This window comes from Variovorax sp. N23 (assembly GCF_025486315.1).
Taxonomy (GTDB): Bacteria; Pseudomonadota; Gammaproteobacteria; order Burkholderiales; family Burkholderiaceae_C; genus Variovorax.
On the sequence record NZ_JAOOPY010000013.1, the window covers coordinates 112,373 to 167,834 of the forward strand.

A 55,462-nucleotide genomic window follows, 5' to 3' on the forward strand; every position below is an offset into this window, starting at 1 on the left:
TCGCCGCGTCCGTGTTGGACCGACACCACCTGCATGTCCTGCCAATGGCGTGTGAACGTGCAGAGGATGCCCCCATGACGAGCCGACTCCCGGTAACGGTCGTTGTATCCCTCCCAGACGCAAATGGCGGCCAGGTGCGGCGGCTGAAGAGCCGCGGCGCGCCATTGGTTGCTCGCATAGTAGGAGACGCCGCTCAGGCCGATTCGCGTGTTGGACCAGGGCTGTGCTGCCGCCCATTCGATGCACTGCAGCAGGTCCTGCGTTTCCCGGTCGGAATGCAGGTCCATGACGCCCGGGGAGCGGCCTGCGCCGCGCGAGTCGACGCGCACGCAGGCGTAGCCGAAGCCCACCCACTTCTCCGGGTCGACCACCTCCCAGTTCTGGTATCGGTTGGACGAGCCTTGCGCCGCATCGGGATGGTCCCTGACCATGATCTCCCAGGCGGTCGGGTAGCCCTCCTGGAAAGACAGGCCTTTGCCATAGGGGCCGTACGACAACAGTACGGGATGCAGGCCCGGTCCCGATGGACGGAACACATCTGCGCGAAGCGTCTGGCCGTCGTCCATGACGATGGGCACGTCCCACGCGATGACCATGTCCTGCTGTGCGTGGGTGGCGCGTTCGCCCGTATCACGGATCGCCGTCATTCGAAGTCTCCTTGTCAGTGCTTGGAAGCGCATGCTAGAAATTCCTCAGCCATAAGGAAAATACTTCTTGTCGATAAGATCGATACCGATCTGTGATGAGGAGATGCGATGGATCTCGTCCAACTGCGGTATTTCTTGAAAGTGGTCGAGCTCCGTAGCTTCACGCGCGCAGCAGCGGCCCTGCACATCGCTCAACCGGCCATCACCCGCCAGGTGCGCATGCTCGAAGAGGAACTCGACGTGCAACTGTTGCTGCGTCATAGCCGCGGTGCCGAGCCGACTGCTGCGGGCGTCCGTCTCAGCGAGGGCGCTGGGGCCATGTTCCGCCTGCTCGGTCAGACCCGGGCCGACGTTGCTGCCTCTGCGTCGGAAGTCTCGGGGACCTTGCGGATCGGCTTTCCGCCCTCGCTGGGCGACCTGCTCATTGGCTCCACCGTCGGCCTTTTTCGTTCGCGCTATCCGCGCGTCGTGCTGAGCCTGCAGGAGGGCTACAGCCATTCGCTTCGCGACGGTCTGCTGGCAGATCGTCTGGACGTCGCTCTACTGACAGGTGGCGACTCGAACCAATTGCTCGTCACGACGCATCTTTTCGACGAGACACTATGGCTGCTCGATCCGCCCGGGCCGCGTGCGCGAACCGGCGTACGGCGCCGCCCCTTCGATTTCGCGGAGATCGGAATGCGAGACCTGGTGCAACCGAGCCGCGCCAATACGCTGCGTCAGCTCGTCGACAACGAAATTGCGCGCGCTGGTGGACAGTCCAAAGTGGTCGTGGAGGCTGAATCACTGTCGCTCATCAAAGACTTGGTGCGTCGGGGTGTGGGATCGCACGTGTCGCCTTACTCGGCCGTCGGCGCCGCAGTGCAATCCGGCGAATTTCCCGGTGGACCGGTCCGAGATGCGCATATCGCACGATATCTGGCGCATCGCATCGATCGTCCCATGAGTCTTGCCTTCGCGCGATTCAACGACCTGCTGCAAGAGCGGGTTCGTGAGATAGCCCGGGCGTCGAGAGGTGCGATCCGGTTGGTCCCAGGCATGCTGATCAAAGCCGTACGTCGAGAGGGCTCGGAGGACGCCGTCAGGCCGAAGCCACGAGCCCCTCGAGCGCGTGGCGGAACATCGTCGGCTGGCCCATGAACCGGTCGACCGGCAACTTGAAGAAGTGCGCCCCCATCCCCACGGCCAAGGTCGGGTAACCCTCGCCCTTGAGGTCGGCAATGAGCTCGCGGGTCTGCGCCAGGTGGTCCGGAAGGCCGCGCAGGGCTTCGTCGATGGCGCGGTCGAAGGCCGCAGCGCCGATCCCGATTTCTTCCCCCAGCCGCAGGACTTCGGGGCGCTTGGTGATGCAGCGTCCGTCGACGAAGTACGCTGCCTGCAGACGCCGCAGCATCGGCCACCCCGCTGCGGCAACGCGCTCGGCAGCGAGCATGGCCGCTGCCGGTGGGCAGGTGTCGGCCGATGCATCGCACGAGAGCACCCCTTGCTGGTAAGCGCTGCCGAAGGGCTGACGCGCTTCCTCCAGAAGCTGCATCTTCTGTCGCAAGGCGAGCTCCCGCATCGCCAGTGAATGGGTCATGGAGCCGAGGCGAGGCTTGGGCGCCGTGCCGTGGGTCACGACGCGCACGTGTGACATAGCCAAGGCACTCTCGACGAGCGGAGCCGCGCCGTAGCTGCGTGCGCAGAAAGGCTCGTAGATGTAATGCAGGGTCAGCGTGGGCGAGCTCGGGTTCATGGTCGGCGCCTGCGCTTCAAAGGCTTGCTTGCACGCCGACGCTCAAGGGGGTGTGACAGACCCATGATCTGGTCCCCCATGCGCATGCCCCAGGCCGTCATGGCCAGGCCTTCGCGCAGTTGCAGCTTCTGCCAGCTCGCCAGCGCCAGATCGATGCGCGTGTTCGCCGATTTGAGAATCATGGCCAGGGCGAGCGCATTGGCCGCTGCCTTGGCGGTACTTCCGGCGGTGTGGGGACGCGGGACGAAGGCTGCGTCCCCCAGCAGTACGGCGCGCCCGAACACCATCTTCTCGACCTGCAGGTCCAGGATGGCCTGAGCAAATGGCTCTCGCGTGCCGTGCACCAACGCCTGAAAGGTCGGTGCCAACTGGTCTGACGCGGCGTGCCTGAGCCGGGCGATGTCCTCGTCCTTCATCAAGCCCGGCGCCAGTGAGAAGGCATGGCGCGCACCGAACCGGTCGGTCATCAGCGACGGGAGTTCCTGCATCGGCTCGGCCTTGCGGTACCACACCCAGTTCCAACGCCGCTCGCCCGCCTGAACCGAACGGTTGTCGCCCGGGACGAGGTACTCCAGCAGCAGGTGATCTTCGCCTTGCTGGAAGGCGAAGGTGCCTGCAAGCACCTCGGCCGCAGCCGGCGGCAGGTCCGCTTCCGGGACCAGCCCGCGCCACGCCACGTAGCCCGCGTAACGGGGGGGGCGCCCCGGCATTACCTGTTCGCGAACGGCGGAGCGCGCGCCGTCGGCTCCGATCAGCAGGTCGCCTCGCTCGACACGCCCGCTGGCGAAATGGGCGGTGATGCCGTCGGCGTCCTGTTCAAAGCGCACGAACCGCTCTCCCGGGTGCACGACCGACGCTGGCAGGTGCGCCTTCATGGTCGCGTAGAGCATGTTCCAGGACGTCTGCGTCTGCGGCATGAAGGTGCGACTGATCACCTCGTCCGCGCGGTTCAGATAGATGCGGTCGCCGGACTGCACGCCCAGCCCGCTGCCCGTGCGGATTCCGGCGAAGTCGAACGCGGCCAGCACGTCGCCCTGCAGCACGATGCCACCGCCGCGGCTGTCCAACTCGTTGGGCGAGCGTTCGAAGATGTCGACGTCCCATCCGATCGCACGCAGGGTCGTGGCCGTGAAGAGCCCGCTGAGCGACCCCCCGATGATGAGCGCGCGTGGCTTGCGGTTCACGACGCCTCCGTGGGTGACGCGTCGGCCTCCACCAGCTCACGCAGGACCTGGGCAAACACCGAAGCCGGTTGTGCGCCACTCACCGCGATCCCTGCGAGCCGATGCGCCGGCACGGCCTGAATGCCCGCGCGCTGAGCCTCGCGTTCAGCTTTTTCGACTTCGCGATCGCCGGCTGTCGTGGCCAGATAGGCCCGTGCCTCGTCGGCGTCGAAACCGGCCTCTGCGGCGAGTGTTGCAAGAACCTCGGCGGCCCCGATGTCGCGCCCTTCGGAAAAATAGGCCGAGAAGATCGCCTCGAACAGTGCCTCGCTGCGAGGCCCCGGATCCCTGGCTTGTGCGAAGTGCATCAGGCGATGGGCCAGCCGGGTGTTCGGCGTCAGGCTGATGCGGTCGTACTGGAAAGCCAGGCCGGCGCGCTTGCCTGCCAGCGTCACCGCCGCGTCCATTGCCTGCGAGCGCGCCCAACTGCCGAACTTGGCGCTGCGGTAGGCCTTCCGGTCAACACCTTTGGTTGGCAGCGTGGGGTTGAGTTCGTAGGGGAGGTACCGAAGGGTCGCACCCGGCGGGTTGACTTCAGTCAAGGCGGTTTTGAGGTGTCGGTGGCCGATCCAGCACCAGGGGCAGATGAAATCGGAGGTGACCAGGATTTCGAGGGGTTTCATTCTTGAGTCCTTGCGTTGAGCACTTGGGCCAATGTAGGCTTTGCAAGATCAATACTGAATACGGCCGATATGCAACGCAGCATTGCGCTGGCCGCAACGCAAGGGGCTCATGGACAAATTGCTCGCCCTTCGGGCATTCAAGGAGGTGGCCGAGACTGGCGGCTTTTCGAAGGCCGCGCGGCGCCTGGGCGTGGCCACCTCGTCGCTCACCCGGCAGCTCGATGCGCTGGAAGCGTCGCTTGGCAGCGCCTTGCTCACGCGCACCACGCGGCAGGTGACGCTCACGGACGCCGGCTCCGCCTATCTGGAGCATGTCAGCCGCGTGCTCTCGGACCTCGAGGAGGCAGACGGGGCGGTGGCCGACACCGGCACCGAGGCGGTCGGCCCGCTCCGCGTGTCGATGCCGGTCACCTTTGGGCGCCTGTGCATTGGCCCGCACATCGCCCGCTTTCTGGAAAGCCACCCCCGCGTATCGCTCGAGATGGTGCTCTCGGACGAATACGTCGACCTGGCCGCCGATCGCATCGATGTTGCCGTGCGCATCGGCCCGCCCGAGAAGCAACCCAATCTCATCGTCAAGCTGCTGGCAGTACACCATCGCTACGTGGTCGCCAGTCACGCGTACCTCCAGCACCATCCCCTGCCGGTCGAGCCTGGCGCGTTGAGTCAGCACGAATGCGTGCTCTTCGCCTACCGGGCAGGACCGCAGCGTTGGTCGTTCAGCAGTCCTGGTGGCGTCCAGGGCGTCGAGGTGAACGGGCGGCTGTCCGCAAACAATTCGGATGTGTTGCGCGATGCAGTCCTCGGCGGCCTGGGCGTTGCACTGCTGCCGCAGTGGCTGGTCGAGGGGGATGTGGTGCAAGGTCGCCTTCAACGCCTGTTCGAGGACTACGACGTCAACCCGCTTGCCCAGACGATCAGCGTGCATGCCGCATACCTTCCGAATCGGCGTCATTCGCGCAAGGTGCAGGCCATGCTTGAATTTCTTCAGCGCCACGTCGCTCTGCCTGTGGGGCCGTGAGCCGTGGCTACTCGCGCATGCCCGCGGATTCGACGATGCGCCGGTATTGGGCCGCATCCTTGGCCATGATCGAAGCCAGACCCTCGTCGCCGCGCCCGACGACCACACCAACCTGTTCCAGCCGTTGCCGAATGCCCGGGTCCTGCAGCGCGCCCTTGAGCGCGACCTGGAGCTTGCTCACGATCTCAGGCGATGTCTTGCGTGGCGCCATCAGCGCGTACCAGGCCACCAGGTCATAACCCTTGAGCGCTGGATGCTCGCCCAATGCCGGGACCGACGGCAGCAGCGGGATCCGCTGCGAACTCGTCACGGCGAGCGGCACGATGCGGCCCGCATCGATGAAGGGCTGCGCCGCTCCGGGGCCGAGGAACGCGAACTCGATCGCGCCGCCCGCCAGGTCGCTGGCGATGCCGCTGGCACCCCGGTAGGGAATGTGAAGGATCGACAGGCCGCCTTGCCGCTTCACCAACTCGCCCGAGAAATGAAGCATCGAGCCGACGCCCGAGGTGCCGTAGCTGAACTTGCCTGGATTGGCCTTCACGGTCGAGACGAATTGGTCCAGCGTCTTCACGCCGCTCTGCGTCGAGGCGACCAGCACCAGCGGGATGGAGCCGACGTAGCCGATGGCGACGAGGTCCCTGGCAGCGTCGTACTTCTGCGAAGGGTTGAGCAGCTGCGTTGCGACGAACTCGCTGCTGGAGCCGAAGATCAGTGTCTGCCCGTCCGGTGCGGCGCCGACGACGCGCTGCACGCCGATGGCGCCGGCTGCGCCGCCCACGTTCTCGATGACGGTCGTGGCAGCCAGCTTCTTTCCGAGGCCGTCGGCCACGGCACGCCCGACGGCGTCGACGCTGCCGCCTGCCGGGTAGCCGATGACGATGGAGATCGGACGGTTGGGGTAGGCGCTCTGGCCTTGCGCCGCCGTGCCGGCCAGCAGTGCGGCGGCCAACGCCCATCGCGCACCACCGACGCACAGGCGTCTCAAAGGGATGGCACGGCAGATGAGTGAATTGGAGGTCATGAGCACGAGCTCGAAGGTTGTGGACGGTGGCGATCTTCGGTGACGCTTCCATGACGGGAAAGGACAATATTTAGGAGGATTCCAGACCCAGTCGGTCACACCACTCGGGCGCCTTTCGCCGTACCGCGGCCATCGCATGGGCCGCTGGTCGGACACGTCCGGTCCGTGACGCTGAGAAAAAACGTCCTTTCCAAGGGGGCCGGTTCATCACGATCATCCGGTGCGCTACGGCACGCCGGCGCTGCCGCTGTCAGCCGTGTTTCATCTGTAAGGGCGCGCCCGAGCACCGACATCGCGCCGAAGCGCAACGCCGCGACAGTGACACATCGCCTGCTGGGCTTCGGACTCGGCCGGATCCGCCGACAGGGCGCTGTAGCACTGCACCACAAGGACCGTCACGTGAGCGTGAAGACAATTTTCTCCCGGCGTTCGCCGACCCAGCCCAGGGGTATCGCCTGGGCGCGCCTGACAGCCGCGCTGGTGGGCCTCGTTCTGCTGGGCGCGCTCGGCGCATGGGCACTCAGCCTGCGCAGCGAGATCGCGCCCATTGCGCGTCCGGCGCCCGACAGCTTCTCGATCGCGCTGGTGCAGCGCGGCGCTCGCCTGGCCGCCGTGGGCGACTGCGTGGTCTGCCACACGGCCGAAGGGGGTAAGCCATTTGCGGGCGGCCGTGCACTGGCCACGCCGTTCGGCACGCTCTACGCTACCAATCTGACGCCCGACGAAGGCACCGGCATGGGCCACTGGTCGCTCGACGCTTTTCGGCGCGCCATGCGCGAAGGGGTGGCGCGCAATGGAGCGCATTTGTATCCGGCGCTGCCTTACGAGCACTTCCACAAGGTCAACGACGAGGACTTGGCTGCCATCTACGCGTTCCTGATGACGCGCGGTGCCGTCGAGCAGCGTGCACCGCCGAATGAACTCATTCCGCCGCTGGGGTTCCGACCCTTGCTCGCAGGCTGGAAGATGCTCTTCCTGCGCAACGAGCCTTTCCGGCCGGTGCCCGCGCGCAGCGCGGAATGGAACCGCGGCGGCTATCTGGTGGAGGGGCTGGGACATTGCGGTGGCTGCCACACGCCACGCAACGTGCTGGGCGCGGAGCAATGGAAGATGCCATTCGCCGGCGGGCTGGCCGAGGGCTGGGATGCCCCTGCGCTCGATGCCACGAACCCGGCCGCCGACCGCTGGAATGCGGCTGCGCTCTACCGCTACCTGCGCGAGGGCGCGCACCCCGAGCACGGCGTCGCCGTGGGGCCGATGGGACCGGTCGCGCACGCACTGGGCCAGGCAGCGCCCGAAGATGTTCGCGCCATCGCGGTCTACATCGACGAACGGATGCATCCGGCGGGTACACCGTTATCGGCTTCGTTGCCCCCACAGCACGCTCTGCCCAGGCCGATCGTCGAGAACATCGACTTGGCAGCGCGCGTCCAACCGCTCGGCGCGACCGTGTTCGCCGGTGCTTGCGCCGGCTGTCATGCGACGGGTGCCTCCATGCTGCGCGCCGGCCGCGCGGGAATGTCGGACTTGACGGCCCTGCAGTCGGACAGCGCGCGCAACGCGGTCATGGCCATCCTTGCGGGCCTGCGCACACCCACCACCGATGAACGCCCGCTGATGCCGGCGTACGGGGACACGCTCAGCGATGCGCAGATTGCCGCGGTGGCCGCCTACGCGCGCGCCCGCTACACCGACCGGCCCCCCTGGCCCGACTTGGAGCGCACGGCCGCCAAGGTCCGCAAGGACAGGAGCTCGCCATGACACTTCGTTTGCAAATCAACGGGACCGAGCGTGCCGTCGAGGCCGATCCCTCGACCCCGCTGCTCTACGTGCTTCGAAACGACCTGGCGCTGCATGGTGCCAAGTACGGCTGCGGGCTTGGCCAGTGCGGTGCGTGCACGGTGCAGGTCGACGGTCGCGCGGTGTTCTCGTGCGTTACGCCTGCCGGCGCGCTCGAGGGCCGCGCCATCCGAACGGTGGAGGGGCTGGGAACGGCCGAGCGGCCGGGCGTATTGCAGCGGGCCTTTGCCGAGGAGCAGGCCGCGCAGTGCGGCTACTGCATCGCCGGCATGATCATGCGGGCGCAGGCCTTGCTGGACCGCAACCCGTCGCCCAGTGACGATGAGATCCGGGCGCACATGCAGCCCAACCTGTGCCGATGCGGCACCCACATGCGCATCCTGCGGGCCGTGCGGCGCGCTGCTGAAATGATGCGTGCCGGTGGAAAGGCGAAGCGATGAGCCGCGATCTCACCGTGACGATGCAGCGTCGGACGTTCCTCCAATCGGCGGGTGCGCTGGTGGTGGGCTTCTCGCTCGCAGGGCGCTCGCTGGCCCAGCTGGCGGGCGGGGGCGAAGGCGGCGCCGCACCCGGGATCGTGGCGCCGGATCTCCCCGGCGATCTCAAGCGCATCCCCTGGCTCGATGCCTGGATCCGGATCGATGCGAACGGCGCCATCACGGTCTTCACCGGCAAGGTCGAGCTGGGGCAGGGCATCCGCACCGCCTTGCTGCAGGTCGCCGCCGAGGAACTGGACGTGGGGCCGGAACGCATCACCCTCGTGACCGCCGACACTGCGCGCACGCCGGACGAGGGCCTCACGGCCGGCAGCCATTCGATGCAGGACAGCGGAACGGCCATTCGCAACGCGGCCGCCAGCGTCCGCCTTCTGCTGACACAGGAGGCGGCGTCACAGTGGTCGATGCCCGTGGCCGTGGTCGCCACCGGCGGGGATGGACAGATGAAGGCGCCGGACGGGCGCCGGCTGTCGTACGGGGAGCTGGCGGCAGGCTTGTCGATGCATGTTCCCGCGCTGGCTGATGCGCCCCTTCGGGAGCCGTCGACCTTCCGGACCATGGGGCGGTCGCTGCCGCGCATCGACATCCCGGCCAAGCTCAGCGGCGGCGCGGCTTATGTGCAGGACATGCACATGCCCGGCATGCTGCATGCGCGCGTGGTGCGCGGCCCGAGCCACGGCACACGGTTGAAGCCGATCGACGGCGCCACGCTGGGCCGTGCGAAGGCCATCGCGCAGCTGGTGCAGAGCGCGGACTTCATGGCGGTCGTTTCCGACAATGAATGGAAGTCGATCCAGGCGATGCGCATCTTGCAGGCCGGCGGCATCGATCGACCCGGTGCCGCGCCGGCAGCCATGGATCCCGCCGTCACGCTGCAGCGTCTGCCCCGGCGCGACATCGAGATCCTGTCGACGCACGACCCCGCCGCGCCGGCCGTCCACAGCGTCCGGGCTCGCTACACCCGGCCCTGGCTGCACCACGGGTCGATCGGGCCGTCCTGCGCCGTGGCGCTGTTCAAGGACGGCGTCATGACGGTGTGGAGCCACAGCCAGGGGATCTTCGACGTGCGGCGCGTGGTGTCCGACCTGCTGGGCTTGCCGCTCGACAAGGTGCATGCCGTCCATGTCGAGGGCTCGGGCTGCTACGGCCAGAACGGCGCGGACGACGTGGCGGCCGATGCGGCGCTGGTCGCACGCGCGGTGCCAGGCCGGCCGATCCGCCTGCAATGGATGCGCGAGCAGGAGCAGGGCTGGGAACCCCTGGGGCCTGGCATGGTGACCGAAGTGGCCGCGTCGATGGACGCGCAGAACCGCATCGTCTCCTGGCGCTACGAGGTGTGGAGCAACCCGCACAACAACCGCCCGGTCGGCGCCGGTGGCGTCGTCGCCGGGCAGGAGGTCAGCCCGGCGTTCCCGGTGCCAGAAGGCAAGCCGATTCCCATGCCCGAGGGGGACGGCAGTCGTAACTCGAACCCGCTCTACAACCTGGCCAACATGCAGGTGACCTATCACTTCGTCAAGGACATGCCGGTGCGGGTCTCGGCGCTGCGCTCGCTCGGTGCCCATTTGAATGTCTTCTCGATCGAGTGCATGTTCGACGAACTCGCAAAGCTCGCGCAGACCGATCCGCTGGCGCTGCGCCTGGCCCACATGCAGGACGCACGCGCGCGCGACGTCATGACAGCTGCGGCGCGTCGCTTCGATTGGGCAGCCCGACCACGCGGCAACGGTGTGATCGGCTGCGGCATGGGCTTCGCTCGATACAAGAACCTGGGAGCGTATTGCACGGTGATGATGGAGATCGAGGTGCAGCGCGACACGGGTCGAATCATCGTGCGCCGTGTGGTGTGTGCGGTCGATTGCGGTCAACCGGTCAACCCGGATGGCATCCGCAACCAGATCGAAGGCGCCGTCATTCAGTCCCTCAGCTGGACAACTGCGGAAGAGGCCGGCTTCGAGGGCGGCCTGCGTACCGCCTTCGACTGGAGCGCCTACCCGATCCATCGATTCTCCGATGTGCCCCACTCGATCGACGTGGAGATCATCGACCGCCCGGGCCAGCCTTTCCTGGGTGTGGCCGAAGCAGCGCAAGGACCGGCCGCCGCGGCGCTGGCCAATGCGCTTGCGGATGCCACCGGAACTCGCTTGCGCGACATGCCGTTGAACCCTCGACGCGTGCTCGCCGCGCTCAATCCACCCGTCTGAGAGATCCATGCAATCCGACCCTCTTGACCTCAACGAGATGAATCCCTCCTTGCTATGGAGCGCATTCCGCTTCGCCAACGGTGTCAGCACCCGAAATCGACTGGTGCTCGCGCCGATGACCAACCAGCAGAGCTACGACGATGGCGTCATCAGCGACACGGAGCTCGAGTGGCTGCGCATGCGCGCCGAGGGCGGGTTCGGCATCCTGGTGAGCGCAGCGAGCCATGTGCGGGAAGACGCGAAGGGCTTCGACGGTCAGCTTGGCTGCTTCAGTGATCGTCACATCCCCGGGTTGGCTAGATTTGCGGCGCTGGGGCGCGCCTCTGGGTCCTTGTCCATCCTCCAGCTTTTCCATGGCGGTCTTCGCTCACCGCGCCGGCTGACCGGCGTTCGCCCTGTGGCACCGAGCGAAGTCCAGTTGGACTTCCCGGGCTTCGAACTGCCCAGCGCGCTGCGTGAGGGCGACATCGAGCAGATCATTGCGGACTTCGCGCGCGCGGCGCAGCGCGCCCAGGCGGCCGGTCTCTCCGGCATCGAGATCCATGGCGCCAACGGCTATCTCTTCGCGCAATTCCTCAGTCAGGCGACCAACCTCCGCGTCGACCGCTGGGGAGGATCACTCGAGAACCGTGCCCGGTTCCTGTTGTGCGTGGTCAGCGCCATTCGAAGCGTCGTACCGCAGGAATTTCTCCTTGGCGTCAGGCTGCTGCTGGAGGACTCATCGCCCCAAAGGGGGTTCGACATCGATGAGATGCTCCAGGTCGTCGAGTGGCTGGGCGCGGCCGGAATCGACTACCTCCACGTCTCCTCCAGGGACGTGAGGAGCGGGTCCTGGAAATACCCGGCGTCGGGCGAGGCCAACATCAAGCGGGCCAGGGCGGCACTCGATCGCAAGGTCGCGCTGGTGGCCGTGGGCGGCGTGAGGACGCTGGCGGACGCCGCCTTCGCGCTGGGTGAAGGCGCTGATCTGGTGGCCATCGGGCGCGAGGCCATCGCCGTGCCGAGGTGGCCGCAGCAGGCCGTCATCGAGGGCTACGCGCCCGCAGCCTATCCCCTGGAGCCGCGAGAGTTGGAACGGCAGGGGGTGAGTGCCCCGTTCCTGGCCTACCTGCGGCCCTTCGGTCTCGTCGCGGACCTCGAGGATGGGGGCTCGCGCTGAGCCATGGACCTTCTGCAACTCAGGTACTTCTGCAAGGTTGCGGATCTCAGAAACTTCACGAAGGCGGCGGCCGCGTTGCATGTGGCCCAGCCCGCTGTCACGCGCCAGGTTCAACTGCTCGAGGACGAACTGGGCATCCGGCTCCTGACGCGGCATAACCGAGGAGCCATGCCCACAGAAGCCGGGAACCGACTGAGGGCGGGGGCGGAGGCCATCTTCGCATTGCTGGCACAAGTGAAAGTGGATGTCGTCTCGCGTGGTCTTGCGGAACCGACGTCCTTCGACTCGACACGCGGCGGATGCCCTAGCGCATCGGAGCCCGCGGATGGCCCGGGCTCCCACTGCGCTTTCGCATCGTCTGGCGATGCTTAAACGGTATTGCTGAACGGCGCAACTGGTCTTCACGCGCTCTCGCCATCGGCCGATATCACAAGCAGTGAAATCGACTGAAAGAGTGCCATGAGCCTGTTGAGAAACCTCCGAATCGGAACCCGCTTGGCCGCGGGGTTCGCGATCCTTCTGATCTTCCTGGCTGCTGTCGCGGCGTTGGGGCTGCGCTCGATGCGAGAGATCAACGCCTCCATGGAGGGCATCGTCCACAACAGCAATGTGAAGGTTGCCGCGGCGAGCGAGATGCTCGGTGCCATCCGTGACATCTCCGCCTACGGCGCCACGATGGTCATTCTTGATGATGTCGGCGCCACGCAGGCAGAGCTGAAGAAGTTGCAAGCTGCGCGCGAGCGTTATAGCCGCGCCAGGGACACTCTCGCGAAACTGGTGAACTCGCCGGAAGGGCGGGCGAATCTGGCACGCGTGGACAAGTTGATTGCACAAGCCGTCCCTGCCAACAACAAACTCGTGGAACAGGCGCTTCAGGGAAAAGGGGCGGAGACGAAGGACACCTTCCTGACGCAGGCACGACCGCTAACACTGGCGTCGATCGAAGAGCTCGATCAACTCGTCAGACATCAAACCCAAGTGGCCACGAGGGCCGCCGAAGCGGCGCGGGCCGGCTTTGACCAGGCGAGCCTCTGGGTGATGTGCCTCTCCGCTGCAGCGATCGTCGCCGGGGGCCTCATCGCTTGGATGACAACCCGCTCGATCACGAGCCCCATCCAGGTCGCGGTCGAGATCGCCGAGTCGGTGGCGGACGGAGATTTGACTTCGCAAATCGAGGTGTTCAGCACGGACGAGACGGGCCGTCTCACGGCGGCATTAAAAGCGATGAATCAGAACCTGGTCCGGATTGTCGGCAATGTTCGACAGGGGACCGAGACTATCGCGACCGCTTCAGGTCAGATCGCTACAGGCAATCAGGACCTCTCGTCACGCACTGAAGAGCAGGCGAGTTCGCTGCAGCAGACCGCAGCGTCGATGGAGCAACTCACGGGCACGGTGAAGCAGAATGCAGAGAACGCTCGCCAGGCCAATCAGTTGGCCGTGCAGGCATCGGCTATCGCGACCCGAGGCGGTGGCGTCGTCCACCAGGTAGTTGAAACCATGGACTCGATCAATGCCTCGTCGCGCAAGATCGTGGACATCATCGGCGTCATCGACGGGATCGCCTTCCAGACCAACATTCTTGCGTTGAACGCTGCGGTGGAGGCGGCTCGCGCTGGGGAGCAGGGGCGCGGCTTTGCCGTGGTCGCATCCGAGGTGCGCAACCTGGCGCAGAGGTCTGGCGCCGCTGCCAAGGAGATCAAGCTTCTCATCGAGGACTCAGTGGGCAAAGTGGAGCAGGGCAGCAGGCAGGTCGCGGTGGCTGGTGCGACCATGGAGGAGATCGTGGGCAGCGTGCGCCGCGTGACGGACATCATGGGGGACATCACGGCGGCGGGCGAGGAACAGACCACCGGCATTGAGCAGATCAACCAGGCCATCACGCAGATGGATCAGGTCACCCAGCAAAATGCAGCGTTGGTCGAGGAGGCGGCAGCGGCTGCGGGTGCGCTTCAGGAGCAGGCGACCCACCTCGTTGAGGCCGTCAGCGTCTTTAAGCTTGCTGCCTGAGGGTGGCCCGGCCCTCGAAGGAGGTGCTGATCAATGCCCTTCACCGAGCGTGTCGAACGACGCATGGCGCGAAGTCAAGCTGAAGGCAGTCAGTCGTTCGCCGCACGTTGCGCAGCAGCTTTCAGGGCTGCTTAGCCCGAGCAAGCTCGATGCGTATGCAGCGAAGCTCGGCGCCGGGCTCAAGAGCGAGGCATCGAGCGCAAGCAGCGGCGCACCCTCAAGCAGATGCACGCCGACCTGGCCGCGCTCGGCTACCAGGGCTCCTACGACCGCGTGGCGGCCTTCGCACCGGCGTGGCACGCGCATCGCCATGAGGTCGAACAGACCTCCGGCCGAGGCACCTTCGTGCCCTTGGCCTTCGGCCCCGGCGAGGCGTTCCAGTTCGACTGGAGCGAGGACTGGGCGGTCCACCTGCGCAGCGAACAACTGACTGGCCTCACGCCGACTTCGTGCCACGCGTCGCTCAGCATGCTCGGCAGCGGGTATTGATCAGCAGGTCCTTAGGCGGCGAGCCCGGCTGTGCGATGTGGACTGGTCGCAAGGGCCTTATGCTCAAGCATCCAAGTTCATCGTGCAGGAGTCTGATGCTAGCTGACAGATGAAAAATGCGTGCGCTGCGCATTGTCAGAGGGTTAGCCCGCTGCGGTGGCGTGGGGGCGTGTGGAGCAGGCATGTCTGCATGATCGCCGCGTCTTCGAATCCTTTCCGTTCGCCAGCGCACAGACCGTTCGGTGTCCGGCCCTGCATGGTCACCGCCCAGCCGATGCCGTTGGACAGGCTCGACGCGCTGGATCCATGAGTTTCTAAATTCCATTTCATGCCCCAACCCCACGACAGCGCTTCAAGACTTCAGGGCGTGCCCGCACCTGCCGCAGGCTGGGCCACCCGGCTTCGACCGCATGGCTGGGCCCTGTCGGGCTTGCTGCTGTGCCAATTGGGGCAGGTTCTGGCATCGCTGCTGTTGCCCGGGTTCAGCGCCGATGTCATTGACCAGGGCATCGCCACCAAGTCGTCCGACACGATCCTGCGCTATAGCGCATGGATGGGCGCTGCCTCGCTGGTGCAACTCGTGCTCAGCGTCGCGGCGGCTGTGCTCGGCGCGCAGATCGCCTTCCGGGTGGGCCAGGCGCTGCGTGCCGATGTCTTTTCCAAGGTCCACGACCTCGCGCTGGCGCGGGCCCAGGGTTTCAGCATCGGCTCCCTCATCACCCGCTGCACGAATGACGTGCTGCAAGTGCAAACCATGCTGACCCTGATGCTGACCATGATCGTCATCGCCCCGATCATGGGGGTGGGCGGCGCCATCATGGCCTTGCGTCAGGATGTGCAGTTGTCCAAGCTCTTGCTGATCGCGGTGCCGATCCTCGCGCTGATCATCGGCTTCCTGACCTTGCGCGCGACACCACTGTTCCAGCGGATGCAGAAGCAACTCGATGGGGTCAACACGATCCTGCGCGAGCAGATCGACGGCATTCGGGTCATTCGCGCCTATTTGCAGGAAGCGCGCGAAGGCCAGCGCTTCGGGGCAGCCAACACCGAACTGACCGACACCGCGCTCCATGCAGGGCGGCTGATGGCGACGATCAGCCCTGCGTTGACCACCGTCATGCAACTGGCCTCTGTCGCCCTGGTGGGGGCAGGTGCGAGCCGGATCGTCTCTGGCGACCTGCAAATCGGCGCGCTGATCGCCTTTCTTTCCTACATCTCGCTGATCCTGATCTCCGTGATGATGTTGGGCATGCTGATCGTGCTCCTGCCGCGCGCGTTGGTCAGCGCCAGGCGGATCAGCGAACTCCTGCAGAGCCCTATCACGGTGGGGCCGCCCGCCCATCCGCAGGCGCTGCCAGACAAAGGGGCCGGGCTGCCTTTGCGCTTCGAGGCGGTCAGTTTTGGCTATCCGGGGGCGCAAGCCCTGGTCCTCGAGAACATCGATTTCGCGCTGGCTCCCGGGGAAGTGCTTGGCATCATCGGCGCCACCGGCTCGGGCAAAACCACCATCGTCAACCTCATCGCCCGGCTGGACGATCCGAGCACGGGCCGCGTGTTGCTCGGCGGCGTCGACCTCCGGCAGATCGCGCCCGAGGCGCTGAACGGGCGGATCGGCTACGTCCCGCAAAAGACCTATCTGTTCTCGGGCACCGTGGCGGACAGCTTGCGGCTCGGCAATCCGCAGGCTGACGATGCCGCGCTCTGGCGCGCCCTTGAGGTTGCGCAGGCTGCCGACTTCATCCGCGCGCTGCCCGAGCAACTGGCGGCGCCCGTGGCCCAGGGCGGGACGAATTTTTCCGGTGGGCAGCGGCAGCGGCTCGCCATCGCCAGGGCGCTTGTCTGCGACGCCGATCTCTACCTCTTCGACGACAGCTTCTCGGCGCTCGATCAGGCCACCGATGCGCGGCTGCGGGCCGCGCTTCGCCGCGCGACCGCGCATGCGGCCACGGTGACTGTCAGCCAGCGTGTGGCGTCGATCCAGGATGCCGACCGCATCCTCGTGCTGGATCGCGGCAAGATCGTCGGGTTGGGGCCGCATGCGGCCTTGCTGGCCGCTTGCCCGGTCTACGCCGACATCGTGCGTTCACAGCAGGCTGTGGCGGAAGGTGCGGCATGAACAAGATCGGCAACCCAGGCGCCGCGTTGGGCGGCGAAAAGCCGAAAGACACCCGCAAGACGGCACTCGCGATCTGGCAGGCGCTGGGCGCCAGCCGGCGGGTGCTCATCGTCACGGTGTTGCTGAGCATCGGCAGCGTGGTGGCCAGCACGATCGGGCCATGGCAGCTCGGCAAGGCCACGGATCTGCTGGTCAGCGAGGGCTTCAGCATGGCCGCGCTGGTGCGCCAGTTGCTGATCGTCGCGGTCATCTATCTGGTCGCCTCCTTGCTCAACCTGGCGCAGGCCTGGCTGGTCAACGAGCTGGTGCAGAAGCTGGGCCGCGATTTGCGGGGCCGGGCGCAGGCGAAGCTGTCGCGTGTGCCCTTGAGCTGGTTCGACGCGCAGCTGCGTGGCGAGGTGTTGTCGCGCTTCACCAATGACATCGACAACGTGATCCAGAACCTGCAGCAGGTCGCCAGCCAGGTGCTGCTGATGCTGCTGACGATCCTCGGCGTTCTGGCGATGATGTTCGTGCTCTCTGTGCCGCTGGCCATCGTCTCGATCACGGCGATCGTCATCTCGCTGGTGCTGACGCGGCTGCTCACGCGCGCATCCGGGCCGCAGTTCGCCGCCCAGTGGCGCGAGACGGGGCGTTTGAACGCGACGGTGGAAGAGAGCTTCACCAGCCAGACCTTGATCCGGGTGTTCGGCGCGCGCAGCCGCATCGAGGCGCGCTTCGCCGAGCAGAACGCGGCGCTAACGAAGGCCAGCCAAAGCGCGCAGATCCTGGCCAGCCTGATCCAGCCCGTCACCATGTTCGTGACCAACCTCGCCTATGTCGCGGTGGTGGTCGCGGGCGCCTTCCGCGTGCTGGCCGGCGGGCTGTCGCTGGGCGAGCTGCAGGCCTTCATCCAGTACATCCGGCAAATCGGGCAGCCCGTCTCACAGTTGGGCAGCATGGTGGCGCAGGTCCAGTCTGCGTTGGCTTCGGCGGAGCGGGTCTTCGAGTTGCTCGACGCGCCGGAGTTGGCCTTGGACGACGCCGGTGAAGGGCGGGCGAAGCTCGCGGTCACCGGCCATGTCGCTTTCGAGCACGTCCGCTTCCGCTATCAAGCGGATCGGCCCTTGTTCGAGGACGTGAGCCTCGAGGCCCAGCCCGGCCAGACGATCGCCATCGTGGGCCCGACAGGCGCTGGCAAGACCACGCTGGTCAACCTGCTGATGCGGTTCTACGAGATCGACGCGGGCACGATCCGCCTCGACGGCACCGACATCCGGGAACTCCCACGCTCGGCGCTGCGCAGCGTGATCGCCATGGTGCTGCAAGACACCTGGCTTTTCACCGGCACGGTCCACGACAACCTGGCCTATGGCCGCCCCCAGAGCAGCCGCGAAGACGTGATCGCCGCCGCACGACGCTGCCATGTCGATGATTTCGTGCGGACGCTGCCAAAGGGTTACGACACGGTGCTGGAGAACGCGGGTGCCGCGCTGTCACAGGGCCAGCGCCAGCTGATGACGATCGCCCGCGCCTTCCTGCTGGACACGCCCATCCTGATCCTTGACGAGGCGACGAGTTCGGTCGACACCCGCACCGAGATGCTGATTCAGCAGGCGATGTCCGAGCTGCGTCAGGGCCGCACGAGCTTCGTGATCGCGCATAGACTCTCCACCATCCGCGATGCGGACCTGATCGTCTACATGGAGGCGGGCAACGTGCGCGAGACAGGTACCCACGACGCGTTGATGGCACGGAAGGGCGGCTACTGGGCCCTGCAGCGTGGTGGAAACGTGGCCCCCACGGCATGACCTTCGCTGGTGCGCGTCTCAAGCTGTTGATTTCCATCCCGAAGTGACCCACTAACCCTGGCGGGTCCAGATTGCATGGAACTCAACACCCTCTAAGCGCTTGTTAGGGATGCGCTTATATGGGCGCCCCCCGGATTGCAAGAACTCGTGTGTGTGACGATTCAGGAGGCAGGGCTGCAGTCTTATATCCAGCCTGTTGTGCAGGCTGATATGCCTGCTGGCCCTGATGATTTTCGCTGACGAGGTTCCCCATCTGATCGATGCCGGAACGGGTTTGCAGGCTTCTGCGCGCCGCGCGCCGTGGTGCGGCGGATGTGCCAGTCGAAGATGCGGCCGTAGACGCCGACCTTCTTGCGGATGGTGCCGGGCGAGTTGTTCGCCACCATCTTGAGGTTCTTCACGAAGGCGTCGACCCACTCGGCAGTGATGCTCGAGACGCGCACGCCCAGGAAGTCGCCCATGGTCGCGCTGAGCATCTCCGCGTCAAACGGCGTGACCGGGCCCAGCTTCTCGTATGAGCGCACCACCTCCACTACGAGCGGATCTTGCGTCGCCGGCGCGTCCGGCTGAATGCCGCGCGGCACGATGCCGCGCTTCAGATGGGACTTGAGCGTGTCGCGGTACTCCTCGGCCTCGGCTTCGCTCTCGAAGGTGGAGAAGTAGGGCCGATCGAGCAGCCTGTGCTTGATGCGGAGCTGGAAGCGGCCGTCTCGCTCTTGAATGTTCTGCGCCACGGCGACAAAGCATACGAGAAAGGGCGGGTAGCACGGCTACCTTTTTGGGGAGCGGGGAGGCGTTTTGGAGCGCTTTGAGACGCTATCGATTTGCCGGCGTTTGGAGAAAACGTAATGAAATCAATGGCTTAGATGGCCCGGAGGGGATCGAACGTCGAACCGAAAGCCTCGTGCAGGCTGTGGCCGGGTGAGGAGAATCAATCATTGTTCCCCTTTCTGTTCCCCCGCTTTGATCAGGCCAGATGGCGCCTCCCTTGATCGACCAAGTCAATGTGGCGTTGCTCTCTTGCGAACAAAATATGGGTCTATCCCGGAGGTACTGTTGCGCACGTGAGGCCTGCAAAGTTGCCACCGAACGAGGGTGGCGAGCCGGCCACGGCCGGTGCTTCAAGCGGCTCGATCGCCGCTGCGGGAGGCGAGCCGTTCGCGGGGCGGGCGTCATGAAACCATGCTGGAAGAATGTCGCCGTTTGTGCGCTAGGCCGTACGCAGTGCAACTGATGTGCCTTGGGCCGGCGTTGACACGGCGCAGGCCAGCGCCGACGCGGCGCCCGCGGCGATAGGACCCATCACTGTTTTCTTCACGGCTCGTTCTTTCTCGAAGAAGTGGGTAGTAAACGACCGTTTAGGTCCGGGCATCGTGCTGCGCGACCGAGACCTTCCCGAGCCAGTCGCCCACGACCAGCCCCTCCTTCAAGGTCGTCGCAATACTGACCTTCACGCCGAATTCGTAGGGGGTTCGGGCCTTGCCCTTGCTGTGATGCATTCGACCTCGGGAGCATGCAGCGCGTAGAGCTTGTTCTTGTCCTTCGTGCGCTGGGCGAGGATGCGGCCCGTGCGCGCCAGCAGGTCGCCGACCTTCGCCTTTGACTGTTCGGGCAAGCGCTGCACGCGACCTACGCGCGTGAGGCTGCTCGGGTCGATGGGCGCGTCGGTCGGCAGGTACAACTCGTCGCAGAAGTATTGCCGATAGGGATGTCGACCCAGGTGCTGACCATGGCTTCGTCGGAAGCGTCGAAGGCGTGCTGCAGGTACAGCAGGCCGGCGAGCAGGCGAGGAGGCAATGCGGGTCGGTCACGGCGGGCGCCGACGGTCCGCTCGATCTCGTCCCAGTCGATCAGGCCGGCCTGGCACACCAGCGGATGGCGCACGTTGATCAACTCGTCGAGCCGGGAGACGAACAGCTCGTCGGACTCGGGCGTTACGGGCTTGGGTCCCATTGTTCAAACTTCGTCGGAATTTGCAAGCAAACTGCGGTCTACAACGATCTACCGTGCAAGTCGTGCGCCAGGGAAAGATCGAAAATCTCAAAAAAGACAATGACTTGCGCGTTGTTCAGGGGCTATTTACCTATTCATTGGTGATGTTTCCTGCGCGCAGCATACCGAGCAAACCTTTGAAGTTACACTGGCCCAAAAAATAGTCATGACATGAATACCAGAATTCGCTCGTTCGTAGTGCCCGTTGTTGGCGTCTTATTTACAGTCATCTATCTGCTTGACGTTGAATATGTCTCGTCAATGCGTGGGCTTGATCTGTCTTGGCACGTGATGTTGGGCTATGCCTATGAAAACAAGCTTCAACACGGGACTCAAATAATTTTCAACTATGGCCCCCTCTCGTTCATCGAGTCCGCGGTGTATTTCGAACGTACACATTCCGAAAAAATGGCCTACCGGGCCACCTATCTGCTGATTCTCGGACTAGGGGTGTTCACCGTGTTTCAAATAAGGAGCCCATTGAGGTTGCTGGCATGGTGTGGTCTAACCGTGCTTTTGCTTTTGCTTAGGGACGTGTATTTGCTACTGCCAGCTTTATTGCTTTGCCATCAAGAATGTCGCAGGCAGCCCGGGAACATCACGCAGCTCGCTCTTTCAGTTCTGCTCGCGTTCGGGGCGGCGTTCGCATGCTTGGTCAAGTCGAACGCAGTCTTTTTTTCGGTGCCCGCCATTGTGCTCGCGAGCCTGTACCGCTTTTCAATACGAGACTACCGTCCAGTCGTTCCCTTCTGTTTTGTGTTGTCCGTATTTCTGCTGTTCTGGTTGTCGGGCCAGGAAGTCTCGAATTTTTTCGAATTCCTGGACGGATACATTGATGTTTCACGCGCGTACAACGAGGATATGGGCCTCCCAGCACCGTTGGTACTGCATATCGCATTTTTTATTGGCGCAGCCATCGTCGCCACCACTCTGCGCTTCCACAACCGTCTCAGCATGGTACTCGGAGTGCTGACCCTCGGATACTTATTGGTGGCCTATAAGATGGGGTTTATTCGTCACGGCGAGCACCCTGAAGCGGCATTTCTCGCATTGGCGTTTATAAGCACAGTCCAGCTCTGGAGTCCAGGCGGCAACTTCCGCGATGGCAACCACCGCCGTTTGGTTGCCGCTGTGGCGTTTGCGGCAGCTTCGTTTGTCGCATCAAGTGCGCTGCTAGCGTCGTTGCTGCCGCATGGAGATGCCTTCAAAGGATATGCCAGTGTTCTACAGCACCGAATCCGCTATGTGCTTGATTCTAAATTTAGGGGGGGATCCTCCGTCGAGGCACAACGTCGATACAACGTGGCGCTTACTCAAGCACGCGCCGCAATTCCCTTCGACGCTACTGAAGCTCCCATCGACATATTTCCGTTCGAATTCAGTTTGGCCTATGCCTCAGAGATGCCAATAGCAACCCGGCCAGCATTTCAGTCCTATTTCGCAACCAGCCGCCACATGACGGAGCGAAATGAACGCTTTCTGTACAGCCGGCAGGCGCCGAGGTCGGTGATCTTTGGTGTTTCTCCGATTGATGGTCGCTACGCGGCGCTGGAAGACCCGCTCGCACTGGGCGCATATAGGCGGTTGTATCAAGTTGAGAGGCACTCGTCGGATGCCATATTGCTAAAGCGCCGCGCCGCGCCGCTAGCTCAATCTCAGATATGCCGTAATTCCCAGCTTAGGTTCAATCAGCTGCTTGCGATTCCCTCCGTGGACCCGGATCAAGCAGTGTGGTCGGAAGTCACGGTTGTGCAAAGCTGGCTAGGGCAACTCCTGAGCATGCTAATCGGTCACCCTGTTGTTCATATGACGGTTGCTACATCAGAGAGCAGTAGAGATTACCGGTACCTTCGCGAGGCGGGACAGGTCGGGTTCTTGTTGTCACCGGCGCTTGCCTCAACCGAAGCGGCTACGCATTTTTTCAATGGCACGAGCCGCCCCGAAGATGGAGTCCGTAGTTTTTCGATCCACCAGCCAAGCGGCCCATTGCCTTGGTTCGATGAGACGATATCGGTAAAGCTCTGCGTGCTTTCTTGGGGCGCAGGCGAATGAGTTTGCATGTCGACATGCGTGTCCGCCACAAGCAAGGACAACCGGATGCCATCGGCGCACAAGGTGTTGCTGTGAGACTCCACCCCATGAACGGCTGCGGCCGCCTGGCGCTCGTTCAAGACGATCGGCTGGTTGTAGAACAGGCCGTACGAGCCCATGACGTGGGAATAGACCCAAACCGCAGGCGTGCGCCGGCGGGGATCGAGCCGTGCGTTGTATAGGTGCCTGGACGCGTCCAGCAACATCATGTCCGCCGACGCTTTGTCCCCCTTGCCTCAAAGGTTTGCGATCGGATGCTGCCGCTGGAATGCGACGAGGCGTTCGTTCGCTCGGCGCAGCCGACCATGGCCTTCCAGAGACCGCATGGTGCGTAAGCACGCGGCGAATACATCTTGACGATGACCGCAGCGTGCGGCGGCCGGCGCAAGCAGGCCGTCAGCGTTGCTGCCAGCGATGCGGCAGCAGTTCGTCGATGCGGCTATGCGGCTGCTTCGGCAGACGTAGGAACACGTTCTTCAGTTGGGCGTACGGGGGGCGTGCCCATTGAGCTTCGCTGACTGGCTCAAGCTCATGACGGCCGCGGCGCGTTGACCGGCACGCAAGCTCCCAGCGAACAGCCAGTTCTCCCTCTGCCCACGGCAATAGGGCGGATCTGTTGCTTCACCTAGTGCAGTGCGCATGAATTTCTAGATCTTATTTTCGTCGGCATACTCGAATCCGTCAGGAGGCTGAGGCGATGCGAGTTGCCAAGACGATCGAGTTGGAGGAGAACACCGTGCGAGAACTCCGTGGGCTTGCCAGACGCCGAACGGCGGTATCGATGCGCTGCGCAAGGACGCCCCGCGCAGTGGCCGGCCGGCCACGATCACGGCGGAGATGGAGTCGCGCATCGTGCACGCCACGCTGCACGACAAGCCGGTCAACGCCACGCACTGGAGCACCCGCACGCTGGCCGAGCACCTGAGCCTGCATCTGGTGGTGGACAACTACGTCACGCACAGCCACCCTGAGGTGCAGAAGTGGCTGGCCAGCCACCCGCGCTTCGTCATGCACTTCACGCCGACGAGCGCGTCGTGGCTGAACATGGTCGAGCGCTTCTTCCGCGACATCACCGACAAGCGCATCCGGCGCGACAGCTTCACCAGCGTGGCCGAACTGGAACTGGCCATCGACCTGTACGTGGCCTATCACAACATGGATCCCAAGCCGTTCATCTGGACCGCCAGTGCAAAGGACATCTTGGCCAAGGTCTCCCGGGCAAAGCAGCCTTGGCGGCATACGCAGGATAAGTACACAACGGAGCGGCGCACTGCACTAGAACGTCCACGCCACATGGGCGCGCACGCTGTGTTCCCGCAGCCCGTCGCCGAGCTGCGCGCCATAGGACACGCCGAGCGTCAACTGCCGCTGTAGGCGGATGTCGACACTGGCTTCGACCACTGCCGCGTCGCGCGCCAGCGGCGCGCCCGCGACCGCAAAGCCGCTGCCGCCGACGAAGGCCAGCTTCGCGCTTGGCGTCCTGTCGCCGGAGGCATGGCGCCAGCCCAGCGTGCCATGCAGCGTGGCGTCGGCAGCACCGAGCGCCAGCAGGGTGCTGCCGCGCATGCCCAGCGTGCCGAACGTGATGTCGTCGTTCTCCGACGCACCGTGCAGGGCGGCGGCACCGCTGCGTTCAACAAAAGCTTCGCTGCGCACGTTCACGTGTGCCAGGTTAGCGAAGGGCTCGAGCGATGCCTGCGGCAGGTCGAAGCGCCAGCCCAGTTCGGCGAAGGCCTGTGCAGTCTTCGCGCGGCGATCGGCGGTGGCCGTGTCCGAGAAGCCGGTGAAGTCGATGCTGCGCTGCGTGTCGGCATCACTCCACCCATAGGCGGCGCCCGTGCGCAGCGACAGGGCGCCCCATCGACGGCCACCGTACAAGCCCACTTGGTAGTCATCGCTGCGGGCCGATGCTGCGCGGTCGTCGAGGTTCAGCCGGCTCTGGCTGGCGCCTCCCATGACGCCGACGCGCCAGTCAGGCCCCACGCGGGTGTCTGCCCCGATGATCACGCCGCCGCTCTGGCGGTCTGTGCGGGCGGCGTTGCCGTCGCTGCTGTCGTCACCCCAGGCGCCATAGGCCCGGCCCCAGGTTGCGCCCTCGACACCGCCGCGCGATGCCAGGTCGGTGGGGGCTGCGACGCTGTCGGTGGCCTGGCGCAGACGGTCGATGCCGGCATCCCGGACAAGACGGCTGTTCTGCATGACCGCGCCTTTCCACGATGCATAGAGCTCGCCCGACAACCGATCGAAGGCGTTGCGCGCCGTCGGTGCATCGAGCTGGACGACTGCGTTGTAGAGCGTGCCGGCACCGAGCGCCTCCACCGCCCCTGCGGTCGACTTCTGATTGCGCGTGACCGCGACGGTCGGGAACGCCGTTGAGTTGCGCGGCAGCGTGAGCACCACGTTGCCGTCGGCGCCGAAGTTCAAGGTCGGCTGCAGGAACGCGAAGTTGGTCGAGACGTCGCCGAAGCTGCCGACCACCCCTTTGCCGGACGTCAGGATGGTGTACGTCGTCGAGGGATTCCAGTTGCCGTCGGCCGTCACTACCACCAGTGAAGCGCTGTTCAGCGTGATTGAGCCGGTTGCCGCGATGCGGTCGCTGTTGCCGGCTGCGTCGGCCTCGACGACGTAGCGCGACCCGGCCGAGAAGGTGAAGTCGCCGGCGACGTTGAGGGTACCGATCGAATTGCCGGGCGCAACCGTCGCGCCGGCCAGCAGCGTCGTGTTGCCGACGGTGCCGATACCCTGCAGCGTGGCGCCGCTCGCCACGGTGAGCGCGCCGCCGAGGCGCCCGTTGACCGACAGCGTGCCGGTGCTTAGGGTCGTCTGGCCGCTGAAGGCGGAGCCGTCGCCGGTGTAGCGCAGCAAGCCGCTGCCAAGCTTGGCGATGGCGCCGCTGCCCGAGAGCGATGCCGCGAGCGTGGTGGTGTCATTGGTATTGACGACGAGCTTGCCGGTTCCCGCACCGAATCGGATCGACCCCGCATCGACCGTGCCTGCCGCTTCAGCGGCGGCACCCTCGGCGGCGCCGATGTTCAGCACGCCGACGGAGCCGGCGCTTTGAGCGATGGCGATTTCGCTGGCGGCGACCGTGCCACCATTGCCCACGGTAAGGCTGCCCTCGCCGCTGGCGCCGACCGTCAGCTTGCCGCTGTTGCGCCAAGTCGAACCCGCACCGCTGACAACGGCCGTGCCGGTGGAGCCGGCCTCGTTCCCGATGAGGCCGCGGCCAGCGTTCAGCGTCGCGCCGCTTTCGACGCGCAATTCACCCTGGCCGAAGCGGCCCACATTGAAGTCGCCGCTGGTCGTGACGCTCGCGCCCGCGCCGCTCACGCGCAACGTGCCTCTCGAGCCTGCCAGGTCGCCCAGGATGCCTTGCACGCTGCGCAACGTGGCGCCGTCAGTCACGGTCACCGTGCCGGCCGCCCCGGTGTTGTGGCCGATGAAGAAGTCGCCGCTGTTGACCCACGTCGAGCCGGCGCCGGTGAGCGTCGCGCTGCTGGTCGAACCGGCTTCGGTGCCGACGTAGCCGTCCACACTCCTCAGCGAGCCTCCGTTCGAGACGCTCAACGTACCGTTGCCGACGTTGCCGATGAAGACATGACCGCTATTGTTCCAGGCGCTGCCGGCGCCGCTGATGGTGACGCTGCCGGTGCTGCCGGCTTCACGTCCGACCAGGCCGCCGGTGGCGTTGACCACGCCGCCGCCGGTGATGCTCAGCGTGCCGGTGGCCAGATTGCCGACCGTCAGCCGGTCGCTCAGTTGCCAGGTCGCGCCGCCCTCGACGATGGCCGTGCCATGGGCGGTGCCCACATCGCCCAGCATCGCAGTGGTGCTCTCGACCCGCGCGCCGTTGTCGATGTGCAGCGTGCCGGTGCCACCGTTGCTTCCCGGGTCGATGCGGTCCCCGCCGATCAGCAAAGCGCCGGTCGACCACTGCGAGCCGCTGCCCGTCACCGTCGCGGTGCTGTCCGAGGTGGCCTGGCGGCCGATCACGGCACCGACACTGTCGACCGATGCTCCACCAGAGACCGTCAACGAACCACTGCCCACGATGCCGATGAAAAGCTGGTCGCTGTTGGACCAGCGGCTGCCCGTGTCTGACACCGTGACGCTGCTTGCCGTTCCGTTCGCGCCAGCGCCGATCACCCCGACCGCATTGCTGACCTGTGCACCGCCCGAGATGCCGAGGCTCCCGGAGCCGGCCCGGCCCACCGTGAGGTTGCCGCCGTTGGTCCAGGTGCCGCCGCGGATGGTGCTGGTGCCGTTGGAGCCGACGCCGTCGCCCAGCACGGCGCCCTGGGTCGTGAGCGTGCCCAGGGAGTCGAGCGTGCCGCTGCCGCCGTAGCCCACGAAGAGGGTGCCACTGGTTGCCAAGCTGGCACCGCTGCCGACCGCCGCGTTGCCCAGCGTGCCGACCGAGCCGCCGACGTACAGGGTGCCCACCGTCACGCTGGCGCTGTCGTTCACATTCAGGGTGCCCGTGCCGAGGTTGCCGACGTACAGGTCGCCGGTGTTGATCCACTGGCCTGTGCCAGACACGGTGGCCGTGCCCACGGCACCGGCACTGTTGGCCAGGCTGGCGACGCCACTTGTCAGAGTGCCGGTGACGAACAAGCTGCCTTGCGAGCTCGGCGGGGCGGCGACATAGACGCCGTCGACGGTCACGGTCCCGCTGACGGTCGCCACGGCGCCGGGACCGTAGATCGACGCGGTGTCACCAGCGGTCGGTGGCCGACCGGAGCAGCACCAGTTGGCGTTGTTCGACCAGTCGCCGGTGTTGGTGTTGTACCAACTGATTCCGTCAGCCTGGGCGACACGCGGTGCTCCCAGCACGGCCAGGGCCAGCGCGATAGCGCTCAACGCGGGGGTCTTGCCGGTAGGGCTGGGCCGGTGGGCTAGGCGGGCACGAGCATGCATTTGTTACAACTGTTCCTCATGAAAAACATATTGTTTCATTTACGACTCGCGCAGGTCAAGTTGCGGCGAATTTCCCCACCCCGTTCGCCAGGAGCCGCTTTGGCGGCGGCCGCCAGATAAGTACAGAACAGAGCGGCGCCCCGCACTAGTTGTTGTCTGTAAGCAATTTGCCGTCGTCCAGGTAGCGCGTCAGCGCAGCCCAGTGTTTCAGGATGTAGTTCAGTGCTTTGGCTGCCCTGAACCCTCCGAGACCTTGAGCCGCTGCGCAATCATCCAGGCATGCAGTGCCTCAGCGATAGGCCGACCCCGCACTTGGCGGATGCGACGCCGCTCATCTGCGTCCAGGTCCTTCACCTCGCGCAGTTGTTCTGCATCGAGGTCCGTTAGTTTTTCGGCATCAGCCGCACCGTGTGGCCCATGCTCTGCAGCTTGCGACGCCAGTGGTGCGCGCTTCCGCAAGCCTCCATGCCGATCAGTCAAGGCGGCAGATTGACGAAGAACGCGGCCATCTGGTCGCGGCGCAGCTGCTTTATCAGAGCCGCCTTGCCATGTTCGTCGATGCCGTGGACCTGGAATACGTTCTTCGCCAGCTCGATGCCAACAGCAGTGATCTTCATGGTGGACGTCCTTTCGATGCAGATAGTTGTGCCACTTCCACTGTGGCACGTTGGTGCCGTTAAGGGTGAGGGCGTCCATCCCATTGCTTATGGTTGGGCATCATGCAGCGCGAGTTGATGCGCTGGCGCACCAGTCGCCAGCGTAGCGCCACTCGGGGCGGTGTTTCAAATGGACAAACGGTGAAACAGGGCAGACGGAAGAGACCGGACGACCAGCATGATCCAGCGCCATTTCGCCGGCGCGTACACCACGCGCTGGCCGCGCCTCATGCCTTGAACGATGGCTTCGGCGACACTGGCGGGGTCCGCTAGCGCCGGTGGGCGCGGCTCCATCCGTGCCGTCATCGGCGTGTCGGTGGGGCCCGGCTTGATCAGCACCACCTTCACAGCCCCGGCCTTGGCCATGCGGTGTTGCAGGCCTTCTGCATAGCGCTCCACCAGGCCTTTGGCGGCCCCGTAGATGTAGTTGGACTGGCGCCCGCGGTCACCCGCGACCGAGCCGATGATGCCCAGTGTGCCTTGGCCGGCGCGCTCCATCAGCCCGGCAAAAGCCTCCGCGAACAGCACGGGAGAGATGGCGTTGATGCGAAGCGAAGCCTCTGCCTGCGACAGGTCCTGCTGACAAGCCGCTTGGTCTAACAGGGCGCCATGGGCGATCAGCACCCGATCGGGTGCACCCAGGGCGCTCACCTTGTTCACCAGCCGGTGGATGGATGCCGCCGAATCAAAGTCGCCCACCAGCACGTCGATGCGGGACAGAGGGCTGCGGATGCGCAGGTCTTCAGCGACCGCATCGAGGCGCTCCCGGTCCCGGCCCAGCAGCACCACGCTGGCGGATTGCCGATGAAGCCAGGCGCGGGCGCAATGTACGGCGATGGTGGAAGTGGCACCCACGATGACGATGAAGGGCAGTGGCTGGTTCACGGTGTCAGCGTCCCATGGTGCGCCTGGAAAACGCCGAGCTGATACCCGGGTCGCGGTGGCGCAGAAAGATCGGCAGGAGGGGGTAGCTGGCCTCGAAAAGGTCGCGCGGCATGCGCGCATCCTTGGCAGGATACAGCCGTCCACCGGCTTGCTGCACGATGGCGTCGAGACGCTCGAATAACGTTAGGGTGGTGGCACCACGGTTGGGAAAGTCCAGCGCTAGAGTCACCCCGGGCTGAACGAAGCTGAGCATGCCGCCGGGCGCGCGGTCGCCGAAGGTCTTGAGCACGCTCAGGCACGACGCTTCCCCGCCGCGGCGGATGTCGCCCAGCATGGCTTGCAGCGCATCTTGCGCCACCTGGCGCGGGACCACGCACTGGTACTGATAGAAGCCTGCCGAACCGTAAAGCCGATTCCAGTCCAAACAGGCGTCGAGCGGGTTAAAGAACGCGTCGCGATGGACCAACCGTTTCGCACGCCGCCGGTTCAGGTGGAAATGCGCGGCGTTGAAGGCTCGCACGGTGTGGCGGTTGACCAGCGAGAAGGGTGGGTGAAAAGGCAACCGGCGGGGCGCATGGGGCGGGGGCGCTTTCCGCTCCCCGGATGCCGGGTTGGCTCGCCTGAAGATGCCGCGCGCCGAGCGTCCTGAGAGGCTGTCGATCCAGGCCACGGTGTGCTCCCAGAAATGCACGGATGCATCGGCCAGCGACAGGAATTCCCCGATGCCCTCGAACCGGATGTGCTCGGTTTCCAGCCACAGCCCGTGCACGCGCTGCAGCGCCAGCGTCGCGTGCGTGATCACACCGGTCAATCCCAGTCCGCCCACAGTGGCCGCGAACCGCTCGGGTTCCAGGTCGGGTCCGCAGTCCTGCAATTGCCCATCGGTACGCAGGAGCCGCAGGCTCTGCACGTGGTCGCCAAATGTTCCCTGCACATGCTGATTCTTGCCGTGCACGTCGTTGGCAATGGCGCCACCCACGGTCACGAACTGTGTGCCGGGCAACACCGGCAGGGTCCACCCGCGCGGTACGAACAGGCGCTGGATGTCGCGCAGGAGCACGCCGGCCTCGCAGGTCAGCAGCCCGGTGGCCGGGTTCCAGTCCACCAGCCGGTCCTGGTGCGTGGTGGTCCACAGGGTGCCGCCTGGGTTGAGACATACATCGCCGTAGCTTCTGCCCATGCCGTGGGCCAGGCCCTGGTGGCCGGCGGGCATCGGCAGCACACGCAGCGGATGGTTCACCAGTGCCACTACTTGATGGTCTTGCGTTGGCAGCCGGCCCCAGGACGACACATGGTTCATGGAAACGTCCAGCTGCCCAGCACCAGTGCCATGCCGAACAGCGCCGCTGCCACCAGGCTTGCCTTGTCGCGGAACGCAAAGACCAGCGGGTCGTCGTGCATCTCGCCCCGCGACGCGCGCAGCCATATCCAGCTGATCCAGAACAGCACCACCGGGACGGTGCCCCACACCAGCTCTGGCGTGGCGTACAGACGGACCACCGTTTCGCTGTTGAGGTAGAGCCCCAGCACCAGCACGGCGCAGTAGCCGGCAGCCACGCCGAACAGCTGGATGGATGCTGCGTCTGCAGCGACGTAGCCACGTCCGTGCAGCTTGCTGTCCGCAGCCGCCTCGGGCAACAGCAGTTCGGCATAGCGCTTCACGAAGGCCAGCGAGAGGAACAAAAATCCCGAGAACGCCAGCAACCAGAACGACAGTTCCACGTCGACGGCCGCTGCACCCGCGACCACCCGCATCATGTAGAGACCGGCCAGGATGAGACAGTCGACCACGGCCAGCCGCTTGAGCCAGCAGGAATAGAGCCAGGTCAGTGCCAGGTAGCCGCACAACCAGACCATGAAGGCCGGTCCCACGGACCATGCCAGTGCCAGGGCGGCCAGTGCCAGCAAGGGCATGAGCAGCACCCCCTGGCCGATCGACAGGGCGCCCGAAGCAAAAGGGCGATCGCGTTTTCGCGGATGCCGGCGGTCGTGCTCCAGGTCCAGCAGATCGTTGGCGATGTACACGGAAGAGGCGCACAGGCTGAATGCTGCGAAAGCCAGTGCCAGTCGCATCCAGGCCTGCAGGTCGTCGATCTGGTGAGCCGCTACCAGCGCCACGAACAGCAGCAGGTTCTTGGTCCAGTGGTGTACCCGCAGCGCACCCCACCAACTGCTCAGGCTGGTCCGCCTGGGGCTGAGCACCTGCGCAATGTGTCCGGCCTCCTGCGCTCGGTCGATGGTGGCTTGTGTGGCGTTGGTCACGATGCCCTGGCGTGCCGCGCTCCAGACTGGCAGGTCGGCCATGGCGTCACCCACGTAGTCGAAGCCTTGGGATCCGAAGCGCTGGACCAGTGCCCGCGCCTTGTGTTCGCCCTTGAGGTTCAACCCGCCGTCGCTGGCGAGCACCTCGTCGAACAGCTGGCAGTGCGCCGCCACATCGCAGGCGATGGTGCGGTCCGACGCTGTGCAAAGCACCAGCTGTCGGCCGCCCTGGCGCTGCGCGTGCAGCCAGCTGAGCAGCGTCTGGTCGTAGGGCAGCAGGCTCGTGTCCAACCGGGTGCGCTGGGCGATCTGCTGCTTGGAGAACGCCTTGCCGCGCATCATCCACAGGGGGATGCGCAGCGCGGCCAGGGGGGCCTGCCGACACAGCCGCAGCGTGGATTCGTGGAGCATGTCGGTGTGGACCAGGGTGCCATCGAGGTCGACCACAAGCGGTGGTGGCGTGTTGTCAACCACCGGTGGTGCAACTGGGGCAGATGGGAACAACAGGACTCCAGTGGAACGGATGCGGGAACCCGGGCGCCTGGGCGACCGATGGCTGTGGCGTAGGGGATTGTAAGCAGCGGCCTCCCTGCATTGCCCTGGCCCGTATGGTTCTGCCGGCGTGCGATGGACGGCGATGTCGTGCGCGGCTCCATGTATATTTCGCACGATCATCGGTTGATGGGCCGCATCCTTGGGAGCGCATGAACATACACCAGGCAGAGATCCAGCTGGCGGGGGCAAGGCATCTGCGGTGGTTGCCGGACGGTGTCGTGGTTTCCGACGACGGCTTGTTGATCTCCGGTTGGGCCCTTTCGGTCTGGGATCGCCAGGACCGGGTGCGCTTCCTGGTCAATGGTGTCGCCTTCGACAAGCTCGACTGGCCGCTGGATTCTTCGTACCTGACGGCGACGTTTCCCGACATTCCCCATGCGTCGCTGTCCCGGTTCTTTGCCTGGCACCCGCGAACCCCCGACCGTAACCTGTTCCCGGACGGCTTTGCGCGCTTCAATGTGACCGGTCCGCTGGGCGAGCACCGGCTGTCGTACCGCACGGCCTGGTACCTTGCAGACCCCGCCAGCGAAGTCGGCATGCCTACGCCCGAGCAGATTGAACGGGTGATTGGCAAGCCGGACGAACAGGCCTACCGGCTCGGCGGCGCCACCATCGTCAAGCGGGTGGAGCAACTGCTGCTGGAGCGTTTTGACCGCCCGCTGGCTTCCTTTGAGTCGATCCTCGACTGGGGTTGCGGTGCCGGGCGGCTTTGCCGCTACCTCACTGCGCGGTCGTCAGCGGTCACCGGCATCGACATCGACCCGGACAACGTGGCCGCGTGTGCGTACCTGCTGCCGAAGGCCCGTTTCCTGCAGGTGGACCTGATGCCGCCCACGCCCTTCCCGGCGGCGGCGTTCGACCTGGTGGTGGGCCTGTCGGTGCTCACCCACCTGGACGAACCCGTGCAGGACGCCTGGCTGGCCGAGTTGCAGCGCATCACGCGCCCGCAAGCTTTGCTGCTGCTGTCGGTGCAGGGCCTGGCCCAGATGTCGCTGTATAGGGCACCGCCTGAAATGGCGCTGGCCGCGCACGAAAAGGGCATTCTGGACAACGGTGCCAATGCCCAGCTCACCGATGTGCTGGCAGACCAGACCTACTACCGCGACGTGATGCATTCGCGCGACTACATCCTGACCCATTGGGCGAAATGGTTCGACGTGCTCGACATCATCGAAGGCATGGCCGGCAACCAGGACCTGGTGCTGCTTCGCCGCCGCACAGACTGAAAGGAACCGGCATGCACCCGAGCGCCATGCACAACGGTGCCCTGTTTTTCGAGAGCTACCTGGCCAGCCAGCCGCGGGCCACGGTCCTCGACATCGGCTCGCAGGACGTCAATGGCTCCTTGCGATCGCTGGCTTTGCCCAGCATGCGCTACGTGGGCCTGGACTTCGCGGCCGGGCCGGGCGTGGACCTGGTGCTGGACGATCCTTACCACCTGCCGTTCGCTGATGGCTCCGTGGATGCGGTGGTCAGCAGCTCGTGCTTCGAGCACATCGAGATGTTCTGGCTCATGTTCAACGAAGTGCTGCGCGTGCTCAAACCCGAAGGCCTGTTCTACCTGAACGCGCCCAGCAACGGCGAGTTTCACCGCTACCCGGTGGACTGCTGGCGCTTCTACCCTGACGCCGGCGAAGCGCTGGTGCGCTGGGGTGTGCGCTCGGGCCATCGGCCTGCACTACTGGAATCGTTCACCACCCATCAGCAGCGCGACATCTGGAACGACTTCGTGGCGGTGTTCGTGCAAAACGCTGACTGCGTGCAGCAGCATCCGGTGCGCATGCTCGATCGGCTGGATCGCTACATGAATGGCCGCAGGCACGGCGTGGCGGGCATTCTGTGCCCGCATGCGGCCAGCGAAGACGGGGCGAAACTCACACTGCTCACAGGCCACGCCAAACCGTTGGCCTGACCGATTTTCAGGCTGTCTTGCGCAACCACAGGCTGGCACCTTCGTTGTGCAGACACAGCGGCATTTGCTGTTCGAAGAATTCGCGGTGGAAGTGCGACATGAAGGTGTTCATCAGCAGCACCTGGAACCGCGCGTTGTCTTGCAGGAAGGCGCGCACCAGGTAGGCCTCGTTCCAGGCGCGGCCCTCCAGGATCCATGCCTTCGGGTACTCGAAAGGGTAGAAGATGTCGTGCAGGTGGATCACCACGCCGGGCGCCAGCAGGGGAAAGATCTCGAACAGCAGGCGGTTCACGTCGCTGCCCACCTTGCTGACGTGGGTGGAGTCGATGAACAGCACGTCGTTCTCGCCCAGCGCCTGGAACACTCCCACCGGCACGTCCTGCAAAGGCTGCCCAAGTACCGTGCTGTGGGCCATACTCGTTGGCGGTGGATTTCAAGGCGGAAGCCGCTGCATTTGCACTGCTCGATGTGCTGGACGGCATCGTTGCAGCGCATGGCGGTCGATCGCATCTCGCCGAGGATGCCCGGATGAGCGAAGCCACGTTCAAGGCGGCTTACCCCCGGTGGCAGGAGTTTGAGGAGGTGCGTGCGCGCGGGCATGCGCACGGCAGATTCATGTCGACCCAGTCCCGTCGACTGGGTCTGGCCTGAGCGAAACACGGCAACCGCGTTCTTGAAAAGCGAATCATGACCAGAATTTGATCATCGGTGCGACTTCAGTCATCGCGAAAGCGACGGCGCATCTCTGGGCCCGCGAGGGACATGCGCTCTATCTGGTCGGGCGCGACACGGATCATCTGCAGGAGATCGCGGGCGACTTAAGGGTTCGCGGTGCTCAGTCAGTCCAGCATGCGCCGCTGGACGTGAACGACTTTGCACAGCATGCCGCCGCGATCGACGCCGCCGAGGGCGCGCTCGTGGGGGCTTGACGTGGCCCTCATTGCCCATGGAATGTTGGGGGATCAATAAGCCTGTGAGCAAGATGTCCAGGCCGCACTCCAGGAACTGAACACCAACGCCATCAGCGTCATTTCGTTGCTCACGCACCTGGCCAGCCGGTTTGAAGCGCAACAGCATGGCACCCTGGTTGTTCTCGGTTCGGTGGCCGGCCGCATTCGACAAGAAGGTGCCGCTCTGGAGCGCTCCAGATGTCATCGCCCGGGCGACTCTTCGCGGAATGGCACAGCGACGCGATGTCGTTTACGCGCCGTGGTTCTAGTGGGGCGTGACGGCCATCATCAGGTCGATTCCAGAGCGCGTCTTCAAGAGGTTGTCGCTCTGACCCGCCCCGATCAGAGGCGGCGCGACGGCCAGGACGCGGGCCCCAGTGCTCACATGCTCAGGCCACGGCGAGCCAGGAGCTCGCGCACGGCGATCACGGAAGTGATCTGTTCGATTTCGCTGTCCTCGACGGTGATCTCATGGATGATTTCGATCTCGCAAGCCAGCATGACGGCCGTCAAGCTGTCCCAGTTTTCGAGGGTCTCGCTGGTGTCTTCGTCTTTGACTCGGGCGGGATCGATTCGCAGCACGGAGGCAATCAGGGCACGGACTTGCGGCATTGGCGGGCTCTTACAAAAGCGGGGGTGCGGGAAAGCATGGGAGGTGGGTGGCGCCGCACCAGTTGCGGCCATCGAGGCGCGCGCCGGCGCCGGCCCTCACCAGTTCATGTCGTATTCGATGTAGCGCTGGACATATTCATACAAGGTCCAATGCTGCGTCTGCCAGAGGTAGGCGTAGTCCGCCTGCCAGAACTTCAGGCCCAGCACCTCGGCCACCACGGGGTGGATAGGGCTCTGGTGCTCGCCCATGCCACCGTAGTGCGAAGCCGCGGCCAGGCAGGCCGCTGCGCGCTCGTTGCTGCCGCCGAGCACCGGCCGGGCGACTTCGGCAACGCGGCGCGTGAGCTCGGCCATCGCCGGCGCCGACACGTGCCCGCTGGTCCAGAACAGGTGTTCTTCACGAAAGCGCGCCAGCACGTAGTCGGCCAGCTTCACGTCGCTGCGTGCGTCGTAGCGCTGCATGCGTTCGATGTCGCGCTGCAGGCGCACGTGCAGATTGGGCATCTTGCGCTGCGACAGGTCCATGTAGGCCCCCACGGCCAGGGGCCCGCTCAAGCCCGACCGAGCGATCTGCAGGCCCAGCATGTCGCCCAGGGGATAGCGCTTCCACATCGGGTAGGCCGGGTCATGCGGGTTGCGCGGCTCCGTGGTCTCGAAGGGCCACTGGCAGTACATGTTGAAGCTGGGGTAGCGGATGACGGGGCAACCGGCGGGCAGGCGCGAGGTCAGGGCCTCCAGGGCCGGGTTGTGCTTCGCTTCCTCATACTGGCGAATCAGCAGCGCCACGTCCTTCATGTCCTCGTCAGGAATGGCCGGGGCTCGCGCCTCGCCGGGCAGGGCATAGCAGAGCGCGGCCGCAAAGCGGTAGTCGTCGTTCAAGTCGTCCAGCGTGGCGAGCATCCGCGCCAGATACGGCGCCTGGCAGTTGCCATAGACCAGCACAGTGCGCGCCTTCGGCGTGCGGCCACCGTAGACCATGGCATAGGGCGAGCGTTGCGCGGCATCAACAGAAGGTTCGGTGGTGGAGGCAGGCACTGTCAATAAAAAGCAATAAATGCCGATGGAACATGGGCCGCCCGCGCATCCAGAGAGGCTGCACTGCTCTAATTTGCAAGGTGGCACTGCTGAACAACTGTGCATTATCCGGCGCATTTGTATGGCCGTACCACCCAAAGAGTGGCCCCGCTTCTCTGAACAGTTTTACCCCGAGAGATAAAGAGACTGCGTACGGGTTGAAGAGGTGCAGAATTGTCCACGGCGGCGGTGGTCGCTTTGCGACAAACCGACCGACGCGGTGGGCAACTCGGGGCGCACCGGGGTCCTCATTCTAGGCAGCTACAGCCAACTCGGGCAGCAGTGCCCAGTAGACCTGCTCGGACGTGCGGTCCTCTATGCGCGAATGCACGCGCTCGCGGTTGTACCAGTCGATGTAGGTGTCCAGGTCTGAGCGCGCAGCGCTAATAAAGATGGTCGAGCCTCAACCCAACTTTGTTACAAGAGAGTTGCGAACCCTTGAGACGCCTTTTTTCAGAGTACGCCGTCAGGAAACCCGCCGCCAAAATCCTCAGGGCGTACCACGGCGATCCGCTGGGCGGCAGCGGCGTGTTGTGCTACATCCATTTCGGCTGGGACATGCTGGAGCAGGCGAGGGCGGCGGGGTTCCGGGATGCCTATGCCCTGGCGTACCGGGCGCCTGCGTTCGGCTACCTGGGCGATGCGTCCCTGATGTTTTTTGCCGTGGCCTGAGCCGGCGGCCCTGTACACCGACCCGATCTACCCTAGTGACCATGACCCCACGACTCCTACCGAAACACTTGGTGCGCAGGCCGCTGCGGCGTACGAAGGCTACCTCGACATCTTGGGGCCCTCAGAGATCACGGGTTGGGCTTTGGCCTCGGATGAGTTCGCATAGCACGTTGAAACTCGCATGAACGCTGGGTTTCATGATTTCTATTTAGAAAAGTACCGTCAAAAGTACCGTCATTTGTGAAAGTCTCCCCTGTCGCACGTTCCCCACACGCAGGCTGAGTCAATGGTTTAATTATTTTCAAACGGGGGCTTTTCTGGGTGTGATGAACTGCGGGGTGTCACCAAGGCCGTCAGCTAAGACCTTTGACGCCCCCCGTGCCTTCTCCATTACTCTTGGCCTGCGAACCCGACTATCTAAACACCGCAGAGGATATATCCTCAGACTCTGGCCGCAATCGGTCAGGAGGCGCCGATGCCCCGTGAGAGGCAGTTCTGCAGCGGGAGCTGCCCGTGGGTGCTACCAGATGGACTCACGCTGGCGGCTACCAAGCGGCCATTGGGTGCGGAGAAGGGCGCGTGCCCAAATGGCGCCTGTGTGAGGTACTGCAGTCATCGGGCTTCCGCAACCTCTTGTATATTTCGCACGACCATCGCTCGATGGGGCTCATCCTTGCTCTCGAATGGACATACACCAAGCAGAGATTCAGTTGGCGGGAGCAAAGCACCTGCGATGGCTGCCGGACGGAGTTGTCGTTTCCGACGATGGTTTGTTGATCTCCGGATGGGCTCTGACGGTCTGGGACCGCCAGGACCGGATGCGCTTTCTGATCAATGGCGTTGCCTTCGACAAGCTTGACTGGCCCCTGGAATCCGTCTATCTCACCGCGACGTTCCCCGACATGCCGCACGCGCAGGCTTCCCGCTTCTTTGCCTGGCACCAGCGAAGGCCTGACCGCGAGCTGTTCCCCAACGGTTTTGCGCGCTTCAATGTGACCGGCCCACTGGGCGAGCACCGCTTGTCGTACCGTACGGCCTGGTACCTCGCAGACCCGGCCACCGAGCCTGGCATGCCCACACCGGCGCAGATCGAACGCGTGATCGGCAAGCCGGACGAACAGGCCTACCGGCTTGGCGGTGCCACCATCGTCCAGCGGGTGGAAGCGCTGCTGCTGGAGCGATTCGACCGGCCGCTCGCTTCCTTCCAGGCCATCCTGGACTGGGGTTGCGGTGCCGGGCGGCTTTGCCGCTACCTCACTGCGCGGTCGTCAGCGGTCACCGGCATCGACATCGACCCGGACAACGTGGCCGCGTGTGCGTACCTGCTGCCGAAGGCCCGTTTCCTGCAGGTGGACCTGATGCCGCCCACGCCCTTCCCGGCGGCGGCGTTCGACCTGGTGGTGGGCCTGTCGGTGCTCACCCACCTGGACGAACCCGTGCAGGACGCCTGGCTGGCCGAGTTGCAGCGCATCACGCGCCCGCAAGCTTTGCTGCTGCTGTCGGTGCAGGGCCTGGCCCAGATGTCGCTGTATAGGGCACCGCCTGAAATGGCGCTGGCCGCGCACGAAAAGGGCATTCTGGACAACGGTGCCAATGCCCAGCTCACCGATGTGCTGGCAGACCAGACCTACTACCGCGACGTGATGCATTCGCGCGACTACATCCTGACCCATTGGGCGAAATGGTTCGACGTGCTCGACATCATCGAAGGCATGGCCGGCAACCAGGACCTGGTGCTGCTTCGCCGCCGCACAGACTGAAAGGAACCGGCATGCACCCGAGCGCCATGCACAACGGTGCCCTGTTTTTCGAGAGCTACCTGGCCAGCCAGCCGCGGGCCACGGTCCTCGACATCGGCTCGCAGGACGTCAATGGCTCCTTGCGATCGCTGGCTTTGCCCAGCATGCGCTACGTGGGCCTGGACTTCGCGGCCGGGCCGGGCGTGGACCTGGTGCTGGACGATCCTTACCACCTGCCGTTCGCTGATGGCTCCGTGGATGCGGTGGTCAGCAGCTCGTGCTTCGAGCACATCGAGATGTTCTGGCTCATGTTCAACGAAGTGCTGCGCGTGCTCAAACCCGAAGGCCTGTTCTACCTGAACGCGCCCAGCAACGGCGAGTTTCACCGCTACCCGGTGGACTGCTGGCGCTTCTACCCTGACGCCGGCGAAGCGCTGGTGCGCTGGGGTGTGCGCTCGGGCCATCGGCCTGCACTACTGGAATCGTTCACCACCCATCAGCAGCGCGACATCTGGAACGACTTCGTGGCGGTGTTCGTGCAAAACGCTGACTGCGTGCAGCAGCATCCGGTGCGCATGCTCGATCGGCTGGATCGCTACATGAATGGCCGCAGGCACGGCGTGGCGGGCATTCTGTGCCCGCATGCGGCCAGCGAAGACGGGGCGAAACTCACACTGCTCACAGGCCACGCCAAACCGTTGGCCTGACCGATTTTCAGGCTGTCTTGCGCAACCACAGGCTGGCACCTTCGTTGTGCAGACACAGCGGCATTTGCTGTTCGAAGAATTCGCGGTGGAAGTGCGACATGAAGGTGTTCATCAGCAGCACCTGGAACCGCGCGTTGTCTTGCAGGAAGGCGCGCACCAGGTAGGCCTCGTTCCAGGCGCGGCCCTCCAGGATCCATGCCTTCGGGTACTCGAAAGGGTAGAAGATGTCGTGCAGGTGGATCACCACGCCGGGCGCCAGCAGGGGAAAGATCTCGAACAGCAGGCGGTTCACGTCGCTGCCCACCTTGCTGACGTGGGTGGAGTCGATGAACAGCACGTCGTTCTCGCCCAGCGCCTGGAACACTCCCACCGGCACGTCCTGCAAAGGCTGCCCAAGTACCGTGCTGTGGGTCATGTCCTCCGGGTGCATCAATGATTGCAGCAAAGCCGGGTAGGGGTCGATGAAGGTGGTGTGAACAGGGTGATCGATGAAGTGCTCGATGGTGTCCAGCGTGACGCACGACGAATGGCCCGACCCCACCTCCACCACCCGCTTCGGTGCCAGGTGACGCAGCATGCAGTGCAGCATGATCGCGTCGGAATGGCCGTAGGCTGGGTTCTGGTAGTGGTAGCGCAGACCGGGGCTGGGCTGGTCGGTGAAGGGGATGTCCTGGTAGTAGCGGGCAAACCGTTCCAGCAGCGCCCGTTGCGCCGCTTCCTGCATGTCGATGCCAGGCAGCGTGCGCGGCATCGGCCCGAACAGGCGGGCTTCGTTCTGGCGCACGGCCTGCAGGTCGGGCAGTGCCGAGTAGTAATGGCCAGGGGGAAACAGTTCGCTGGTGGGCTCAAGCATGGCGGGTGCAAAGGTGGCAAGGGCGGCGGGGGCACCCACCGTATTGAGCCACAATGATCCGGCAACACCCCGTGTTTTTTCCTTGGCCTGCCTGTTTGACCCCTGTTCACCCTGTATTGCATGTCACTCGTTACATCCCCCGCCGACATTGACCAGGACCTGGCCGCCCGGCTGGACACCACCTGGGGCGACCCTGCCACCTGGGTGGCCCATGGCCTGCAATGGCTGCACCTGGACGCCGTGCGCGAACGCATGCACGAGCAAGTGACGGGCGATGCGGCCGTGTCGCCGCTGGATTGGTTCTTTCAGACTGTGGGTGCCTCACAGTCCCTGCCGCTGCGGCGCGTGCTGGTGCTGGGTTGTGGACAGGGAACGGTGGAGCGCCAGGTGGCGCGTGCCGGCTGGGCCACAGAGATCGTAGCCATCGACCTCTCCGCCAAGGTGTTGGAGGTGGCGCGGGCGAACGCAGCCGCCGATGGCGTGGCCATCCAATACCTGCAAGCGGACATGAACCGCTTGCCGCTGGGGCAACCTGGCTTCGAGCCCGGCAGTTTCGACGCGGTGCTGGGCGTGTCCAGCGTGCACCACTGCGCCGACCTGGAGCACCTGTACGCCAGCTTGGCCAGCCTGCTGGTGCCGGGGGGCTGGTTGTTCCTGGACGAATACGTCGGCCCCGACCGCTTCCAGTTTCCGGACCACCATGTGCGCTTCATGAACCAGTTGCTGGACATCCTGCCCGAGCACTTCCGCACCCTCAATGACGGCCGGGTGAAGGGCAATCTCTGGCGCCCTTCGGTGGCGGAAGTGGTGGCGATCGACCCCAGCGAGGCGGTGCGGTCATCGAAAGTGCTGCCCTTGCTGGAGCCGCATTTCGAAGTGCAGGAGCGACGACCTTACGGCGGCGCCATCCTGCGGGTGGTGCTGTCCGACATCGCCCAGAACTTTCAGGGCGCCGCCGCAGCGCCCTGGCTGCACGCTCTGCTGGGCGCCGAGGAAGACATGTTCCGCACTGGCCGCCTGCAGCGTGACATGGCGTGTGTCATGGCCCGCGCGCGCGGTGGAGCCAATCCGCCATCCAGCGCGGGTCGTTGAGCCCGAGTGAGAACATGCTGCCGGGCGCTGCCAGCGCCTGTTCGGTGGGCAGCGCGGCGTAGGCCTGGTGGATGAGCGGCAGGCGCTCACCAAGCACCCGGTTGGCCGGATCAAGCCCGGTCACGACCGTCAGCCCGGCCGGCGCGGTGGGCACGGTCACGATGCGCAGGTCGGGGCGCAAGCCCTTGAGGCAGGGCACGATCTTCCAGCCGTCCGAGGTGTAGAAGCCGGTGCGGTGCTCGCGGCTCGCGGTCGATGCGCTCAGGGGCAGGGTGTCGTGCAACAGCAGCACCGCACCCTGCGCAGCGAAGCGTTCTGCCGCGATGAAGTCGTCGAGCACGGCTTCGAAACGGTGATCGCCGTCGATGAACGCCAGGTCGAAGCCCTCCGGTGTCAGCCCACTGTCTGCTGGTATCGAAGCGAAGAAGGCCGAACTGCTCATGCGGTACAGCCGGGCGGGGCCTTTGCAGCGGCTCAGTGGGTCGCCCAAGGGCGAGGGGTCCACGCCAATCACCCGCGTTGCGGCCGAGGCCAGTGCCAGCGACTCGCCCTTTTCCACGCCGATTTCCAGGTAGGTGCGGGGTGCCAGTTGCGCATGGAACCAGGCCAGCCAGAAGCGGTAGTCCGCACCGGGCCAGCGCAGCCGGGCCAGGGCCACGTGTACTTCCGGCAGGTTGGGCTCCATGGCCAGCGCCTCCCACAGGCATTCCAGCGCGGCCTGATCATTACCCTGCCACGCGAGCCGGCGGTACCGGGCCAGGGCTTTCACCTCCAGCGGGTGGCGCTTGGCTTGACGCTCAGGGCTCGGTTCACGCATCGCGGTCTCTCCGTGAGCCTTGCAGCACGCGTCTGAGCGCTTCGCCGAACAACTCTTCGTTGTAGCGAGCGCTGCACTGTGCCCAGGCCGACGCCTGCTGCTTCAGCCAACGTGTGTCGTCGTCCAACAGGCGTGCGATGCCGGCGGCATAGGCGGGGGCGTCTCGCGCCGCCTGGATGTCGATGCCCGCGTCCCAGTCCAGCTGCCGGACCAGCACCGCCGACGCCACCACGGGAATGCCATTCGACGCCGCTTCGATCACCTTGGCCGGCACGCCGCCGGCATAGCGCACCGGCGCCACGAACACGCGAGCGCTGTCGTACAGCGGCTCCAGCACCGCTTGCGCGCCGAGCAACCGCACGTCCGGCCCGGCCAGCTCGCTCACCCGGCTGGACCGGTTGACCCCCACCACCGAGAGCACCGGCGGCTGCGCCATGCGCTTGCGCAACAAGGGCATCACTTGTTCGATGAACCACACCAGGCCGTCTTCGTTCGGCGTATCGGGGTGCAGAGCGCCCACGAAGAGCAGACCGTTGCGCGTCGCAGGTCCGGGCACGGAGCGGCGCAAGGTGACCGTGTGGCTCAGCAGGGTGACGCGGTGGCCAGCGGCGCGGAACAGCGCCGCGTCGCGGTCCGACACCACGAACACATGGTCCGTGCCATTCGCCAGGCCGATCTCGCCCGCCAGCCGCGCCTGGGCTGCTGCGCGGGTCATGGGCCGGCCCTTGACGGCGGCCTCTGCGATCTCGCGCAGGGCGAACAGGGCTTCGGCGTCGTAGATCACGCGCATGGGCTCGAACAGCTCCGGCCTGCGCTGACGCAGCGGTTGCAGCGCCTTGAGATTGGGGGGGCGGCTGACCACCAGCACGTCGTACAGGCCCTTGCGTTTGTCCAGAAAAGCCTCCAGCCGGTCGATGCCATGGTCCAGCATTACCTCCGTGCTGTGCGGCAACGAGGCGTACACATCGCGCCAGTTGTCTTCGGCCACCCACAGCGGGAAAAAGGTCACCGGCCAGTCGCGCAATGCCTGCAGCATCAGCCGCGCCCGGGGCAGGCCGCCGCCCTTGAGCATGTGGGGCACCTCGTTGTCGATGATGAGCACGCGAGGGCGGCGCGGCTGATCTTCCGGTGAACACCACCGGTCACCGTCAAGTGGCTGGGGCGAGGGGGCCGGCTGGTGCTCCAGCCATTCGCTGTGGCACGCCAGGAAGCGCTGCTGGTTCTCGCGCATCTGTCGCGGTGCTTCGTCGCCAGTTGCACTGCCCCATTCCAGGTGTTCCAGCAGCACTTCCGGTGCATACACCACGCGAAAGCCTGCGCGCCACACGCGTACGCAGAAGTCGGTGTCTTCGTAGTAGGCCGGTGCGAAGCGGTCGTCGAAACCGCCCAGCAGGCGCCACACGGCCATGGGCACGGCCAGGAACACGCCCGACACATAGTCCGCCGCGCGGCCGGCCATGGCGGCTGGTGAGAACGGGTCTTCGCCCCGGCCCATGCCCGCAGTGGAGCCGTCTCGGAAGATGCGGTTGCCCGCCTCCTGCAAGCCCCCGGTGGTGAGCACGATGCGTCCCCCCAGCGCGCCGATGGCCGGTTCCGCGTCCAACCGCGCGCAGGCGGCCGCCAGCGCGCCTTCCTGCAGGATGGCGTCGCTGTTGAGCAGCACCACGTGGCGCCCCCGGGCCAAGATGGCGGCCTCATTGACGGCCCGCAGAAAGCCCAGGTTTTGACGGTGCGAGACGATGCGCGCGCCCTGCACCCGCTGCAGCAGCGTCGCGGTTTCGTCGGTGGATGCGTTGTCCACGATAAGGGTCTCGAAAGACACGCCGCGTTGGTCGGCCAGGGCCTGCAGGGTCTTGCGGGTAAGGCCCGCCTGGTTGTAGAGCACCACGATCACGCTCACGGCTGGCGGCTCGTCCGATCCCGGTGCGGGCAACCGCAGCACCACCTCTTTGCCCAGCCAGTCGTGTAATGCGCGCCGGGCCTGCGCCCGCACGCGGTCCTTGGGATCGTTGCCGATTTCTGCGACAGACAGGCTGTGCACAAATGCTTCGCACCAGCGCTCGATCTGGGCCGCCACGCGTCGACCGTCCACCAGCGGTGAGTCCAGCATGCGCGACCGCAGCCCGGCGCGGTGCTGGCCCAGCAAGGGCAGATCGCTGGCGAGCGCGCATGCTGTCTGCACATACGCAGGTGCGTCGGTGGCGGTCCAGCCGCCCAGACCCATGGCCGCCAGAATGGAATGGGCCTGCCGCGCTCCGGCCCAGTCGCCCGCCAGCGTGACCACCGGTACCCCCATCCACAGCGCGTCCAGCAGGCTCAGGCCACCATTGCTGGGGAAGGTGTCCAGCACCAGATCGATGCCTTGAAACCATTCCAGCAGGCCTTCGTAAGAGCGAGCTGGGTCAAAGGCCACGCGCGATGCGGCCACGCCCTGCTCTTGCAGTGTGGCCAGCACGCTGGTCCGTTGTGGCCAGTCGTGGGACTCTTCGCCAATGAAGCGGATGTTCGATCCGGGCGTGGCCATCAGCACCTGTGCCCAGGCTTGCAGGCTTGCGGGGTTCAGCCGCAGGCCGCGCGCGGGTACGCCGAAAGTGACGAACCCGTTCGACAGGGCCGGTAGCGGCCCCACCGCCGGTGCGTGCACCGGCGGGTCCCAGCACCACTGGCCGCCTTCCATGCGCCACAGCGCTTCTTCGTACCGAGCCTCATGTGCGGTGGGGATCGAAGCGCCATCGGTCAGATAGGCATCAAACAGCCCGCCCGACGTGCCCCAGCAGCCCAGCCAGCCCACCTGCAACGGGGCCAGGCGGCGCGCGTAGAGCTGCAGCAGGTCCTGCTGTCCTTCGAAAGGGTGCAGACCGCCGGTGTCGATCAGCACGTCGATGCGGTGGGCCGCGCACGCCGTGGGCAGGGTGTCGAGATCCAGGGGCTCGCAGTGGATGTGGCGCGGCAGCGGCGGCAGCGGCCGGTTGCTGAACACGAACACCTCTGCCGCTTGCGCGTCGTGGCAAGCCAGTACCCGCCGCAGCAGGCTCGCATGCAACTGGCTCACCACGTAGGCGATGCGAGGCCGCGCGCCTTTGCGCGGCTGCGGGGGCAGACGCGGGCGCTGGTCCATGCCAGCCCGCAGCTTGAGTTCGCGAAAACGCTGGCGCGCCATCCGGGCGAGATCATCGGGCCGCGAGGCTTCGCTGAGGGAGGCACCGTAGTGCGCCGCACGGCCCGCCCAGGCGTCTGCCGGAAAGTCCTGCGCGGCCAGCTTGATCAGCCGCATCAGGTGGTCGTGTCCCTGGCGGGAAAACGCATCGACGATGGCTTCCTGAAGCAGGGATTGCCGCAGCGAGGGGGCCAAAAGGGCCAGGGTGGCCTGTGCGCCCGTTTCGCCCAGGCCCGCCAGCCGCACCAGCACCCGCGCCGCTTCGCCCACACGTTTCTGCGCGGACAGCAGGCGCCGGCACAGGGCCAGGGCGCGCGCGTGAGCATCGGGGAAACAGTGGGCGCCTTCGGTCAGCAGCCGGGCCTTGAGCAACATACCACCCGCATGAGACGGCTGGCGCGCCAGCAGTTCGTCCACGGTCTCAAGCCCTGATTCAAACGCGCCGCCACGCAGCATCGCTTCGGTCAGCTCCAGCGCGGACACCGGATCGTCAGGCCGCAGCGAGCGAGCGCGGAGGAAGGCCAGCTGGGCCTGTGCGAAACGCTGGTCTGCGATCAGGATCCAGCCGAGCTGTCGCAGGCTGTCCAGCCCGTCTGGCCGCAGGCTCAAGGCCGTTTCAATGGCCGCTTCCGCTTCGCTCAGGTGGCGCTGCTGGTGGCGCACCGCCGCCAGCGCCCGCCAGGCCTCGGCGTCTGCGGGGTCTTGAGCCACGGCGCGCTGCGCCAGGTCCTGGGCCAGGGTGATCTCACCCGCCGCCGTCAGCACGAATGCGGCCTGACACATCGCGGGGACGTCGTCGGGCCGCAGTTGCAGCAGACGATGAACCACAGCCTTTGAGCCTGGCAGGTCGCCTTCTTCCAGCAAGACCCAGCCCAGCGTGCGCAGCGACTCCACATTGTTCTTGTCGATCCGCAGTGAGCGTTCCAGCGCACGCAGCCCGGCCAACCGCCGCCCGCCTTGCAAGCGCGCCACGGCCAGCAGGCGCCACAGCTCACTCTGTTGGGGCGCTTCGCGCAACATCGGGATCAGCAGCCTTCGGGCCTCGTAGGTGCGCTCCAGGTTGAGCAGCACCTGCGCCATCAGGGCCTGGGCCGCGGGCAGCCCGGGATGCTGTGCCAGCACCTGCTGCAACAGCCAGTGTGCATCGGTCGCATGGCCCCAGCCGGCCTGGATCTGTGCACGGCGCAGCAGGGCGTCGGTGTGGGTGATGTCGCGCTGTTGCAACTCGCCAAAGCATGCGTCGGCAGCGGTAAGGTCCTGCGCCGCTTGATGCAGCACGCCTAGCAGGTACCAGGCCTGTGTGCGTTCGGGGTGTGCTTCAGTCTGTCGCCGGGCCAGGTCGATGGCCGCTGAGCGGTGGCCGTTGTCCCAGCGGCGCCAGACCAGCGCCTGCGTCAGATCGGGGTCGAACGGGCATAGGGTCAAGCCCGCTTCCAGTGTCGCTTCGGCCTCTCGCGCGCGTTGCAGCGCGGTCTGGCAGTGAGCCAAGTGCAGGTGCAGGCGCCCTTGTTCTGGCGCGTCAGATGGCAGTGCGTCCATCGCTTCCCTGTACAAGGGCATGGCCGCATCCATTTGCCCCAGCTGCTGGAGCAGCCAACCCATCAGCAGCAGCCGTGCAGGCTCGCGCGATGTCCGCAGCGCAAGCTGTGCCCATTCGGAGGCCTCTTGAAGTTGCCCCATGTCCTGCAGGGTCCAGGCCAGCGCGGCAGCGGCCTCGTGGAGCGACGCGTCGAGCTGACAGGCCCGGCGCAGGTGTGCCGCAGCCTGGGCCATTGGGCCTGTTTGGCCTGCCTGGCCCATCTGGCGGTACAGCAGGCCCGTGTACCAGTGCAGGGCCGCGTGGTGGGGCCACTGCGTCAGTGCTGGGGCCAGCACCTGCATGGCGGCGTCTGTCTCCCCGGCATCCAGCAGAAAGTAGCCGAGTGCCGCGGCGGCATGGGGCGTGGCGCGTGTGGCCAGTGATTGCTGGGCCAGGCGTTGGGCGCTGGCCTTGTCGCCCTCACCGAAGCGCTGCCACGCCTGGGCCAGCAGGTCCTGAGGCTGCACCGTGACGTCTTCGCTCACGCCAGGGAACCGCCCGCAGCGGACACGAGCCTTTCGGCGACCACGGTGAAAAACAGCACCTCGCGGTCGTAGGCCGGTTGCAGTTGCTGGTGGAAGGTCACCCGGCACTGCGTGAAGCCCAGCAGGCCCAGGGCCGAGGTGAAGAACTGCGGCGTGAACTGCCACCAGGTGTCGATCTGCTCCACCCCCCGGTGCGGCAGCAGCTTGGCCAACGGCTCGTCGCCCAGCGAAGGGTCGTGCATTTCGGTGATGACCATGGTGTGTCGCACCCGGTCCGCCACGCTTTGCAGCAGGTCGAACGGGCGGCGCGTGTGCAGCAGCACCGACGCCAGCACGCCCATGTCAAAGGGGCCGAAGTCTGCCGGCAGCGCGCAGGGGTCGCCCTCGAACACGCGCACGCGGGACTGGTGCTGCTGGTGCAGGTACCAGAAGCTGTTGCGCACGCTTTCGATGGTGGCGCTGAAGTCGCTGCGCCAGGCCTGCGTGTCAAAGCCCTCGAACGGCACCAGGTCCCACAGGTGGGCCATGGACGGTTCCACGCAGGTTACCGAAGCGCCGGCGGCTTCCATGTAGAACGACAGGTGCCCACTGGCCGGTCCTACTTCCAGGACGGAACGGCCGGTCACGCTGGTCTCGCCCAGGTACTCGAAGGTGTTGGGCCTAAGGTCCCATTCGGCGCTCACTTCCTCGCCATCGTCCAGCGTGCAGGCGTGGTAGAAGCGGCAGTCTTCGCGGCGCGGCGAGCGGGGCGCCACCTCGCGCAGCGTGGCGGCGGTGGGGAGAGCGGACGCAACAGGGGTGGTGTTCGGCAACTGGCGGTCTAGCTGTTCCCTGGCCTGCGCGGTGTGCTGGGCATGCAAGGCCAGGCGGCTGAGCATGTCACTCACGATCAACGGTGTGGCGGCAACATGGGCGAACGACTGTCGCAAGGCGGCCTGCCGGTGCAGTTCGCTGGCCACCGGGTCGTACAGCGACCGCAGCGCCTGCGCCCATTGCGCCACTGGCGCTTCAGGCGCCAGCGTGGTCCCGGCTGCGCCCACGAGCGCCGGCAGGTGGCCGCGGTCGCTGGCCAGCACGGGCAGGCCATTGAGCTGCGCTTCCAGCGCAGTGCGCCCAAAAGACTCCTCCCACACCGATGGCATGAGCAACACCCGCGAACGGGCGAACACCTCGCGCATGTCGCGGGTGGGGTCCTGCCATTCGATGTTGCCTAGCTGGGCGGCCCGGTGCCGGCACCAAGCGCGCCAGGCGGGGTCCAGGTGCCAGCTCTCCATCACCAGAAAAGGCAGCTCCGGGCAGGCTTCGGCTAGCGCAAACATCGTTTCCACGCCCTTGATAGGCGCAGGGTTGACGAACAGCACCTGGTCGCCGGTGCGCCCGGCCACATAGGGTTCCGGCGCCACCACGGGAGGAACGACCACGCAGTCGATGCCGTAGAGGGCGCGCCAGCGCTGGGCGGTGAAGGCCGAATTGGCGAAGTACAACAGCGAAGGGTCGGGCGCCAGGTTGCCCGCCAACTGGCGGGTTTCCACGTTGTGCAGGTAGGCCGCCGTGGCGCGCCCGGTGGACAGACTGGCCAGCAACATGGGCGCCAGCGTGGTGCCGCTCTGTACCACGATGGCGTCTGCCCCCCAGGCCGCAGCGGCCATGGGCAGGGCTTGCTCCGGTGCTTCGGCGCGCAGCACCAGGTAACCCAGGCTCTCGTCGCTGCTGGTGCCGGCTGTTCGCGGGCTGGCCTGATCGCTAGCCACTCGGCCGCACAGCACGGCGGCTTCGGCCCCCATGGCGCGGATGGCCAGGCACAGGTCGTGGGTGGTGGTCTGAAGCCCGCCGGTGATCTCCGGCAGGTGGGCGTAGTTGGAAGCCAGCAGGACGCGCATGGGTCCGATCGTCCGGTGAGAGGTGAAGGCACTTCACCTGCCGTGCCCTGGGGCAGGGCACGCCGGTCGCTGGCGGGCCGGGGCAGGTGTCTGGTGCGGGAGAAAGGTCAGGACTGGTGTTGTACCTGCCCGGTGCCCAGGAGTGTCTTGAGCGTGTTCGACGGAGTGTTGCCAGCGTTGGTATCGACCACGTTTTTCAGCCGGTCGTTGGCCAGTGTGCCACCCGGGTTGGAAGTGCCACCCGGCGTGTTGCCCGTGCTGATCAACTGGCCAGTGGGGGCTGGGGAGATTTGCCTGGCGGCGACGTTGTTGCTGGGAGAGGATTGCAGTCTGTTCAGCTGGTTGTTCAATTCGTTGACCGGCACCCTCTGGGGGGTGCTGGGGGGCTGGCCGGTGCCAAAACTGGTTCCAAAGCCTGCGCGGGTGACGGTCTGCGTGTTGCCGTTGTTGTCGGTCGTCGACATGCCTTGACCGAAAAGAAAGACGCCACTGGTCTTTTGACCGTCGGTCTCCACCATGGTGATCCCGCCCTGAATCTCCACCTTGCCCTGCGGCGTGCTCACCACCGTGGGCTGGTTCTTGCTGATCTGGCCGCCCACCACCCGCACCAGGCCCTTGGTCAGGCCCAGGCGGATCTGGCCCTGGCGCGTAGCCGGGTCGAACTGGAAGGTCTCCAGCACCAGTTCCGAATCCGGCCCCAGCGTTACGGCGGACTGGTCCAGGAACAGCAGGTGCAGCTGGCCGTTGGGGCCGGTGGCGAATTTTTGGCCCGGCACCACCTGGCTGCCCACCATCAGGGTCTGGGCGTTGCTGGTAACCGGGGCGCCGGCCGACACGGCCGTGACTACGCCGGCACGCGGCGCGGTGGTCTGGGGTGTCTGTGCCACAGCGGCGGGCACTGCGGCGCTGGACAGGGCGGCGGCCAGCCACCAGTCTTTGGAAATGGGAGGACTCATCGCGGGCTCCTGGAGCAGTCGGTTCGGTTCACGGGTTCGGGTCTTGCGGGGAACAACGGGCTCAGAGGCGGTATGACACGGCCAGCAGCAGCGCGGTGTTCTTCCAGCGGTGGTTGGGCAGGTTGGAGCGCGTGCGGGTGTGTTCCAGCTGCATCAGCAACGACCACTTGTCGGACAGAGGCACGGTGTTGCCTACACCCACGCGCCAGTCGGTATCCTGGCGCTTCTTCAGGGGGTCGACGGCTGGGTCTGGCGCACCGTATCCGCGGCTCTGTACGCTGCCCCAGAACCAAGTCGTCCAGGCGCCTGTCATCTGCGGCAGCGGGTTGGCATAGGTGGCGGAATACGTGACGCGAGCCTCGTAGGCGTCGTAGTCGTAGAAGGCGCGGTCGGTGCGGTGAGTGCGGGCGCGCAGTTCCCCACTGAGCACTCGGCCCGGGTCCAGTTCGCGGCTCAGGCGCGCACGCAGAAGGTTATCAGGTCCGCCCAGAGCATCGGCGTCGGGCACGTCGATGCGGTTGGCGTAGCTGAACTGGCGGTGTTCAATCCCGGCTTCTAGCAGCAGGCGTTCGCTGAAGCGGTTGTTTACGTCCAGCCCCAGGCCGCCGGCGGTGAGTAAGTTCTTGCCTTGCGCGCTCAGCGTTGCTGCGATCACATGGGGCCGCAGGGTCAAGCCGCTGGAGGCGTCCTGGACCGGTTTGAAGCGCACGCCGCTGGTCACTTCAGCCAGGGCCAAGTTGTATGGGGCGACCTGGTTGGGCTGCAGGCGGCTGCCGGAGGACGAGCTGAACTTGACCACCTGGGCCACCAGCGAACTCACCACGGTGGCTTGGTTCTGGGTTTCTAGGTCGTATTCGTGGTTTAGTTGCAAGGTCAGCTGCACATCGGTGTCTGACTTGGGGCGATACGCCGGGTCCACGGGCACCAGGGTGCCGGCAGCCAGCACCTGGCTCTCTGAGGTGCGCGACGCGGGATTGGTCTGCGCCCGCAAGCCCAGGATCATCTGGCCGTCGACTCGGGATATCTGGTTGCGTTTGCGGGTGTCGCGCAGCAGAGTTTCGGCTAGATGACGCTGTTCGCCCTGCAGCCGGGCATCTTCAAGCGCGGTGTTCAGCAGGGACTCTGCCATGCCGTAGGAGCCCAGGCGGTAATAGAGCACAGCCAGTTCCAGGCGCACGGTGGCCGGTGCGTTCGGGTCCAGCAACAGCCGTTCCAGCGCCGCCACCCCGCCTTCGTAGTTGCCCGCCTGCACGAGCAGTTGCGCATAGTTCATGCCGCGCCCCATGTCGCTTGGGGTCTCCAGCACCTGGCGGAAAGCGTCGTCAATCTGACGCTCTGTGGGCAGGTTGGGCGTCGTCTGCGCCATGGCGGCGGCGCTAGCGACTGTGCCCATCAAGGCCACGATCCAGTGCCTGGGGAGGGGAAGGCTAATGTCCTTCGAGGTCCTCAATTGGAGCTCCTTAGTTGATGGGATCTGAATGAGTTTACACAATGAATTTCATTTGGAAACATTTGGTCAAGTCGTTCGGCAGATTTGACACAGATGCCTGTGGCCCATCACCTCGATATTTAGCCAGCGAGGCGGTCAGAGCGCGTCAAGGTCTGTGCACAAATGAACGCTTCCCACCGAGAACAGCGCCTTTCCACAACCCGCTGCATCGCCGATCACGGGGTAGATGCCGGCTTCGAGCAGCCGCTGCATCCAGACCATGGCCGCACGGTCCTGTTCAAGTGGGTTGAGCGGCACGATTCGCACTGGCGTGCCCTCGGCCGCCACTTGAATCAGCACCTGCGTGATAGCTTGGTTGGTCGTGTGCAGCAGACGCAGGGAGGACACCATCGCCACACTGCTAACCGCAAGGCCGGTCAGCATCAGCAGCCAGCCTGCGATTGCCACTGGTGGTGACCCGGTGCGGGCATGCGGCACCTCGAGCGCAGGCCACACCAGTGGCAATACCGTCGCCAACCAGAACGGCGAGACCAGCCGAGCCCACCACGATGTGGGGAACAAAGCGGTGCCCAGCAGGAGGGCGCCAACCCAGAAAGGACCCAGCCAGCAGCGTTCTGCCCGCCAGGTCCAGGGGCTTCGGCAGACAAACGCGATGGCAACCAGCAGCGCTCCCAGCACCTGAAGACCGAACCCGGGGCCGAACCCGCCCACGCGAATGTCCATTAGCATCACGAATTCCGGCGCTGAAAACTGCCAGGGCCATTTGAGCTGGGCGAGTTCTGCCCCCACTGGGTTGCCGCTCGCACCCCACAGCAGATACGCCAGGCGGGTGCCGGGCCCAGCGTCGAACAGGTTTGCCGGTGCCAACACCACACTGGTGCTGGCACCCAACACCTGGCCGGTTTCCAAGGGCACCGTCACATAGGGCCTCCATCCCACCAGCACCACGGCCACCACCGTGGTGAGCAATATTGCTGCTGTCAGGCGCACGGGCAGAGCGCGACCCGTCAAAGCCTGCTGCACCAGCACAGCAAGTCCTACGACCCCGCCCCAGTACAGGCCCGTAATTTTGGTGTTGACCAGCAGCAAAATGGCGGCCAGCAGCGCTGCCAGACCCACTCGGCGGTAAGGGGTGGTCAGCAGGATGGCGCCCGACACCGCGATGACCGAAAGTGAATACACCACACCGTCGAGCTCGAACGACGTGAGCTGCAGCAACATCACTGGGTTGGCCTGCACCACCACGGCCGCCAGCGTGACAGCTAGTGTCCAACCGCCGCGCAGCGTGCGCAGCGCCACGGCCGCCAGGGGCATGCTGGCAAAGAACAGCATCCAGCCCGGCGCCTTGCCAGCTTCAAGGCCCGGAACCAGATGGATGAAAAAGCTCTGGAGTGTCCACAGACCATTAGGGTACACGGCAGAGAAATACATGCCGCTACTGGTGGTAAACGGGTTCAGTCCGCTGGAGATCTCCAGCGCGCTGTACAAGTGGATGGCCTGGCCGTCATAGGAAATGTCGCGCCAGAGTGACGCCATGCCCACGGCGAGCAGGCTGGCCAGCACCGCGCTTCCCAGCACCGCCAGCAGCGCCCCGGGGGAATGCCCCAGGCTCCAGCGTAAGAGTGAGGCAGCAGCTAGGGCGGCCACCACGGCGGCGCCCAATGGTGCATCTAGCCCGACCATGCGCAACACCGCCATTGCCACCAGGTGCATCGCGCACCAAGCGACCAGGCCTATGCCAAGACCCAGAAAAAAACGTTCCAGTATTGTTGTCCGTGAGGTCTCTGTCATTCGCAACTTTCGCTGGCTCGCAAAGCGCGTGCCTGTGGATTTCTGGTCTTCAGTGGTATGTGATTTTGCGCGGGCTTGGCGAGGGAATGCGGCAAGGGGGCACGCGCAGTCTGGCTTCGGCAGGCAGCCCGTGTACACGGCACAGATAGCGCCTGATGGCCGCGAACTACCTTCCCTACCCGACTCGAACAACGCCAACGCGATGCCGACCTCGAACGCGGGCGCAGCGATGACGACGACCAGAAGCCGCGCGGCAAGGACGGCAAGCCCAAGCCGGGAGGACGCTACAAGCGCCCCTTCGGCATCCCGGCGGACAAGACGCAAGGCAACTTCACCGACCCGGACAGCCGCATCATGCAACGCGCCGGCGGCGGGTTCGACCCTGCCTACAACGCTCAGACGGCCGTCGACGACACGGCGCACATCATCGTGGCTGACGGGTTGGTGAACCCATGAGCCTGTTCAAGAGCTTCTTTACTCGCCGCTGGTCAGGGACGCGCGGAATCCAACGCGCAAGAGTGGGCCATCAAGCTCAATGACAGCTGATGGAACCTTGCCAAACAAAAAAATTGACGGAGACTTGGGGTGCTCAGAGCAATCCTCCACCCTTGGAGGATTGCTCTGCTTCACCGGCGGAAAGCGGATCTCGCTACGTGCGCTCTTTATCAGTAGAAGAGGATCCTGCGTACCGAATGATCAGGCAGCCACATCGATGGGAAGGCGATCAAAGGTCGTGAGTTGAGCGCCTCGTGAGACAACAAATCGACCTACCCGCAAAGGGCAAGTGGATTTGTCGCTCAACGCTTCATCAAGGCTGTAGAGAAACACCAATAGTCACGTAGTCAGTTTCGCCATTCAAAGCAGGCGTGGTAGACCCCTGCTTGGTGCTGACAAGGAGATAGGCATATGTGGTCACCCCCGCGGCGGTGTACTTGTAGACCTTGCCTCGAATCACCGAACCATTCTTTGCGTCGACTAGACCATTGCTGGTTAGCGCTTGAGCAAAGTTGGTATCGGGCTCATCACTCTTTCCCGATGCCGTCTCAGTGAAGATGAATGCGCCGTCGGCACGGACCTCCGAGGTTCCATAGGAAGCACAATCTTCGTATTCAGTGAAAACCCTTCCGTAGAGTTCACTCGGATCCGCAACCTCCTGCAGTTCGGACGACACATAGACGTACTGGCTCGCCATTTTGGGGTTGAAACCGCCAGCGTTTGCCGTGCACAGTTGACCAATTCGATTGCCAAGAACGCTCCGGACGCCGTTGAACGGATTGTCCGAGGCGAGTGCAATGAGATTGCCGTCCGCGTCGACTGTGCCTTTTGCCGTGAGATTCCCGCGATTTGGATCAGGAATCGCGAGGCTGAATGAGTCATCGAGATTCTTGGAACTACCCATCACAAAGCCGGTGAGATTCGGCGTCGTGTAAGCGGTCATCTTGTATGCCTCTTTCGTCAAGGCCGTCCCGGACGAGGTCGCCCTCCCCGCATCCGATTGAGTGACGCCAGCCGTCGTCAGCGCGAGACCATATGGGCCAGCTAAGTTTCTCGGACTGCCGGGCGCGTTCGACGAAGTATTCCAGCGCGTCCAGAGGAGGAAAACGAGTGAACTCCCACGCCACATATTCAGAGGCGAGGCTGTTGACATCAGTGCGACCAAGCTCATCCTCCTCGTCGGAGAGCTGCTCCCATGCATCGCAGACCGGCCCCAGGGTCGTCGCGGCCTCGTTGCCGCAACAGCGCGCAGCGGCAAATAGATAAGCTCGCAGGTTCTCAAGACGCTGCGCATCAGTTGTCCAACATTGCCTGATGGCGCCAGCAAGCTTCGCGTGACCAAGATAGCCCGCAAGCCTCAACAATCCAGAGCGAGTGCGACGGTCGAGGGAATCGACCTTCAAAAATCCGTCTACCGCGGCAAGAAGCGCTTCGCCGTACGTCCGCTGGACGTCGGCAACCAATTCGTCCTTGAATCGCCCCGGCATTCGCGGAGGCTGTTTGGTTTAAGTCAGGCCGTCACCGAGATGGCCTGACTGGCGAGTTGCC

Annotated in this window: 44 protein-coding genes and 7 pseudogenes (1 of these 51 only partly in view); 23 read left to right on the top strand and 28 right to left on the bottom strand. The window is 65.1% G+C overall.

The features are described from left to right. On the bottom strand, positions 1 to 647 hold the start of the coding sequence (locus N8A90_RS18885) for a CocE/NonD family hydrolase (protein WP_262076554.1). Its footprint begins 1,132 nt before the window's first position; 647 of the gene's 1,779 nt are visible here — the first part of the coding sequence; its start codon is at positions 645 to 647; its stop codon lies beyond the left edge, outside the window. 108 nt (positions 648 to 755) lie between these two features. Here N8A90_RS18885 and N8A90_RS18890 point away from each other — a divergent pair, with 108 nt between their 5' ends. Further along, complete coding sequence (locus N8A90_RS18890; RefSeq protein WP_262076555.1) at positions 756 to 1,787, top strand: LysR family transcriptional regulator; 1,032 nt, start codon at positions 756 to 758, stop codon at positions 1,785 to 1,787. On the opposite strand, the gene N8A90_RS18895 is transcribed toward N8A90_RS18890, so the two are convergent. Genes N8A90_RS18895 through N8A90_RS18905 form a run of 3 tightly spaced genes read right to left on the bottom strand, consistent with a single transcriptional unit; the run spans position 1,729 to position 4,228 of the window. Next, entirely contained in the window at positions 1,729 to 2,382 is a 654-nt protein-coding gene (locus tag N8A90_RS18895) for a DsbA family protein (protein WP_262076557.1), read from the bottom strand. The two genes, N8A90_RS18890 and N8A90_RS18895, sit on opposite strands and share 59 nt — an antisense overlap. Next, on the bottom strand, positions 2,379 to 3,566 hold the full coding sequence (locus tag N8A90_RS18900; RefSeq protein ID WP_262076558.1) for an FAD binding domain-containing protein: 1,188 nt from the start codon (positions 3,564 to 3,566) through the stop codon (positions 2,379 to 2,381). Before N8A90_RS18900 ends, N8A90_RS18895 begins: the two co-directional genes overlap by 4 nt. Beyond that, positions 3,563 to 4,228 (bottom strand): DsbA family oxidoreductase, encoded by a 666-nt coding sequence (locus tag N8A90_RS18905; RefSeq protein WP_262076559.1) that lies wholly within the window; start codon positions 4,226 to 4,228, stop codon positions 3,563 to 3,565. The genes N8A90_RS18900 and N8A90_RS18905 overlap by 4 nt, the downstream gene beginning before the upstream one ends. A 109-nt stretch (positions 4,229 to 4,337) precedes the next feature. Between N8A90_RS18905 and N8A90_RS18910 the strand changes: the two genes are divergently transcribed. Beyond that, complete coding sequence (locus tag N8A90_RS18910; RefSeq protein WP_262076560.1) at positions 4,338 to 5,249, top strand: LysR family transcriptional regulator; 912 nt, start codon at positions 4,338 to 4,340, stop codon at positions 5,247 to 5,249. 7 nt (positions 5,250 to 5,256) lie between these two features. Here N8A90_RS18910 and N8A90_RS18915 read toward each other — a convergent pair whose 3' ends face one another. After that, positions 5,257 to 6,270: a Bug family tripartite tricarboxylate transporter substrate binding protein gene (locus N8A90_RS18915; protein ID WP_262076561.1), complete on the bottom strand. Its 1,014-nt coding sequence runs from the start codon at positions 6,268 to 6,270 to the stop codon at positions 5,257 to 5,259. A gap of 165 nt (positions 6,271 to 6,435) precedes the next feature. On the opposite strand from N8A90_RS18915, the gene N8A90_RS18920 reads away from it, so the two are divergent. The 9 genes and pseudogenes from N8A90_RS18920 (at position 6,436) to N8A90_RS18960 (ending at position 18,335) form a co-directional block, all read left to right on the top strand. Next, on the top strand, positions 6,436 to 8,031 hold the full coding sequence (locus N8A90_RS18920) for a c-type cytochrome (RefSeq protein ID WP_262076562.1): 1,596 nt from the start codon (positions 6,436 to 6,438) through the stop codon (positions 8,029 to 8,031). Further along, positions 8,028 to 8,510, top strand: a complete 483-nt coding sequence (locus N8A90_RS18925; RefSeq protein ID WP_262076563.1) for a (2Fe-2S)-binding protein — start codon at positions 8,028 to 8,030, stop codon at positions 8,508 to 8,510. Before N8A90_RS18920 ends, N8A90_RS18925 begins: the two co-directional genes overlap by 4 nt. Further along, positions 8,507 to 10,771 carry a molybdopterin cofactor-binding domain-containing protein gene (locus N8A90_RS18930; RefSeq protein ID WP_262076564.1) on the top strand — a complete coding sequence of 755 codons (2,265 nt, stop codon included), beginning with the start codon at positions 8,507 to 8,509 and terminating at the stop codon, positions 10,769 to 10,771. Before N8A90_RS18925 ends, N8A90_RS18930 begins: the two co-directional genes overlap by 4 nt. Before the next feature lie 7 nt (positions 10,772 to 10,778). Beyond that, positions 10,779 to 11,930, top strand: a complete 1,152-nt coding sequence (locus tag N8A90_RS18935) for an NADH:flavin oxidoreductase (RefSeq protein WP_262076565.1) — start codon at positions 10,779 to 10,781, stop codon at positions 11,928 to 11,930. 3 nt (positions 11,931 to 11,933) lie between these two features. Further along, positions 11,934 to 12,302 carry a LysR family transcriptional regulator gene (locus N8A90_RS18940; RefSeq protein WP_262076566.1) on the top strand — a complete coding sequence of 123 codons (369 nt, stop codon included), beginning with the start codon at positions 11,934 to 11,936 and terminating at the stop codon, positions 12,300 to 12,302. An 87-nt stretch (positions 12,303 to 12,389) separates the two neighbouring features. Beyond that, positions 12,390 to 13,940 carry a methyl-accepting chemotaxis protein gene (locus tag N8A90_RS18945; RefSeq protein WP_262076567.1) on the top strand — a complete coding sequence of 517 codons (1,551 nt, stop codon included), beginning with the start codon at positions 12,390 to 12,392 and terminating at the stop codon, positions 13,938 to 13,940. 130 nt (positions 13,941 to 14,070) lie between these two features. Beyond that, a pseudogene (locus N8A90_RS18950) lies at positions 14,071 to 14,348 on the top strand (IS21 family transposase); the annotation flags it as partial. Between the two features lie 409 nt (positions 14,349 to 14,757). Continuing rightward, on the top strand, positions 14,758 to 16,545 hold the full coding sequence (locus N8A90_RS18955; protein WP_262076568.1) for an ABC transporter ATP-binding protein: 1,788 nt from the start codon (positions 14,758 to 14,760) through the stop codon (positions 16,543 to 16,545). After that, entirely contained in the window at positions 16,542 to 18,335 is a 1,794-nt protein-coding gene (locus N8A90_RS18960; RefSeq protein ID WP_262076569.1) for an ABC transporter ATP-binding protein, read from the top strand. Before N8A90_RS18955 ends, N8A90_RS18960 begins: the two co-directional genes overlap by 4 nt. A 182-nt stretch (positions 18,336 to 18,517) precedes the next feature. Here N8A90_RS18960 and N8A90_RS18965 read toward each other — a convergent pair whose 3' ends face one another. The 3 genes from N8A90_RS18965 to N8A90_RS25510 all read right to left on the bottom strand — a co-directional run bounded on the left by N8A90_RS18965 (position 18,518) and on the right by N8A90_RS25510 (position 20,288). After that, positions 18,518 to 19,069: a hypothetical protein gene (locus tag N8A90_RS18965; protein WP_262076570.1), complete on the bottom strand. Its 552-nt coding sequence runs from the start codon at positions 19,067 to 19,069 to the stop codon at positions 18,518 to 18,520. 624 nt (positions 19,070 to 19,693) lie between these two features. After that, a complete protein-coding gene (locus N8A90_RS25505) occupies positions 19,694 to 19,834 on the bottom strand; it encodes a hypothetical protein (protein ID WP_410087710.1) in 141 nt (46 codons plus the stop codon). Positions 19,835 to 19,964: 130 nt separating this feature from the next. Continuing rightward, entirely contained in the window at positions 19,965 to 20,288 is a 324-nt protein-coding gene (locus N8A90_RS25510) for a hypothetical protein (protein ID WP_410087707.1), read from the bottom strand. 210 nt (positions 20,289 to 20,498) lie between these two features. Here N8A90_RS25510 and N8A90_RS18975 point away from each other — a divergent pair, with 210 nt between their 5' ends. Further along, complete coding sequence (locus tag N8A90_RS18975) at positions 20,499 to 22,379, top strand: hypothetical protein (protein WP_262076571.1); 1,881 nt, start codon at positions 20,499 to 20,501, stop codon at positions 22,377 to 22,379. Positions 22,380 to 22,393: 14 nt separating this feature from the next. Here N8A90_RS18975 and N8A90_RS18980 read toward each other — a convergent pair. Both N8A90_RS18980 and N8A90_RS18985 read right to left on the bottom strand, forming a co-directional pair. Beyond that, positions 22,394 to 22,744 (bottom strand): annotated as a pseudogene (locus tag N8A90_RS18980) (Tn3 family transposase); the annotation flags it as partial. Positions 22,745 to 22,814: 70 nt separating this feature from the next. Then, positions 22,815 to 23,043: pseudogene (locus tag N8A90_RS18985) on the bottom strand (transposase domain-containing protein); the annotation flags it as partial. A gap of 152 nt (positions 23,044 to 23,195) precedes the next feature. Between N8A90_RS18985 and N8A90_RS18995 the strand changes: the two are divergent. Beyond that, a pseudogene (locus tag N8A90_RS18995) lies at positions 23,196 to 23,642 on the top strand (transposase); the annotation flags it as partial. 51 nt (positions 23,643 to 23,693) lie between these two features. Here the strand turns inward: N8A90_RS18995 and N8A90_RS19000 are convergent. The 6 genes and pseudogenes from N8A90_RS19000 to N8A90_RS19025 form a co-directional block, all read right to left on the bottom strand. Beyond that, complete coding sequence (locus tag N8A90_RS19000; RefSeq protein WP_262076572.1) at positions 23,694 to 27,278, bottom strand: autotransporter domain-containing protein; 3,585 nt, start codon at positions 27,276 to 27,278, stop codon at positions 23,694 to 23,696. A 205-nt stretch (positions 27,279 to 27,483) separates the two neighbouring features. Continuing rightward, positions 27,484 to 27,695: pseudogene (locus N8A90_RS19005) on the bottom strand (transposase); the annotation flags it as partial. Between the two features lie 35 nt (positions 27,696 to 27,730). After that, positions 27,731 to 27,952, bottom strand: a pseudogene (locus N8A90_RS19010) (IS110 family transposase); the annotation flags it as partial. Positions 27,953 to 28,117: 165 nt separating this feature from the next. Next, entirely contained in the window at positions 28,118 to 28,876 is a 759-nt protein-coding gene (locus tag N8A90_RS19015) for an SDR family NAD(P)-dependent oxidoreductase (protein ID WP_262076573.1), read from the bottom strand. Positions 28,877 to 28,880: 4 nt separating this feature from the next. Further along, positions 28,881 to 30,176: an FAD-dependent oxidoreductase gene (locus N8A90_RS19020; protein WP_262076574.1), complete on the bottom strand. Its 1,296-nt coding sequence runs from the start codon at positions 30,174 to 30,176 to the stop codon at positions 28,881 to 28,883. Next, positions 30,173 to 31,642, bottom strand: a complete 1,470-nt coding sequence (locus N8A90_RS19025; RefSeq protein ID WP_262076575.1) for a UbiA family prenyltransferase — start codon at positions 31,640 to 31,642, stop codon at positions 30,173 to 30,175. Before N8A90_RS19025 ends, N8A90_RS19020 begins: the two co-directional genes overlap by 4 nt. Before the next feature lie 200 nt (positions 31,643 to 31,842). Between N8A90_RS19025 and N8A90_RS19030 the strand changes: the two genes are divergently transcribed. Both N8A90_RS19030 and N8A90_RS19035 read left to right on the top strand, forming a co-directional pair. After that, entirely contained in the window at positions 31,843 to 32,919 is a 1,077-nt protein-coding gene (locus N8A90_RS19030; protein WP_262076576.1) for a class I SAM-dependent methyltransferase, read from the top strand. Positions 32,920 to 32,930: 11 nt separating this feature from the next. Then, entirely contained in the window at positions 32,931 to 33,605 is a 675-nt protein-coding gene (locus N8A90_RS19035) for a methyltransferase domain-containing protein (RefSeq protein WP_262076577.1), read from the top strand. A gap of 7 nt (positions 33,606 to 33,612) precedes the next feature. Here N8A90_RS19035 and N8A90_RS19040 read toward each other — a convergent pair whose 3' ends face one another. Then, positions 33,613 to 34,020, bottom strand: a complete 408-nt coding sequence (locus N8A90_RS19040; protein ID WP_262076578.1) for a class I SAM-dependent methyltransferase — start codon at positions 34,018 to 34,020, stop codon at positions 33,613 to 33,615. An 11-nt stretch (positions 34,021 to 34,031) separates the two neighbouring features. Here N8A90_RS19040 and N8A90_RS19045 point away from each other — a divergent pair, with 11 nt between their 5' ends. Together N8A90_RS19045 and N8A90_RS19050 are read left to right on the top strand one after the other, a co-directional pair. Continuing rightward, the gene (locus N8A90_RS19045; RefSeq protein ID WP_262076579.1) at positions 34,032 to 34,256 is read left to right on the top strand and encodes a D-arabinono-1,4-lactone oxidase; all 225 of its coding nucleotides are present in this window, start codon (positions 34,032 to 34,034) and stop codon (positions 34,254 to 34,256) included. A 47-nt stretch (positions 34,257 to 34,303) separates the two neighbouring features. Beyond that, positions 34,304 to 34,534, top strand: a complete 231-nt coding sequence (locus N8A90_RS19050; protein WP_262076581.1) for an SDR family NAD(P)-dependent oxidoreductase — start codon at positions 34,304 to 34,306, stop codon at positions 34,532 to 34,534. A gap of 402 nt (positions 34,535 to 34,936) precedes the next feature. On the opposite strand, the gene N8A90_RS19055 is transcribed toward N8A90_RS19050, so the two are convergent. The 3 genes from N8A90_RS19055 to N8A90_RS25515 all read right to left on the bottom strand — a co-directional run bounded on the left by N8A90_RS19055 (position 34,937) and on the right by N8A90_RS25515 (position 36,635). Further along, entirely contained in the window at positions 34,937 to 35,167 is a 231-nt protein-coding gene (locus N8A90_RS19055; RefSeq protein WP_262076582.1) for an acyl carrier protein, read from the bottom strand. Between the two features lie 96 nt (positions 35,168 to 35,263). Next, positions 35,264 to 36,202 (bottom strand): WcbI family polysaccharide biosynthesis putative acetyltransferase, encoded by a 939-nt coding sequence (locus tag N8A90_RS19060; RefSeq protein WP_262076583.1) that lies wholly within the window; start codon positions 36,200 to 36,202, stop codon positions 35,264 to 35,266. Between the two features lie 292 nt (positions 36,203 to 36,494). Beyond that, entirely contained in the window at positions 36,495 to 36,635 is a 141-nt protein-coding gene (locus N8A90_RS25515; protein ID WP_410087709.1) for an IS3 family transposase, read from the bottom strand. Positions 36,636 to 36,679: 44 nt separating this feature from the next. Here N8A90_RS25515 and N8A90_RS19065 point away from each other — a divergent pair, with 44 nt between their 5' ends. The 3 genes from N8A90_RS19065 to N8A90_RS19075 all read left to right on the top strand — a co-directional run bounded on the left by N8A90_RS19065 (position 36,680) and on the right by N8A90_RS19075 (position 39,359). Beyond that, positions 36,680 to 36,913, top strand: a complete 234-nt coding sequence (locus N8A90_RS19065) for a hypothetical protein (protein ID WP_262076584.1) — start codon at positions 36,680 to 36,682, stop codon at positions 36,911 to 36,913. 683 nt (positions 36,914 to 37,596) lie between these two features. Next, positions 37,597 to 38,673 carry a class I SAM-dependent methyltransferase gene (locus tag N8A90_RS19070; protein ID WP_262076585.1) on the top strand — a complete coding sequence of 359 codons (1,077 nt, stop codon included), beginning with the start codon at positions 37,597 to 37,599 and terminating at the stop codon, positions 38,671 to 38,673. A gap of 11 nt (positions 38,674 to 38,684) precedes the next feature. Further along, entirely contained in the window at positions 38,685 to 39,359 is a 675-nt protein-coding gene (locus N8A90_RS19075) for a methyltransferase domain-containing protein (RefSeq protein ID WP_262076577.1), read from the top strand. Between the two features lie 7 nt (positions 39,360 to 39,366). Here the strand turns inward: N8A90_RS19075 and N8A90_RS19080 are convergent, their stop codons facing one another. Next, entirely contained in the window at positions 39,367 to 40,212 is an 846-nt protein-coding gene (locus N8A90_RS19080) for a class I SAM-dependent methyltransferase (RefSeq protein ID WP_262076586.1), read from the bottom strand. A gap of 120 nt (positions 40,213 to 40,332) precedes the next feature. Between N8A90_RS19080 and N8A90_RS19085 the strand changes: the two genes are divergently transcribed. After that, positions 40,333 to 41,304 (top strand): class I SAM-dependent methyltransferase, encoded by a 972-nt coding sequence (locus N8A90_RS19085; RefSeq protein ID WP_262076587.1) that lies wholly within the window; start codon positions 40,333 to 40,335, stop codon positions 41,302 to 41,304. Here N8A90_RS19085 and N8A90_RS19090 read toward each other — a convergent pair. From N8A90_RS19090 to N8A90_RS19115, 6 genes are all read right to left on the bottom strand, one after another. Next, positions 41,252 to 42,121, bottom strand: a complete 870-nt coding sequence (locus N8A90_RS19090; RefSeq protein WP_262076588.1) for a class I SAM-dependent methyltransferase — start codon at positions 42,119 to 42,121, stop codon at positions 41,252 to 41,254. The genes N8A90_RS19085 and N8A90_RS19090 overlap by 53 nt on opposite strands. Further along, the gene (locus N8A90_RS19095) at positions 42,114 to 47,342 is read right to left on the bottom strand and encodes a tetratricopeptide repeat protein (RefSeq protein WP_262076589.1); all 5,229 of its coding nucleotides are present in this window, start codon (positions 47,340 to 47,342) and stop codon (positions 42,114 to 42,116) included. The genes N8A90_RS19090 and N8A90_RS19095 overlap by 8 nt, the downstream gene beginning before the upstream one ends. Further along, positions 47,339 to 49,222: a glycosyltransferase gene (locus N8A90_RS19100; protein WP_262076590.1), complete on the bottom strand. Its 1,884-nt coding sequence runs from the start codon at positions 49,220 to 49,222 to the stop codon at positions 47,339 to 47,341. The genes N8A90_RS19095 and N8A90_RS19100 overlap by 4 nt, the downstream gene beginning before the upstream one ends. A 107-nt stretch (positions 49,223 to 49,329) precedes the next feature. Next, positions 49,330 to 50,178, bottom strand: a complete 849-nt coding sequence (locus tag N8A90_RS19105) for a FecR family protein (protein ID WP_262076591.1) — start codon at positions 50,176 to 50,178, stop codon at positions 49,330 to 49,332. Positions 50,179 to 50,239: 61 nt separating this feature from the next. Continuing rightward, positions 50,240 to 51,544, bottom strand: a complete 1,305-nt coding sequence (locus tag N8A90_RS19110; RefSeq protein WP_262076592.1) for a tetratricopeptide repeat protein — start codon at positions 51,542 to 51,544, stop codon at positions 50,240 to 50,242. A gap of 219 nt (positions 51,545 to 51,763) precedes the next feature. Next, complete coding sequence (locus N8A90_RS19115; RefSeq protein ID WP_262076594.1) at positions 51,764 to 53,419, bottom strand: hypothetical protein; 1,656 nt, start codon at positions 53,417 to 53,419, stop codon at positions 51,764 to 51,766. 180 nt (positions 53,420 to 53,599) lie between these two features. On the opposite strand from N8A90_RS19115, the pseudogene N8A90_RS19120 reads away from it, so the two are divergent. Further along, positions 53,600 to 53,869 (top strand): annotated as a pseudogene (locus N8A90_RS19120) (IS5/IS1182 family transposase); the annotation flags it as partial. A gap of 358 nt (positions 53,870 to 54,227) precedes the next feature. Here the strand turns inward: N8A90_RS19120 and N8A90_RS19125 are convergent. Beyond that, on the bottom strand, positions 54,228 to 54,857 hold the full coding sequence (locus N8A90_RS19125) for a hypothetical protein (RefSeq protein ID WP_262076595.1): 630 nt from the start codon (positions 54,855 to 54,857) through the stop codon (positions 54,228 to 54,230). A 391-nt stretch (positions 54,858 to 55,248) separates the two neighbouring features. Between N8A90_RS19125 and N8A90_RS19130 the strand changes: the two genes are divergently transcribed. Beyond that, entirely contained in the window at positions 55,249 to 55,449 is a 201-nt protein-coding gene (locus tag N8A90_RS19130) for a hypothetical protein (RefSeq protein WP_262076596.1), read from the top strand. Positions 55,450 to 55,462: the final 13 nt, after the last annotated feature.

What these genes read in the sequence shown, in the direction of transcription:
- N8A90_RS18925 (WP_262076563.1), top strand. Translation starts at nt 8,028, where the DNA reads ATGACACTTCGTTTGCAAATCAACGGGACCGAGCGTGCCGTCGAGGCC.
- N8A90_RS19055 (WP_262076582.1), bottom strand. Translation starts at nt 35,167, where the DNA reads ATGCCGCAAGTCCGTGCCCTGATTGCCTCCGTGCTGCGAATCGATCCC.
- N8A90_RS19020 (WP_262076574.1), bottom strand. Translation starts at nt 30,176, where the DNA reads ATGAACCATGTGTCGTCCTGGGGCCGGCTGCCAACGCAAGACCATCAA.
- N8A90_RS18910 (WP_262076560.1), top strand. Translation starts at nt 4,338, where the DNA reads ATGGACAAATTGCTCGCCCTTCGGGCATTCAAGGAGGTGGCCGAGACT.
- N8A90_RS18955 (WP_262076568.1), top strand. Translation starts at nt 14,758, where the DNA reads ATGCCCCAACCCCACGACAGCGCTTCAAGACTTCAGGGCGTGCCCGCA.
- N8A90_RS18940 (WP_262076566.1), top strand. Translation starts at nt 11,934, where the DNA reads ATGGACCTTCTGCAACTCAGGTACTTCTGCAAGGTTGCGGATCTCAGA.
- N8A90_RS19085 (WP_262076587.1), top strand. Translation starts at nt 40,333, where the DNA reads ATGTCACTCGTTACATCCCCCGCCGACATTGACCAGGACCTGGCCGCC.
- N8A90_RS18905 (WP_262076559.1), bottom strand. Translation starts at nt 4,228, where the DNA reads ATGAAACCCCTCGAAATCCTGGTCACCTCCGATTTCATCTGCCCCTGG.
- N8A90_RS19110 (WP_262076592.1), bottom strand. Translation starts at nt 51,544, where the DNA reads ATGGCGCAGACGACGCCCAACCTGCCCACAGAGCGTCAGATTGACGAC.
- N8A90_RS18895 (WP_262076557.1), bottom strand. Translation starts at nt 2,382, where the DNA reads ATGAACCCGAGCTCGCCCACGCTGACCCTGCATTACATCTACGAGCCT.
- N8A90_RS18960 (WP_262076569.1), top strand. Translation starts at nt 16,542, where the DNA reads ATGAACAAGATCGGCAACCCAGGCGCCGCGTTGGGCGGCGAAAAGCCG.
- N8A90_RS19100 (WP_262076590.1), bottom strand. Translation starts at nt 49,222, where the DNA reads ATGCGCGTCCTGCTGGCTTCCAACTACGCCCACCTGCCGGAGATCACC.
- N8A90_RS19105 (WP_262076591.1), bottom strand. Translation starts at nt 50,178, where the DNA reads ATGAGTCCTCCCATTTCCAAAGACTGGTGGCTGGCCGCCGCCCTGTCC.
- N8A90_RS18945 (WP_262076567.1), top strand. Translation starts at nt 12,390, where the DNA reads ATGAGCCTGTTGAGAAACCTCCGAATCGGAACCCGCTTGGCCGCGGGG.
- N8A90_RS18890 (WP_262076555.1), top strand. Translation starts at nt 756, where the DNA reads ATGGATCTCGTCCAACTGCGGTATTTCTTGAAAGTGGTCGAGCTCCGT.
- N8A90_RS19030 (WP_262076576.1), top strand. Translation starts at nt 31,843, where the DNA reads ATGAACATACACCAGGCAGAGATCCAGCTGGCGGGGGCAAGGCATCTG.
- N8A90_RS18935 (WP_262076565.1), top strand. Translation starts at nt 10,779, where the DNA reads ATGCAATCCGACCCTCTTGACCTCAACGAGATGAATCCCTCCTTGCTA.
- N8A90_RS25510 (WP_410087707.1), bottom strand. Translation starts at nt 20,288, where the DNA reads ATGGGACCCAAGCCCGTAACGCCCGAGTCCGACGAGCTGTTCGTCTCC.
- N8A90_RS19040 (WP_262076578.1), bottom strand. Translation starts at nt 34,020, where the DNA reads ATGGCCCACAGCACGGTACTTGGGCAGCCTTTGCAGGACGTGCCGGTG.
- N8A90_RS19035 (WP_262076577.1), top strand. Translation starts at nt 32,931, where the DNA reads ATGCACCCGAGCGCCATGCACAACGGTGCCCTGTTTTTCGAGAGCTAC.
- N8A90_RS19115 (WP_262076594.1), bottom strand. Translation starts at nt 53,419, where the DNA reads ATGACAGAGACCTCACGGACAACAATACTGGAACGTTTTTTTCTGGGT.
- N8A90_RS19125 (WP_262076595.1), bottom strand. Translation starts at nt 54,857, where the DNA reads ATGACCGCTTACACGACGCCGAATCTCACCGGCTTTGTGATGGGTAGT.
- N8A90_RS18975 (WP_262076571.1), top strand. Translation starts at nt 20,499, where the DNA reads ATGAATACCAGAATTCGCTCGTTCGTAGTGCCCGTTGTTGGCGTCTTA.
- N8A90_RS18915 (WP_262076561.1), bottom strand. Translation starts at nt 6,270, where the DNA reads ATGACCTCCAATTCACTCATCTGCCGTGCCATCCCTTTGAGACGCCTG.
- N8A90_RS25505 (WP_410087710.1), bottom strand. Translation starts at nt 19,834, where the DNA reads ATGCATCACAGCAAGGGCAAGGCCCGAACCCCCTACGAATTCGGCGTG.
- N8A90_RS19080 (WP_262076586.1), bottom strand. Translation starts at nt 40,212, where the DNA reads ATGCTTGAGCCCACCAGCGAACTGTTTCCCCCTGGCCATTACTACTCG.
- N8A90_RS19070 (WP_262076585.1), top strand. Translation starts at nt 37,597, where the DNA reads ATGGACATACACCAAGCAGAGATTCAGTTGGCGGGAGCAAAGCACCTG.
- N8A90_RS18930 (WP_262076564.1), top strand. Translation starts at nt 8,507, where the DNA reads ATGAGCCGCGATCTCACCGTGACGATGCAGCGTCGGACGTTCCTCCAA.
- N8A90_RS19090 (WP_262076588.1), bottom strand. Translation starts at nt 42,121, where the DNA reads ATGCGTGAACCGAGCCCTGAGCGTCAAGCCAAGCGCCACCCGCTGGAG.
- N8A90_RS19075 (WP_262076577.1), top strand. Translation starts at nt 38,685, where the DNA reads ATGCACCCGAGCGCCATGCACAACGGTGCCCTGTTTTTCGAGAGCTAC.